The organism is Actinomycetospora callitridis (assembly GCF_028737265.1).
GTDB lineage: Bacteria > Actinomycetota > Actinomycetes > Mycobacteriales > Pseudonocardiaceae > Actinomycetospora > Actinomycetospora callitridis.
In genome coordinates, this window is sequence record NZ_JAQZAK010000017.1 from 1 (window position 1) to 51,956 (window position 51,956).

45 protein-coding genes are annotated in these 51,956 nt (G+C 74.8%); 2 read left to right on the forward strand and 43 right to left on the reverse strand.

What is annotated here, in order from left to right:
• From PH191_RS29275 to PH191_RS29315, 9 genes are all read right to left on the reverse strand, one after another.
• Positions 1-371 (reverse strand): DUF2567 domain-containing protein (locus PH191_RS29275; protein ID WP_274198157.1); only part of this gene is annotated, 371 nt, incomplete at its 3' end.
• Positions 372-412: 41 nt separating this feature from the next.
• The gene (gene bsaP, locus PH191_RS29280) at positions 413-652 is read right to left on the reverse strand and encodes a biotin synthase auxiliary protein BsaP (protein ID WP_274198158.1); all 240 of its coding nucleotides are present in this window, start codon (positions 650-652) and stop codon (positions 413-415) included.
• Positions 649-1,635 (reverse strand): biotin synthase BioB, encoded by a 987-nt coding sequence (bioB, locus tag PH191_RS29285; RefSeq protein WP_274198196.1) that lies wholly within the window; start codon positions 1,633-1,635, stop codon positions 649-651. The genes bsaP and bioB overlap by 4 nt, the downstream gene beginning before the upstream one ends.
• A 196-nt stretch (positions 1,636-1,831) precedes the next feature.
• Positions 1,832-2,527, reverse strand: a complete 696-nt coding sequence (bioD, locus tag PH191_RS29290) for a dethiobiotin synthase (protein ID WP_274198159.1) — start codon at positions 2,525-2,527, stop codon at positions 1,832-1,834.
• 37 nt (positions 2,528-2,564) lie between these two features.
• Complete coding sequence (locus PH191_RS29295; protein WP_274198160.1) at positions 2,565-3,437, reverse strand: P-loop NTPase family protein; 873 nt, start codon at positions 3,435-3,437, stop codon at positions 2,565-2,567.
• Positions 3,434-4,315 carry an STAS domain-containing protein gene (locus PH191_RS29300; protein WP_274198161.1) on the reverse strand — a complete coding sequence of 294 codons (882 nt, stop codon included), beginning with the start codon at positions 4,313-4,315 and terminating at the stop codon, positions 3,434-3,436. The genes PH191_RS29295 and PH191_RS29300 overlap by 4 nt, the downstream gene beginning before the upstream one ends.
• Positions 4,316-4,424: 109 nt before the next feature.
• Positions 4,425-5,585 (reverse strand): 8-amino-7-oxononanoate synthase, encoded by a 1,161-nt coding sequence (locus PH191_RS29305; RefSeq protein ID WP_420791864.1) that lies wholly within the window; start codon positions 5,583-5,585, stop codon positions 4,425-4,427.
• A 76-nt stretch (positions 5,586-5,661) separates the two neighbouring features.
• Entirely contained in the window at positions 5,662-8,013 is a 2,352-nt protein-coding gene (locus PH191_RS29310) for a bifunctional SulP family inorganic anion transporter/carbonic anhydrase (protein WP_274198162.1), read from the reverse strand.
• Positions 8,014-8,455: 442 nt separating this feature from the next.
• Positions 8,456-9,751, reverse strand: a complete 1,296-nt coding sequence (locus tag PH191_RS29315) for an adenosylmethionine--8-amino-7-oxononanoate transaminase (protein WP_274198163.1) — start codon at positions 9,749-9,751, stop codon at positions 8,456-8,458.
• A gap of 48 nt (positions 9,752-9,799) precedes the next feature.
• Between PH191_RS29315 and PH191_RS29320 the strand changes: the two genes are divergently transcribed.
• On the forward strand, positions 9,800-10,657 hold the full coding sequence (locus PH191_RS29320; protein WP_274198164.1) for a PaaX family transcriptional regulator: 858 nt from the start codon (positions 9,800-9,802) through the stop codon (positions 10,655-10,657).
• A gap of 10 nt (positions 10,658-10,667) precedes the next feature.
• Here the strand turns inward: PH191_RS29320 and PH191_RS29325 are convergent, their stop codons facing one another.
• From PH191_RS29325 to PH191_RS29345, 5 genes are all read right to left on the reverse strand, one after another.
• The gene (locus PH191_RS29325) at positions 10,668-12,050 is read right to left on the reverse strand and encodes an NAD-dependent succinate-semialdehyde dehydrogenase (protein ID WP_274198165.1); all 1,383 of its coding nucleotides are present in this window, start codon (positions 12,048-12,050) and stop codon (positions 10,668-10,670) included.
• A gap of 8 nt (positions 12,051-12,058) precedes the next feature.
• Positions 12,059-13,501 (reverse strand): MFS transporter, encoded by a 1,443-nt coding sequence (locus PH191_RS29330; protein ID WP_274198166.1) that lies wholly within the window; start codon positions 13,499-13,501, stop codon positions 12,059-12,061.
• Positions 13,498-14,124: a TetR/AcrR family transcriptional regulator gene (locus PH191_RS29335; protein WP_274198167.1), complete on the reverse strand. Its 627-nt coding sequence runs from the start codon at positions 14,122-14,124 to the stop codon at positions 13,498-13,500. Before PH191_RS29335 ends, PH191_RS29330 begins: the two co-directional genes overlap by 4 nt.
• 85 nt (positions 14,125-14,209) lie before the next feature.
• A complete protein-coding gene (locus PH191_RS29340) occupies positions 14,210-15,064 on the reverse strand; it encodes an amidohydrolase family protein (RefSeq protein WP_274198168.1) in 855 nt (284 codons plus the stop codon).
• Positions 15,065-15,141: 77 nt separating this feature from the next.
• Complete coding sequence (locus PH191_RS29345) at positions 15,142-15,981, reverse strand: class II aldolase/adducin family protein (RefSeq protein WP_274198169.1); 840 nt, start codon at positions 15,979-15,981, stop codon at positions 15,142-15,144.
• An 83-nt stretch (positions 15,982-16,064) separates the two neighbouring features.
• Here PH191_RS29345 and PH191_RS29350 point away from each other — a divergent pair, with 83 nt between their 5' ends.
• Positions 16,065-16,529 (forward strand): group II truncated hemoglobin, encoded by a 465-nt coding sequence (locus PH191_RS29350; RefSeq protein ID WP_274198170.1) that lies wholly within the window; start codon positions 16,065-16,067, stop codon positions 16,527-16,529.
• 26 nt (positions 16,530-16,555) lie between these two features.
• On the opposite strand, the gene PH191_RS29355 is transcribed toward PH191_RS29350, so the two are convergent.
• The 29 genes from PH191_RS29355 to mraZ all read right to left on the reverse strand — a co-directional run bounded on the left by PH191_RS29355 (position 16,556) and on the right by mraZ (position 51,682).
• On the reverse strand, positions 16,556-16,942 hold the full coding sequence (locus PH191_RS29355; protein ID WP_274198171.1) for a VOC family protein: 387 nt from the start codon (positions 16,940-16,942) through the stop codon (positions 16,556-16,558).
• Positions 16,943-16,973: 31 nt separating this feature from the next.
• Complete coding sequence (dnaE, locus tag PH191_RS29360; protein WP_274198172.1) at positions 16,974-20,510, reverse strand: DNA polymerase III subunit alpha; 3,537 nt, start codon at positions 20,508-20,510, stop codon at positions 16,974-16,976.
• Between the two features lie 195 nt (positions 20,511-20,705).
• Positions 20,706-21,449 carry a hypothetical protein gene (locus PH191_RS29365; RefSeq protein WP_274198173.1) on the reverse strand — a complete coding sequence of 248 codons (744 nt, stop codon included), beginning with the start codon at positions 21,447-21,449 and terminating at the stop codon, positions 20,706-20,708.
• Positions 21,450-21,899: 450 nt separating this feature from the next.
• On the reverse strand, positions 21,900-22,742 hold the full coding sequence (dapA, locus tag PH191_RS29370) for a 4-hydroxy-tetrahydrodipicolinate synthase (RefSeq protein WP_274198174.1): 843 nt from the start codon (positions 22,740-22,742) through the stop codon (positions 21,900-21,902).
• 34 nt (positions 22,743-22,776) lie between these two features.
• Positions 22,777-23,157 carry a cupin domain-containing protein gene (locus PH191_RS29375; protein WP_274198175.1) on the reverse strand — a complete coding sequence of 127 codons (381 nt, stop codon included), beginning with the start codon at positions 23,155-23,157 and terminating at the stop codon, positions 22,777-22,779.
• Between the two features lie 45 nt (positions 23,158-23,202).
• Positions 23,203-24,183: a malate dehydrogenase gene (locus PH191_RS29380; RefSeq protein ID WP_274198176.1), complete on the reverse strand. Its 981-nt coding sequence runs from the start codon at positions 24,181-24,183 to the stop codon at positions 23,203-23,205.
• Between the two features lie 95 nt (positions 24,184-24,278).
• A complete protein-coding gene (locus PH191_RS29385; protein ID WP_274198177.1) occupies positions 24,279-25,562 on the reverse strand; it encodes an NAD(P)/FAD-dependent oxidoreductase in 1,284 nt (427 codons plus the stop codon).
• A 179-nt stretch (positions 25,563-25,741) separates the two neighbouring features.
• Positions 25,742-26,437 carry a hypothetical protein gene (locus tag PH191_RS29390; protein WP_274198178.1) on the reverse strand — a complete coding sequence of 232 codons (696 nt, stop codon included), beginning with the start codon at positions 26,435-26,437 and terminating at the stop codon, positions 25,742-25,744.
• Positions 26,438-26,499: 62 nt separating this feature from the next.
• Positions 26,500-27,429: an RluA family pseudouridine synthase gene (locus tag PH191_RS29395; RefSeq protein WP_274198179.1), complete on the reverse strand. Its 930-nt coding sequence runs from the start codon at positions 27,427-27,429 to the stop codon at positions 26,500-26,502.
• Positions 27,426-27,977 (reverse strand): signal peptidase II, encoded by a 552-nt coding sequence (lspA, locus tag PH191_RS29400; protein WP_274198180.1) that lies wholly within the window; start codon positions 27,975-27,977, stop codon positions 27,426-27,428. The genes PH191_RS29395 and lspA overlap by 4 nt, the downstream gene beginning before the upstream one ends.
• Entirely contained in the window at positions 27,974-29,515 is a 1,542-nt protein-coding gene (locus tag PH191_RS29405; RefSeq protein ID WP_274198181.1) for a potassium/proton antiporter, read from the reverse strand. Before PH191_RS29405 ends, lspA begins: the two co-directional genes overlap by 4 nt.
• A gap of 142 nt (positions 29,516-29,657) precedes the next feature.
• The gene (locus PH191_RS29410) at positions 29,658-31,145 is read right to left on the reverse strand and encodes a hypothetical protein (RefSeq protein WP_274198182.1); all 1,488 of its coding nucleotides are present in this window, start codon (positions 31,143-31,145) and stop codon (positions 29,658-29,660) included.
• Between the two features lie 81 nt (positions 31,146-31,226).
• Positions 31,227-32,171 (reverse strand): DivIVA-like cell division protein Wag31, encoded by a 945-nt coding sequence (wag31, locus tag PH191_RS29415; protein WP_274198183.1) that lies wholly within the window; start codon positions 32,169-32,171, stop codon positions 31,227-31,229.
• A gap of 489 nt (positions 32,172-32,660) precedes the next feature.
• Positions 32,661-33,548 (reverse strand): cell division protein SepF, encoded by an 888-nt coding sequence (locus PH191_RS30170; protein ID WP_420791865.1) that lies wholly within the window; start codon positions 33,546-33,548, stop codon positions 32,661-32,663.
• A gap of 86 nt (positions 33,549-33,634) precedes the next feature.
• Positions 33,635-34,378 (reverse strand): YggS family pyridoxal phosphate-dependent enzyme, encoded by a 744-nt coding sequence (locus PH191_RS29425; RefSeq protein WP_274198184.1) that lies wholly within the window; start codon positions 34,376-34,378, stop codon positions 33,635-33,637.
• Entirely contained in the window at positions 34,375-35,070 is a 696-nt protein-coding gene (gene pgeF / locus PH191_RS29430; protein ID WP_274198185.1) for a peptidoglycan editing factor PgeF, read from the reverse strand. Before pgeF ends, PH191_RS29425 begins: the two co-directional genes overlap by 4 nt.
• 103 nt (positions 35,071-35,173) lie before the next feature.
• Positions 35,174-36,535: a cell division protein FtsZ gene (ftsZ, locus tag PH191_RS29435; RefSeq protein ID WP_274198186.1), complete on the reverse strand. Its 1,362-nt coding sequence runs from the start codon at positions 36,533-36,535 to the stop codon at positions 35,174-35,176.
• A gap of 221 nt (positions 36,536-36,756) precedes the next feature.
• Positions 36,757-37,662, reverse strand: a complete 906-nt coding sequence (locus PH191_RS29440) for a cell division protein FtsQ/DivIB (RefSeq protein WP_274198187.1) — start codon at positions 37,660-37,662, stop codon at positions 36,757-36,759.
• Positions 37,659-39,182, reverse strand: coding sequence for a UDP-N-acetylmuramate--L-alanine ligase (murC, locus tag PH191_RS29445; protein ID WP_274198188.1), 1,524 nt, complete (start codon positions 39,180-39,182; stop codon positions 37,659-37,661). Before murC ends, PH191_RS29440 begins: the two co-directional genes overlap by 4 nt.
• Complete coding sequence (murG, locus tag PH191_RS29450; protein ID WP_274198189.1) at positions 39,179-40,315, reverse strand: undecaprenyldiphospho-muramoylpentapeptide beta-N-acetylglucosaminyltransferase; 1,137 nt, start codon at positions 40,313-40,315, stop codon at positions 39,179-39,181. The genes murC and murG overlap by 4 nt, the downstream gene beginning before the upstream one ends.
• Before the next feature lie 32 nt (positions 40,316-40,347).
• Entirely contained in the window at positions 40,348-41,664 is a 1,317-nt protein-coding gene (gene ftsW, locus PH191_RS29455; RefSeq protein ID WP_274198190.1) for a putative lipid II flippase FtsW, read from the reverse strand.
• A complete protein-coding gene (gene murD / locus PH191_RS29460; protein ID WP_274198191.1) occupies positions 41,661-43,187 on the reverse strand; it encodes a UDP-N-acetylmuramoyl-L-alanine--D-glutamate ligase in 1,527 nt (508 codons plus the stop codon). The genes ftsW and murD overlap by 4 nt, the downstream gene beginning before the upstream one ends.
• Positions 43,180-44,247 carry a phospho-N-acetylmuramoyl-pentapeptide-transferase gene (gene mraY / locus PH191_RS29465; protein WP_274190174.1) on the reverse strand — a complete coding sequence of 356 codons (1,068 nt, stop codon included), beginning with the start codon at positions 44,245-44,247 and terminating at the stop codon, positions 43,180-43,182. Before mraY ends, murD begins: the two co-directional genes overlap by 8 nt.
• Entirely contained in the window at positions 44,244-45,713 is a 1,470-nt protein-coding gene (locus PH191_RS29470) for a UDP-N-acetylmuramoyl-tripeptide--D-alanyl-D-alanine ligase (protein WP_274198192.1), read from the reverse strand. Before PH191_RS29470 ends, mraY begins: the two co-directional genes overlap by 4 nt.
• Positions 45,710-47,227: a UDP-N-acetylmuramoyl-L-alanyl-D-glutamate--2,6-diaminopimelate ligase gene (locus PH191_RS29475; RefSeq protein WP_420791866.1), complete on the reverse strand. Its 1,518-nt coding sequence runs from the start codon at positions 47,225-47,227 to the stop codon at positions 45,710-45,712. The genes PH191_RS29470 and PH191_RS29475 overlap by 4 nt, the downstream gene beginning before the upstream one ends.
• Positions 47,228-47,433: 206 nt before the next feature.
• Positions 47,434-49,185, reverse strand: a complete 1,752-nt coding sequence (locus tag PH191_RS29480; protein ID WP_274198193.1) for a peptidoglycan D,D-transpeptidase FtsI family protein — start codon at positions 49,183-49,185, stop codon at positions 47,434-47,436.
• 194 nt (positions 49,186-49,379) lie between these two features.
• Positions 49,380-50,063, reverse strand: a complete 684-nt coding sequence (ftsL, locus tag PH191_RS29485; RefSeq protein ID WP_274198194.1) for a cell division protein FtsL — start codon at positions 50,061-50,063, stop codon at positions 49,380-49,382.
• Complete coding sequence (gene rsmH / locus PH191_RS29490) at positions 50,060-51,040, reverse strand: 16S rRNA (cytosine(1402)-N(4))-methyltransferase RsmH (protein WP_274198195.1); 981 nt, start codon at positions 51,038-51,040, stop codon at positions 50,060-50,062. The genes ftsL and rsmH overlap by 4 nt, the downstream gene beginning before the upstream one ends.
• 210 nt (positions 51,041-51,250) lie before the next feature.
• Positions 51,251-51,682: a division/cell wall cluster transcriptional repressor MraZ gene (mraZ, locus tag PH191_RS29495; protein ID WP_274190179.1), complete on the reverse strand. Its 432-nt coding sequence runs from the start codon at positions 51,680-51,682 to the stop codon at positions 51,251-51,253.
• Between the last annotated feature and the right edge of the window lie 274 nt (positions 51,683-51,956).

Genomic DNA, 51,956 nt, shown 5'->3' on the forward strand with positions numbered 1-51,956 from the left:
CCCACCCGCCCGGCCAGGACCGCGCCCACCAGCGACCCGGTGGCGGCGGCCACCAGCAGCACCGGGCCACGCCGGTGCCGGCGTCGCCAGGCCACCGCGCCGGCGATGATCCCGAAGGACGCGACGAGCAGGACGTGGATCGCCACGGCGTCGAAGGCGTGGTCGGCCTCCCCCGCCGGCGAGCCCGTCCCCGCGCCGGGCAGGGCGACGACGTGCACGACGGGCGCCAGCAACGCCCACAGCGCGCCGAGCGGGAGCCCGATCACGACGAGGATCGCGGCGTAGCGCAGCGCCCCCGGGAGATCCCCGCGCAGCTCGGCCCGCTCGAGCCGGCCCGTCGGCTCGAGGGGCAGGAAGTCGTCCACGGTCATGGTCGAGCTCCGCTCCGCTGCGTCTCCCGGATCGACGGCCGTCACGCGAACCCGTTCGTCCCCGCCGACTCCCCGTGCCGGCTGCACCGCGCGGTCCAGCCGACGGGGTCGACCTGCACGACCATCCGCCGCGCACACACCGGACAGTGCCGCGGCGGGTCGACGGTGGCGAGCCGTCGCTCGCACCCGGCGTGGTCGCCCTCGGCGCGAGCGCCCCCGCACCAGGCGCAGAAGGGCTGTGCCCCGGCGTCGGCGGCGGGCGGCTCCACGACGGCGCTCACAACGTGTCGTTCAGGGCCTTGATCGGCATCTTGAGGGTCTCGAGCATGTCGAGGTCCTGCTCGGCCGGGCGCCCGAGGTTGGTCAGGTAGTTGCCGACGATGATCGCGTTGACCCCGCCGAGCATCCCCTGCTCAGCCCCCAGGTCGCCCAGGGTCAGCTCCCGGCCGCCGGCGAAGCGCAGCACGGTGCGCGGCAGCGCGAGGCGGAACGCGGCGACGGTCATGAGCGCGTCCGCGCCCTGGGGCACCTCGAGGTGCGCGAACGGGGTGCCCGGGTTCGGGATGAGGAAGTTCAGCGGCACCTCGTCGGGCTCGAGCGCCGCGAGCTGCACCGCGAACTCCGCGCGCTGCGCCAGCGTCTCGCCCATGCCCACGATCCCGCCGCAGCAGACCTCCATGCCGGCCGCGCGCACCATCTGCAGGGTCTCCCAGCGCTCCTCCCAGGAGTGCGTGGTGACGACCTCGGGGAAGTGCGAGCGGGCGGTCTCGAGGTTGTGGTTGTACCGGTGCACACCCATGGCGGCGAGCTCGTTCACCTGGTCCTGGGTGAGCATCCCCAGCGAGCAGGCGACGTTGATGTCGACCTCGGCGCGGATCGCGGCGATCCCCGCGCGCACCTGCTCCATGAGCTTCGCGTCCGGCCCGCGGACCGCGGCGACGATGCAGAACTCGGTGGCCCCGGTCTTGGCGGTCTGCTTGGCCGCCTCGACCAGCCGGTCCTTGTCCAGCCACGCCGCACGCACCGGGGACTCGAACAGCCCCGACTGCGAGCAGAAGTGACAGTCCTCGGGGCAGCCGCCGGTCTTGAGGGACACGATGCCCTCGACCTCGACCTCCGGCCCGCACCAGCGCATCCGGACGTCATGGGCGAGCTTCAGCGCCTCCTCGAGGCGCTCGGTCGGCAGCGACAGGACGGCCAGGACCTGGTCCTCGGTGAGGCCCACCCCCCGCTCGAGCACCTGCTCGCGGGCGACGGCGAGCACGTCCCCGGATACGACGGCCGAGCTCTCCTCGACGCCGTCGCCGCCCGTCTCCTCACCGGTCCCGCCGGTCTCCACGGCCGTCACGCAGGGCTCCCTTCGTCGGACACGGTGTCGCGGGACGTCCGTGCCGACGCGGCCGCGATCACGACCATGATCGCACCGCACCGCCCGTGCCCGTCCCGCGCCGCAGTGTGCCTCACGATGCTCCGGACGGGGACCACCCACCACCGAGGACGGGACCGATCCCACACCGCGCCGCGGCGAGCAGGGCGTCCCGGTCGGCCCCGCCCAGACCGGCGGGCAGGACCCCGAGCAGCGGTGCGCCGGTGACGCGCGGCAGGTCCTCGAGGTTGGTCCGCTCGGCGAGGTCGGGGTCGGCCGGATAGGCGCCGACGACGACGCCGGCCAGCGGGATCCCGCGACGGGCGAGGGCCTCGGCCGTCAGGGCCGCGGTGTTGAGCACCCCGAGCCCGGCGCTCGCGACGAGCAGGACGGGCGCGTCGAGGCCGGCGGCGACGTCGGCGAGGGTCTCGTTCAGGTCGTTGAACCGCACGAGCAGACCGCCGGCGCCCTCGACGATCACGAGGTCGGCGTCCAGCTCGCCCACCGCGTCCACGACCTGCGCCGCCATCACCGGCGTCGCGCCGGCCCGCCGGACGGCGGTGGCCGGGGCGAGCGGCTCGGGGTAGCGGGCGAGCTCGACGGTGTCGACGGGCCCGGCGAGGCGCACGACCTCGGCGAGGTCGCCGTCGTCGGCGGGCCCGACCCCGGTCTGCGCCGGCTTCACCACCGTGACCCGCTCCCCCGCCGCGCGGGCGAGGGCGGCGATCGCGGCGACGACCACGGTCTTGCCGACGTCGGTGCCCGTGCCGGTGACGATCAGGGTCCGCACGCCGCGGGAGCCTAGGTGCAGGCCCAGCGGTGAGGGGTCAGACGGTGGTCAGCACCCGGACCGCGCGCCGGCCCGCGTCGTCGTGCAGGGCGGCGCACGAGCAGAACGGCCGGACGTGCGACAGCGGGTCGCCGTCGGGCACCGGTGCCCGGCACGGGCCGACGACCTCGGAGAACAGCGTGCTGCCCGGCCGGGCGCGGATCTCCAGGGTCAGGCCGGCCGGCTCGGGATCGCTGCCGCGGCAGGCCAGCACGGCGGCCTCGTGCACGGCGAGCACCGCGGCGCGCACGGCGTCGCCCTCCAGCCCGGCCCGGCCGGCGACGTCGGCCACCCGGCGGCGCACCTCGGCCAGATCCCCGGTCCCGTCGACCTCGAGCCGCGCCGCCACCGTCCCCCAGAGCGCGGCCGGCGTCGGGCTGGCCGGGGCGGGGGTGCGGTAGGCGGCGTTGTCGGCGGGGCCGGCCGTCGTCGCCAGCAGCGGGTGGGTGCGCCGGGCGACGGCGAGCAGGTCGGGGTCGAGGTCGCGCCGGCAGCAGCAGATCAGCGTCAGGGGCAGGTCGCCGAGGACGAGGTTCACCGCGTCCTCGCCGAACCCGCAGTCCGGCGCCGACATCGTCGCCGGGTACTGGCCCAGCACCGTCGTGCGCCGGTCCGGGCGGGCCCAGCCCCGCACGGTGGCGAGGAACCCCGGCGCCGACGGCGGGAGCAGCGACGACGGCGGCGGGAAGGTGACGCCCTCGGCGTCGTCGCCCAGCGCCTCGCGGAAGGCGCGCACGGTGCGGCGGTCGACGACGAGGCGGACGTCGTCGCCGGCCTCCAGGGCCCGCCGCACCACGCCGACGGCGCTGTCGACGAGGTCCTCGGGGCCGTCGTGGAGCAGCCCGAGGTGGACGAGCCCGGGGCCGGTCACCGCGCGTCCTCGCTCTCGCGCACGGACACCGGTCGCCCGACCGCGTCGAAGAGCCTGCGCAGGAACCGCGGGCCGCCGTGCAGCACCATCTGCTGGCCGTCCGGGGCCGAGCGCGCCGCGAGCATCAGGATCTGGGCGCAGGCGACGTCCATGAAGTCGATCGCGGAGAGGTCGACGTGCAGGTCGGTGCACTCGTCGCGCCGGCGGGCGGCGCGCAGCGCCCCGTGCACCGCGGCGCCGAAGCGGCGGGCGACGTGGGCGTCGAGGTCACCGCGCGGGCTCCAGATCCCGGCGTCGTCCGCGGTGGCCGACCAGAACCCGTCGACGACGTCGCGGTGGTGGACGGCGACGGTCTCCCACACCGAGGTCTCGCTCTCGAGGGGGACGCTGAGCTGGCAGAGCAGCCGCACCGGCCACCGCTGGGCGAGGGCGTCGAACCCGGCCTCCCAGGTGACGTACTCCGAGACGAGCGCCGGGTTGTCGGCCATGGGGAGCTCGGGGCTCTCCTGGGTCATGGCGATCGTGGGCCACTGGTCGTCGAGGGCCCGCTCGACCTCGCCGCGGTAGAGGCCGATCACGCCGTCCGCGGTGCCGCCGGAGCGCTCGATCGCGGTCGGGATGTCGAGGAACTCCATCTGCCCGGAGACGAGCGCGTCGCGGGCACCGCGCGGGCCCGCCGGCCCGGTGAGCCAGTGCTGGTCGGGCCGGCGACCGTCGGGCAGCCAGCCCTTGTAGAAGACCTTGGAGCCGTGCGCGAGCTCCCGCTCGACCCAGGACGCGGTACCCCGCCGCCCCTGGTCGACGGCGTCGGCGACGTTGAGCGTGTGGCGCGAGGCCGGGACGTCCAGGTCGGGGCGCGCGCGCAGCGGTGCGGTCACGCGTCCCCCTCTGCTGCCCGGTGCTCGCCCGAGAGGGTACCGCGCCACCACGGTGCGTGACGAGTCGATCGACGCTCGGTGGTGCCCGGTGCGGCCGGTCGGGGCCTCGTCAGGGGCCGGACGCGACCGGTCCCAGGACCTTGTGGAGCACCTGGTCGACGAGCGCGAGATCGTCGGCGGTCAGGTCGGCCCGGGCCGTGAGCCGTAGCCGCGAGGTGCCCGGGGGCACCGACGGCGGGCGGAAGCAGCCGGCGCGCAGGCCGTGCTCGGCGCAGGCCGCGGCGGCGGTGAGGGCCACGACCGGGTCACCGAGGACGACGGGCACCATCGCCGCGGTGGGCGCCGGGACGTCGACGCCGGGGGCCGCCGCGCGGGCGGACGCCGCCACCGACGCGGCCGCCGCGTGCAGCGCCGCGACCCGTTCGGGCTCGGCGCGCACGACCTCGAGGGCCGCGAGCGCCGCACCGACCGCGGCCGGGGCGAGGCCCGTGTCGAAGATGAACGGGCGGGCGGCGTCCACGAGGTGCTCGGTGACGGCGCGGGCGCCCAGCACCACCCCGCCCTGGCTGCCCAGCGACTTCGACAGCGTGGCGGTCAGCACGACGTCGGGTGCGCCGGCGAGACCGGCCTCGGCGAGCGTGCCGCGCCCGCCCGGCCCGCGGACGCCCAGCCCGTGGGCGTCGTCGACGACCAGCACGGCGCCGCGTTCCCGGCAGACCGCGTAGAGCTCCGCGAGCGGCGCGATGGCCCCGTCGACGCTGTCGACGCCGTCGACGACCACCAGCGCGCGGGCCTCGTGGCGCGCGGCGAGCACGGCGTCGACGGCCGCGGGGTCGGCGCACCGGGCGACCTCGACCCGCGCTCGGGAGAGCCGCGCGGCGTCCACGAGCGAGGCGTGGGCGGCGACGTCGGAGACGACGAGCGCGCCGCGCCCGCTCAGCGCGGTGACCGCCCCGAGGTTGGCGGTGTAGCCCGACGAGAACACCAGCGCCGCCTCGCTGCCGGTGAATGCGGCGAGGGCGTCCTCGAGGTCGGCGTGCAGCCGCGTGGTGCCGGTGACGAGGCGCGAGCCGGTCGACCCGGCGCCCCACGTCCGCAGCGCCGCGGCGGCGGCCTCGACGACACGGGGGTCGCGGGCGAGGCCCAGGTAGTCGTTCGACGCGAGGTCGACCACGGGGTCGTCGGCCTCCCGCGGACGCAGCGTGCGCCGGAGCCCGGCCTCCGCGCGCGCCGCCGCCGTCTCCTCCAGCCACGCGCCCAGCCAGCCCACGGCCGCCACCTTAGGCGCCCTACGTGAGCGATGTTCCCGGCTGTAGCCGGGAACATCGCTCACGGGTGAGGGCCGGTCAGACCGGGTCGGGGGTCGGGAAGGCGGCGGTGACGGGGTCGCCCGGGGTGCCCGCGGCGCCGGCGCCCAGGCGGTCCCGCGACGCGGGGACGAAGCGGTCGCCGTCGAGCACCGACATGCGCGCCGTGGCGATGTCGAAGTACAGCCCGACCAGCCGCACCCGGCCCTCCGCGAGGGCGCGGGCGACAGTCGGGTGCCGCGCGAGGCGGTCGAGCTGGACCGCCACGTTGACCATCGCCAGCTGGTCGACGTCCGAGGCGCCGCGGGCCGCGGCCGGCGCCGCCACCGGGTGGCCCGCGCGCCACCGGTCGATGCTCTCGTCGGCACCGTCGAGCCACCGCCCGAGCACGCCGTCGCCGCCGGTGCCGTGCAGGGCCGCGGTCATCGCGCCGCAGCCGGAGTGCCCGCACACCACGAGCGTCGGCACCTCGAGCGCGTCGAGGGCGTACTCCACCGACGCGCCCACGGAGGCGTCGGCGCCGGTGCCGACCGGGGCGAGGTTGCCGACGTTCCGGACGGTGAACAGGTCGCCGGGCCCGCTCGAGGTCAGCACGTTCGGCACGACCCGCGAGTCCGAACAGGTCAGGAACAGCGCGTACGGGGACTGGCCGTCGGCGAGGTCCGACAGGTACGGCGCGACGAGGCCGGCGGCGCGGCGGTGGTACTCCCGCAGGCCCGTGAGGATCGGGTCATCGGGATCCTCGCCGGCGTCGAGCGCGTGGCCGTGCCCGCCGCCGGTCGCCTCGTGCCCCGCCTGCCACACCGCCCACGGGCTCAGGAACCGCGGCACGGGCCCGGGACGCCGGGCACCCGGGCCGCCGGACGACACCGTGCGCCGGTCGAGCAGGCCCATCGACCCGACCTCGTCGACGCGGACGTGCCCGCCGCCCCGCTCGTGGCGCTCGATCCACTCCGAGAGGTGGTCGTAGGCGGCGTGGTCAAGGTAGTCGGTGACGAGGTCGACGACCACGGGCGCCCCGGCGGGCACCTGGCCCAGCCGGCGGGCCAGGCGCGGGATCGACGGGAAGCACAGCGCGCCCTCGACGACGACGTGCCACGGACGTTCCCCGTCGAGACGGTCGTCGGCCGCCGGCCCCTGGACCTCGATCGACGCCCACACGACGCGGCGCAGCACCAGCAGCAGCGCGAGCGCCAGCCCGGCGACGACGCCGGTGAGCAGGTCGGTGACCACGACCCCGAGGATCGTCACGACGTACACCGGCAGCTCGCCGTGGCGGTGCAGCTCCCGCATGTGCGCGAGCTTCACCAGCCGCGCGCCGATCACCACGAGCAGCCCGGCGAGCACGGCCATCGGGATCTGCTGGACGAGCCCGAGCAGCGCCACCGAGAAGACGACGATCCAGACGCCGTGCAGGACCGCCGACGCGCGGCTCTTCGCGCCCGCCGCGACGTTCGTCGAGCTGCGGACGATGACGCCGGTGATCGGCAGGCCGCCGAGCAGCCCGGAGAGCGTGTTGCCGGCGCCCTGGCCGATGAGCTCGCGGTCGAGGTCGGACTTCGCCCCGGCGTGCATGCGGTCGACGGCGACGGCCGAGAGCAGGCTCTCGACGCTCGCGATGATCGCGATGGTCAGGACGCCGACCGCGAACGCGCCCCACTGCCCCTCGGGCAGCACCGGCGGGGTGATCGCCTCGAGCAGCGAGCCACCGATCTCGACCCGCTCGACGGGCATCGCGAACAGCCCGGCCACGGCGGTGACGAGGACGACGGCGAGCAGCGGCGCGGGGACGCCACGCACCCAGCCGGGCAGGCTCGTCGGCAGCCGCGGCCAGATCAGCAGGATCGCGATGACGGCGAGGCCGAGCGCGGTCGCGGGACCGTGCAGGGAGATCAGCTGCCCGGGCAGCTCGAGGACGTTCGCGATCGCGTCGTCCTGCTGCTCGCCGCCGAGGACGACGTGCAGCTGACCGAGCACGATGGTCACGCCGATGCCCGCGAGCATCCCGTGCACGACGGCCGGGGAGATCGCCAGCGCCGCGCGGCCGGTCCGCGTCAGACCGAACAGCACCTGCAGCAGCCCCGCCGCCACGGTGATCGCGCAGGTCACGCCCCAGCCGAAGCGGCCGACGAGGTCGGCGACGACGACGGTGAGGCCCGCCGCGGGTCCGCTGACCTGCAGCGGGGAGCCGCCGAGGGCGCCGGCGACGAGACCGCCGACGGCGGCGGCGATCAGCCCCGCGGTCAGCGGGGCGTCCGAGGCCACCGCGATGCCCAGCGAGAGCGGCACGGCGACGAGGAAGACGACGAGTGAGGCGGGGACGTCGGCGCGCAGCTTCTCGCGCCAGGAGGGGCTGTCCCGCTCGGGGACGGTGGTCGCTCCGGTGGTCATGGGTCCTCCGTCGGGGGCCGTGGACCGGCCCGGCGGGGGTGATCTGTGTCGATCACCGGGGGCTCGGGGTGCGCTCGCGGGTCCGGGGAACGGTGTTCACCCGGAGTCACCGGCCGGGCGTCGTCGCCGCGGGCCGGAGGCGCTGCGCTCACTGTGCCCTACCGACCGCCGCGCCCGGTGCGACCGCGAAGTTGATCGTTACGTTCGGTTCTGATCAGCAGCATCGAGGCGGTACCGCGAGTCCCTCGTCCGGGTGTGATCCCGCTCCGAGAAGGACATCCCGCATTGATCATGCACGGTCGGTCCGTGCCCGCCCGAGCGGCTCGCTACGCCGAGCGGGTGAAGTGGGACGAATCGGACGAGGAGGACGAGCGTGTCGCAGCGCCTCATCCGCATCTCATCGCGGTCTCACACCGGCGTCACGCTGCGTTCACATCGCCGCTCACCCGGCACCGGCGGCGGCGACCATCGCCTCCCCGATGCGGAGCACGTCGTCGGCGGGCGTGACGTAGGGCGGCATGGCGTAGACGAGGTCGCGGAAGGGGCGCAGCCACACCCCGACGCCCTCGGCCGCGGCCTGGGCGGCGGGCACGTCGACGGGGTGGTCGAGCTGCACGACGCCGATCCCGCCGAGCACCCGCACGTCGCGCACCCCCGGCAGCCCGCGCGCGGGCGCGAGCGCCTCCCGCAGGCCGGCCCCGAGGCCCGCGACCTCGCCCGCCCAGTCCCGTCGCAGCAGCTCGTCCACGCTCGCGGCGGCCACGGTGGCGGCCAACGGGTTGGCCATGAAGGTCGGGCCGTGCATGAGCCCCCCGGCCTCCCCCTCGCTGACGGCGGTGGCGACCGCGGAGGTGCAGAGCGCGGCGGCCATCGTCAGGTAGCCGCCGGTGAGGGCCTTGCCCACGCACATCACGTCCGGCGAGACCCCGGCCTGCTCGGCCGCGAACAGCGTGCCGGTGCGCCCGAAGCCGGTGGCGATCTCGTCGAACACCAGGACCAGGTCGTGGGCGTCGGCGATCTCCCGCAACGTGCGCAGGTGCCGGGGGTCGTGGAAGCGCATGCCACCCGCGCCCTGCACGACGGGCTCGACGACGATGCCCGCCAGCTCGCCGGCGTGGGCCTCGGCGACGGAGCGCAGGTGCTCGTCGTAGGCGGGGTCGAACATTGACGGTGGACGGTCGGCGAACACCTGTCGCGGCAGGAACCCGCTCCAGGCGGCGTGCATCCCGCCCTCGGGGTCGCACACGCTCATCGCGGCGAACGTGTCGCCGTGGTAGCCGCCGCGCCAGGTCATCATCCGTGTCCGGTCGGGGCGCCCGCGGGCCCGCTGGTACTGCAGGCACATCTTGATCGCGACCTCGATCGACACCGAGCCCGAGTCGGCGAGGAACACGTGCTGCAGCGGCTCGGGGGTGATCGCGACGAGCCGCTCGGCGATCGCGACGCCGGGGTCGTGCGTGAGGCCGCCGAACATCACGTGGCTCATCGATCCCGTCGCGCGGACCACGGCGTCGTCGAGCGCGGGGTGCCGGTACCCGTGCACCGAGGCCCACCACGACGACATGCCGTCCACCAGCTCGCGGCCGTCGTCGAGGGTGAGCCGCACGCCCTGCGCCGACCGGACGACCAGCGGGTCGCTCCGCCCGGGCATCGGGCCGTAGGGGTGCCAGACGTGGGCCCGGTCGAGCTCCCGCAGGGACGCGGCGGGGACTGGGCCAGAGGTGACCGGCGACGTCATCCGCGCACCGTAACGGCGAGCCGATCGGCGAGCCTTAGGATCACGGGGATGTCCACCGCCGATCAGAGCGAGCCCGAGGAGCGGCCCGACCCGTTCTCACGGCGTCGCGAGGTCGCGGCCACGAGCGCGCGCTCCCTGCTGATGACGGTGCTCGGCGAGGTCGTGCTGCCGGCCGGACGGCCCGTGTGGACCCAGACCGTCGTCGACGTCCTCGGCCTCGTCGGGGTGGAGGAGAAGTCCGCACGTCAGGCGCTCGCCCGCACGGCGGCCGACGGGATGCTCACCTCGGAGCGGGTCGGGCGCCGGGTCCGGTGGGACCTCTCCCCCTGGGGGCACGGGCTGCTCACCGAGGGCGCGGCCCGTATCTACGCGCACGGACGGGCCCGCCCGGCGTGGGACGGGCGCTGGCTCGTGGTCGTCGCCAGCGTCCCCGAGCAGCAGCGCGCCCGCCGTCACCGGCTCCGCACCCGCCTGGCCTGGGCCGGGCTGGGCTCACCGGCCGCGGGGATGTGGGTCTCGACGGACACCGGGCGGCTCGCCGAGGTCCGCGAGGTCCTCGCCGAGATCGACCCGGCCGACGCCCACGTGATCACCGGCGAGTACGAGGGCGGACTGTCCTCCACCGAGCTCGCGACGCGCGCCTGGGACCTCGGCGACCTCGCGGCCCGCTACGACGACTTCGTCGCCCGCTTCGCCGACCTCTCGCCCGCCACCGACGCCGAGAGCCTCGCCGCGCAGGTGCGCCTCGTCGACGCCTGGCGCCGGTTCCCGTTCCTCGACCCCGGGCTCCCGGACGATCTCCTGCCCGACGCCTGGGTGGGCCACCGCGCCGCCGAGGTGTTCCACGGCCGGCACGCCGAATGGGCCCCGGGCGCGATGCGCGCAGCCGGGGCCCTCGGCCTGTAGTGCCCGTCCGCTACTGGATCCAGATCGTCTTCGCGTTGACGAACGACTGGGGCCCGAAGCTCGCGAGCTCGCGGCCGTAGCCGGAGTTCTTCGCCCCGCCGAACGGCACCTCGGGCGTCGACTCGGTGACCTTGTTGATGTACACCATGCCCGACTCGACCTCGTTGGCGAAGCGCTCCTTCTCGGCCTCGTCCGTGGTCCAGGCGCTGCCGCCCAGCCCGAAGTCGGAGTCGTTGGCGATCCGGATCGCGTCGTCGGCGTCACGGGCGCGGAACACGAGCGCCACCGGCCCGAACAGCTCCTCGCGGTAGGCGCGGGCGTCCTTCGGGATGTCGGCGAGGACCGTCGGCGGGTACCAGTTGCCCGGGCGGTCGAGGCGCTCGCCGCCGGTCAGCAGCCGCGCGCCTGCCTTGATCGAGTCCTGCACCTGCTCGTCGAGGTCGGTGACGCCGTTGCCCTGCGACATCGGCCCGAGGTCGGTGTTCTCCTCCATCGGGTCGCCGATCGTCAGCGACTCCATCTTCTCCACGAGCTTCTGGGTGAACTCGTCGGCGATCTGCTCGTGGACGATGAACCGCTTCGCGTTGATGCAGGACTGGCCGTTGTTGAGCATGCGGCTGCTCACGGCGGACGTGACGACGGCGTCGAGGTCCTCGACCGACGGCATCACGATGAACGGGTCGCTGCCGCCGAGCTCCAGCACGCTGGTCTTGACGTTCTGGCCGGCGCGGGCGCCGACCTCGCGGCCCGCGGGCTCGCTGCCGGTCAGCGTCACGGCGCGCACGCGGTCGTCGTCGATGATCCCCTCGATCACCGAGGAGCCCACGAGCAGCGTCTGGAACGCGCCGTCGGGGAAGCCCGCGCGGGTGAGGACGTCCTCGATGGCCATGGCCACCTGTGGGACGTTCGACGCGTGCTTGAGCAGGCCCACGTTGCCCGCCATGAGCGCCGGGGCCGCGAAGCGCAGCACCTGCCAGTACGGGAAGTTCCACGGCATGATCGCCAGGACCGGCCCGAGCGGCTGGTAGCGGGTGAAGATCCGCGCGTTCTCCGACGCGTTGGCCGGCTTCGGCCACTCGACGTCGGCGAGGTCCTCGGCGGCGTGGTCGGCGTACCAGCGGCAACCCAGGGCGCACTTCGTGACCTCGGCCTTGGCCGCCGCGAAGGTCTTGCCCATCTCGAGGGTGGCGAGCTCGGCCAGGCGCTCGTTCTCCGCGTCGAAGATGTCGGCGGCGGCGTGCAGCCACCCGGCGCGCTGCTCGAACGTGGTGTCCCGATAACTCTGGAACGCGTCCCACGCGCGCTGGAGCTTCTCCTCCAGCTGCTCGGACGTGAGGGCGTCGAACTCCTTGACGGTCTCCCCCGTGGCGGGGTTCGTCGTTGCGATGGCCATGACCTCGATTACCCCGCTCGCCCCGCCGGGCAATCCCCGACGCTCCGGACCTCAACGACGTCCACGGGCGCCGGCCGGCGTTCCGCCCGGGCCAGGGCGAGCGCGAGGACCGCGGCGACCACCCCGGCCGCCGTGAGCAGCAGCCAGCCGTCGCGCACCAGCCCGAGCTCCTCGGGACGCCCGGTGGTGCCGGTACCGATCACCGACACCAGCAGCGCGACGCCGAGCACCGAGCCGACCTGGCGGGCGGTGTTGATGAGGGACGAACCGCTGCCCCACCGGTGCGCGGGCAGCGCCGACCCGACCACCGACGACAGCGTCGGCAGCATGAGCCCCACCCCGATCCCGGTGGCGATCTGGCCGGGCAGCATGCCCCCCAAGTACCTGGACAGGGCGTAGTCGGGCTCGACGCCGAGGTGCAGGGCCCACCACGCCGGTCCCGCGGCGAAGAACAGCCCGCCGACGGCCGCGACGCGGCCGATGCCGAACCTCGCGGTCAGCCGGCCCGAGAGGCGCGCGACCCCGACGACCACCGCCGGGCCCACCGCGAGCGCGAGCCCGGCGACCGGCGCCGACCAGCCCCACGTGCCGGTCAGGTAGAGGACGTTGACGACGAGCATGCCGGCGAAGCCGGTGGTGAACGCGACCATCGTGAGCGCGGCGAGCCCGACCACCGGGGTGCGGACGACGGTGAGGTCGATCGCCGGGACCGGGTGCCGGCGCGACCGCGCGACCACCCCGGCGAGCCCGACGACGGCCACCGCCAGGCCCACGATCACGGGCACCGACGCCCAGCCGAGGTCGGGCGCGCGGACCAGCGCGTAGGCCAGCGCGCCCACGCCGACGACGAGCCCGACCGCGCCGAGGACGTCGGGCCGGCCGGCGCCCTCGACGACGTTGTCCGGCAGCACCCGGAACCCCCACACCAGGGCCACCAGCCCGACCGGCACGTTGACGAGGAACACCCAGTGCCAGGACGCCTCGACGAGCAGGCCGCCGAGCGGGGGTCCGAGCGCGGCGGCGACCGCGCCGATCGAGGCCCACGCCCCGACCGCGTACCCGCGGCGCTCGGCGGGGTAGGCCGCGAGCAGCAGCGACAACGACGTCGGCGTGACGAGCGCGGCGCCGAGGGCCTGCACCGCCCGCGCGGCGACGAGCAGTCCGACCGACGGTGCGACCGCGCAGGCGATCGAGGCGGCCGTGAACACCGCGAGCCCGACGAGGAAGACCCGGCGGTGCCCGACACGGTCGGCCAGGCGCCCCGCGAGGGCGAGGAAGGCCGCGAACACCACCGTGTAGCCGTTGAGGACCCAGGAGATGTCGCCGAGGTCCGTGCCCGGGAAGTCGGCCCGGATGTCGGGGAAGGCGATGTTGACGATGAACAGGTCGAGGCTCGAGAGGAAGGCCGCGGCCGACGTGATGAGCAGGACGGTGCGCGGGGACGTGGTCATCGGTCCCCGATCGCGGCGTCGACGAGGCGTCGGGCGAGGTCGACGGCGGCGTCCGCCCCGATCCGTCCGTCCAGGCGGCGTCGGTAGGCGGCCTGCAGGAACAGGCCGTCGACGATCAGCCACAGCTCCTCGGTGAGGCGCTCGGGATCGGCGACGTCGAGGGCCGCGACCTGCGCGGCGAGGTCCTCGCGCGTGGCGGCGAGGAAGTCGCGGGCGACACCGGCGGGTGTGGGGGCGGCGTCGTCGCCGGTGTCGGTCTCGGCGCTGCCCGTCTCGTCCGGGAACTCCGCGAGGTAGTTGCGGAACGCGCACCCGCGGAAGCGGGGGTGCTGCACCAGGGCGGCGACCTCGGCGACGGTGGCGATCAGCTGCGAGCGGGCGTCGCCGTCCGCGGACTCCCGGGCCCGCCGGGCACCGGCGATCCGGAACTCCTGCGCGCGCTGCAGGTACGCCGCGACGAGGTCGGACTTCGTCGGGAAGTGCGAGTAGAGCAGGTTCTTGCCGGTGCCGGCCTCGGTGATGATCTGGTTCATCCCGACGGCCCGGACGCCGTGCTCGTAGAACAGCCGCGACGCGGTGGTGAGGATGCGCTCCCGGGTGCCGGGTGCGGGCGTCCGTGCCACGACCGCTCCTTCCCTCTGCGGGACCACGCGGTCCCGGACCGATCGGTCCCCCACCGCGGACAGTACACGGCCCGGGCAGTCCCGGTCAGACGCGGTGGGGCGGGGTGTCCAGACCGGGATAGACGCGGCGGGCGTGCTCGCCGAGCACGCCCGCGGTCAGCTCGTCGCCGAGGCCGAGCTCGCGGATCGCCGCGATGTTGCGGGCCGGGTCGGCCGACGGCGCGTCCGTGCCGAACACCGACTTGGCGGCGACGCGGTCGAAGCCGAAGCGCTCGTAGTACCCGGGCAGCTTGCGCGGGGGCAGGCCGGCGAGGTCGAGCCACACGTTCTCGCGGGTGAGCGCGAGCGACGCCGCGGCGTCGTAGCTCCAGCCCCGCCCGCCGTGGGCGAGCACGAGCGTGAGGTCCGGGAAGTCGCGCAGCACGTCGTCGAGGATCACGGGGTCGCCGTAGCGGGCCGTGGCGCCGGGGAACGTCGACGGCCCGGTGTGCACGATCACCGGGACGCCGCGTTCGACGCACCGTGCGTAGGCCGGGTAGAGCTGGGGGTCGTTCGGGGCGATGCCGGCGTGCACGGGGTGGACCTTGAGCGCGACCGCCCCGAGGTCGAGCTGGCGATCGACCTCCCGGGCCACCGGGTGGTGGACGTGCGGGTTGACGTTGGCGACGATCCGGAACCGCTCCGCGTCCGCGTCGACCAGCGGCAGCATGTCCTCGATCGTCTGCCACCCGGTCGCCTTGGGCGAGTACTCGCAGAACAGCAGCACGCGGTCGACGCCGGCCGCGGCGAACAGCTCCGAGACCTTCTCCGGGATCGCCGCGCCCTCGCTGTCGTAGGCCGCCGCCCACGCGCCCGTGTCCCCCGCGGGACCGATCCACTGGTCCCACGGCACCTTCAGACGCGCGAGGTGGGCGACGTGGACGTGGGCGTCGACGATCACGGGCTCATCCTGCCCTGCCGGGCGGTGCCCGCTCGCCCGCGCTCCCGGTACGGAGTCAGGGGAGCACGCCGAGAGGGCTAGTCGAAGAGGTCCGGGTCGGTCCGGACGACCTCGTCCCACAGCGGCTGGAACGAGAACCAGCCGGCGTAGGCGGTGCCGGTCTGCTCGGCGGAGAACTTGGCGTTCACGTGGTCGATCTGCGTCGGCGTCCCGGCGGCCTCGGCCAGCAGCTGGGCCTGGCAGTTGCGCTCGGTGTTGATGAACCACCACGCGGCCTCGGCCACCGTCTGCCCGACGGCGAAGATCCCGTGGTTCTGGTGGAAGACCATCTTGCGGCCGGTCAGGCCGGTCGCGAGCGCGCGTCCGACCTCCGGGTCGAGCACGACGGCTCCGCGTCCCTCGGTGACGACGCCGTGGTTCTCGTAGAGCGTGCAGGCGTCCTGGGTGATCGGGTCGAGCGGGCGGGCCAGCGACGACCACGCCTTGCCGTACACCGAGTGCGCGTGCGCGGCGGCCACGACCTCCGGGTGCGCGTGGTGCACCGCGGAGTGGATGACGAAGCCCGCCTGGTTCACCGGCCGATTGCCGTGCACGATGTCGCCGTCGTGGTTCACCGCGATGAGGTCCGAGACGCGGATGTGCCGGAAGCTCATCCCGAACGGGTTGACCCAGAACATGTGCGGGTCCTCGGGGTCGCGGACCGTGATGTGGCCGGCGATGCCCTCCCCGAACCCGAAGCGCCCGAAGATGCGGAACGCGCCCGCGAGCTGCTGCTTGCGGTGCAGGCGCTCCTCGGCACTGGTCGCGAAGGTGGGCGGCTGCGGCATCGTGATGCCCTCCTGCGAGGGCTTGAAGGCCGACATCTCGTCCTTGGCGATCTCGTTGTCGGTGCTGCGATCCTGCGTGGGGGCGGCCATCCCTCGACCGTGCGCCGCGTTCCCGGCCCCGGTCAAGAGGCCGATGCTTGTCGGATGCTCAGGACCGGGTCACGCTTCCCGACGTGACCACAGCAGGACGACCGACGCCCTACGACGCCGTCGGCGGCGACGACGCGTTCCTCGCCCTGGCTTGGGCGCACCACCGGCGCTGCCTCGCCGACCCCGAGCTCGAGCACCCGTTCTCGGGCTCCGACCAGCACCCGCAGCACGTCGAGCGGCTCGCGGCCTACTGGGCGGAGGTGCTCGGCGGCCCCGCGCGCTACTCCCGGGGGTGCGCCGACCAGACGCACGTGCTGTGGCTGCACAGCGGCAACGGGGAGATCGACGACCTCGGGCGCCGCTTCCTCGCGTGCTTCCTGCTGGCCCTCGACGACGCCGGCGTGCCGGACGACCCCGAGCTGCGGGCCTGCCTGCGCGCCTACATGGAGTGGGCCGTGGCCGACGTCCTCGTGTACTCACCGCCCGGGGCCGAGGTCCCGGCGGGAGCGGCGATGCCCCGGTGGACCTGGGACGGGCTCTCGGTGTGACCTCAGGGTGACCCTCGGTGCGACCCTCAGCCGCCCGCGGTCTCCCACAGCCCGACGACGTTGTCCTCGGTGTCGCGGAAGTACGCGGCGAAGCCCATCTCGCCGACCGGCTGCTTGCCCTGCACCACCGTGCCGCCGTACTCGGCGACCCGGGAGAGGGTCTCGTCGATGTCGCCGACGTCCACGACCAGCACCGGGCTGCGCGGGGTGTCCGGACCCCGCTGGAACATCCCGCCGTTGATGAAGCCGGCCTCCTCCGGCTCCCCGGTCTCGGTGACGGGGCCGCTCATGGCGATCGTGTAGTCCATGCCGGGCATGTCCTGCAGCGTCCACCGGAAGATCGCGCCGTAGAACGCTCGCGCGCGGTCGCCGTCGTCGAACGGGACCTCGAAATGGACCACCCGACCGCTCATGACCGGCTCCTCCCAGCGTGCGTCAGCGTGCTCAGCCCAGACAGCGTGGACCGAGCAGGGCCTTCAGGTCACCCATGAGGGCGCCGGAGTTCTGGACCTTCAGCCCGTCGTCGAGACGCAGCACGTGGCTCGCCCCGTTGGCGGCCATGAGCGTCAGGTGCACCTCGCTCGGGCCCGGGTGGGCGACGAGGACCTCCTTGAGCTTGCCGACCCGCTCCGGGGTGCAGCGCGCGCTCTCGAGGACGACCTTGACCGGCGCGCCGCCGACCCCACCGGAGAGATCGGGCACCGCGAGGTCCTCCACGAACAGGCTGACGCGGTCGTCCCGCTTGTTGACCTTGCCCTTGACCAGCACGATCGCGTCCTCGGCGACGTCGATCGACACCGCGGCGTAGGTGCGCGGGAAGAACAGCACCTCGATGCCACCGGCGAGATCCTCGATCTGCGCCGACGCCCAGGGCTCGCCCTTCTTGTTCACCCGCCGGGTGACGGTGGCGAGGATGCCGCCGACCGTGACGGTCGCGCCCTCGGCGACGTCGCCCTCGAGGATCTTCGTGATCGCGGTGTCGGCCCGGCTGGCGAGGACCTGCTCGAGGCCGTTGAGCGGGTGCCCCGACACGTAGAGACCGAGCATCTCCCGCTCGAGCGCGAGGCGGTGCTTGGGCTCCCACTCGCCCTCGGGCACCTTGACGTCGAACATGCCCGTCGTGTCGGCAGACCCCTCGTCCGGCCCGTCGAAGCTCCCGAAGAGGTCGAACTGCCCGTCGGCCTCGGCCTTCTTGGTGGTCATGACCGCGTCGACGGCCTCGGCGTGCACCAGGGCGAGGCCCTTGCGCGGGTGGCCCAGCGAGTCGAAGGCGCCCGCCTTGATCAGCGACTCGACCGTCTTCTTGTTGCAGACCTGCTGCGGGACCTTGCGCAGGAAGTCCGAGAAGTCGGTGAAGGGGCCCTTCTCGCGGCGGGAGGTGACGATGGCGTCGACGACGTTGGTGCCGACGTTGCGGATCGCGCCGAGCCCGAAGCGGATGTCGGTGCCGACCGGGGCGAAGTTGAGCACCGACTCGTTGACGTCGGGCGGCAGCACCGTGATGCCCATCCTGCGGCACTCGGCGAGGTAGATCGCCGCCTTGTCCTTGTCGTCGCGGACGCTGGTGAGCACCGCGGCCATGTACTCCGCGGGGTAGTTGGCCTTGAGATACGCCGTCCAGTACGACACGACGCCGTAGGCCGCGGAGTGCGCGCGGTTGAACGCGTAGTCGGAGAACGGCAGCAGGATGTCCCACAGCGTCTTGATCGCCGCGGCCGAGTAGCCGTTGTCCTTCATGCCCTGGGCGAAACCCTCGTACTCCTTGTCGAGGATCTCCTTCTTCTTCTTGCCCATGGCGCGCCGCAGGAGGTCGGCCTTGCCCAGCGAATAGCCCGCGAGCACCTGGGCGATCGCCATGACCTGTTCCTGGTAGACGATCAGGCCGTAGGTCTCGCCGAGGACCTCCTTGAGGGGCTCGGCGAGCTCCGGGTGGATCGGCGTGACCTCCTGGCGGCCGTTCTTGCGGTCGGCGTAGTCGTTGTGGGCGTTGGCGCCCATCGGGCCGGGCCGGTACAGCGCGCCGACGGCCGAGATGTCGTCGAACTCGGTGGGGGCCATGCGGCGCAGGAGGTCGCGCATCGGCCCGCCATCGAGCTGGAACACCCCGAGCGTCTCGCCGCGGGACAGGAGCTCGTAGGTGGCCTTGTCGTCGAGCCCGAGGTTGTCGAGGTCGAGCGCTTCCTTGCCGTTGAGCGTGATGTTGTTGAGCGCGTCGTCGATGATCGTGAGGTTGCGCAGGCCCAGGAAGTCCATCTTCAGCAGGCCGAGGGTCTCGCAGACCCCCATGTCGAACTGCGTGATGATGGCGCCGTCGGCCTCACGCCGCTGGATCGGGATGACGTCGATCAGCGGTTCCTTGGACATGATCACGCCGGCGGCGTGCACGCCCCACTGCCGCTTGAGGCCCTCGAGGTCCTTGGCGGTGTCGACGATCTCCTTGACCTGCGCGTCGGACTCGTACAGGGCACGCATCTCGGCGGCCTCGGAGTAGCGCTTGTGGCTGGGGTCGAACACCCCGGAGAGCGGGATGTCCTTGCCCATGACCGCCGGCGGCATCGACTTCGTGATGCGGTCGGCCACGGCGTAGCCCGGCTGCCCGAAGAGCACGCGCGCGGAGTCCTTGATCGCGGCCTTCGCCTTGATCGTGGAGTACGTGATGATCTGCGCGATCTTCTCTTCGCCGTACTTCTCGGTGACGTAGCGGATCATCTCGCCGCGCCGGCGCTCGTCGAAGTCCATGTCGATGTCGGGCATGGAGACGCGCTCGGGGTTGAGGAACCGCTCGAAGATCAGCTTGTGGTGGATCGGGTCGAGGTCGGTGATGCCGAGGACGTAGGCGACCAGGCTCCCCGCCGCCGACCCGCGGCCGGGGCCGACGCGCAGGTTGACCGAGCGGGCGTAGTTGAGCAGGTCGGCCGTCACCAGGAAGTAGCCTGGGTAGCCCATCTGCATGATGACCGAGACCTCGTACTCGGCCTGCTTGCGGTAGTTCTCCGGGACGCCGTTCGGGAACCGCCAGTGCAGCCCCCGCTCGACCTCCTTGACCAGCCAGGAGCCCTCGGTCTCGCCCTCGGGCACCGGCGCCACCGGCTGCAGGTCGCGGCCCTCGGTGAACTCGACGTGCACCCGCTCGGCGATGGCCAGGGTGTTGTCGCACGCCTCGGGGAAGACGCCGTCCCACTGGGCGCGCATCTCCTGCGCGCTCTTGAGGTAGAAGTCCTGCGCGTCGAACCGGAAACGGTTCGGGTCGTTCATCGTCTTGCCGGTCTGGACGCAGAGCAGCACCTCGTGCGGCTTCGCGTCCTTGGCGTACGTGTAGTGCAGGTCGTTCGTCGCGAGACCCGGCAGGTCGAGCTTCTTCTTGAGGTCGTAGAGGTCGTCGCGGACCCGGCGCTCGATCTCGATGCCGTGGTCCATGAGCTCGCAGAAGAAGTTCTCCGCGCCGAAGATGTCGCGGTAGTCGCTGGCGGCCTGGCAGGCGCCGTCGAAGTCGTCCTGCTGCAGGTAGCGCGCCACCTCGCCCGACGGGCAGCCCGTCGTCGCGATGATCCCCTTGCCGTAGGTCTCGAGCAGCTCGCGATCCATGCGCGGCTTGTAGTAGTACCCCTCGAGGCTGGCGAGGCTCGAGAGCCGGAAGAGGTTGTGCATCCCCTCCGTGTTCTCGGCCAGCAGCGTCATGTGGGTGTACATCTGGCCCGGGTTGTCGTCCGAGATGACCTGACCGCCGAGCGTGGCCCGCTTGCGCTCGTGACGGCTGCCGGGCGCGAGGTAGCCCTCCATGCCGATGATCGGCTTGACCCCGTGCGCCTTCGACTTCTTCCAGAACTCGTAGGCGCCGAAGGTGTTGCCGTGGTCGGTCATCGCCAGCGCCGGCATCCCCATGCGCGCGGCCTCGGCGAACAGGTCGTCCAGGCGCGCGGCACCGTCGAGCATCGAGAACTCGGTGTGCGTGTGCAGGTGAACGAACGAGTCGCCGGTCACGTCGCGGGACCTCCAGGAGCGCCGGGAACGGGGTGCCGCCGAGGGGGTCCCGGGAGGCGGGACGGGGTCGGCGGGGACGGGCCCAGCCTATCCGCGCCCCCCGACAGCGACGCCCCTCCCCGAGCCCTCCGACCGTCCGCGCTGCTCACCTCCCGGGGCCCGGCGTGTCGCCCGGATCCGGGCTCGTCCCACGTGTCACAGGGGCCCCAGGGCACGTCGGTGGACGTCATCGGCGGCGCTCAGGAGGTCGATCCGCACGGGGTCGCGCACCGGGGCCTGCGCGACCACCCCGGCCAGCAGCCAGAGGCGGGCGACGAGGAGGTCGAGCGGTGTCCGGAGGAAGTGCTCGCGGGCCGCCTCGGCGGCCTTCGGCCCCAGCATCCGGGCGGCGTCCGCCACAACCGGCGCCGTCTCCCCCAGGTGCTCACCGACCCAGGTGACGGACCGGCGGGCCAGGTCGGGGTCCGAGCGCCGCCGCCGCGCCTTGAGGAGCCACGACGCGACGAACAGGTCGATCAGGGTCCGGTCGCCCGACGAGGAGCGGGCCTCGTCGTGGGGCGTCCCCGCGACGAACCGGCGGGCGACCTCGGGGTCGCGCCGCTCGACGGTCTCCGCGACCACGGCACGGATGCGGTCCTGGAGCGCCTCGAGCGGGCCGGGCTCGTCGTCGAGAGCGTCATCGAGGTCGTCGTCCAGGTCGTCGTCGAACTCGTCCCAGGGGTCGTCGTCGTCCTGGAGGTCGTCCCGGAGGTCGTCCTCGCACCCTCCGGGATCGGGGCCGATCTCGGCCGGACCGATCCGGGGAGACCGGGACGTCGCGGGCGCCACGCCGGCGGGCCCGTGACCGCTGCGCCTCGGCCGCACCATCGCCTCCCGGCGCCTCCGGCGCGCCTCCACCTTCGCCGCCCGCCGCTGCCCGTCGCGCCTGCGCCTGCCCATCGCTCCTCCTCGGGGTCGTCCCGAGTCGCAGCATGCGCCGCACCCCCGACAACGCCGGGGGCCTCGATGGTCAGCCAGCCCGCACGGTCACGACAGAGATCGACCGACCCTGCGGGCTGATGATCACCAACGCGCCGGCCTCCGCGCACGAGGGGCACGTTCGGCAGCGGCCGGCGCCCGACGATCATGCGCACCGTGCCCTTCGCGGTGGGCTCAGGGGCGTGTCGCGGTCTCGCGGTCGCCGTCCAACCGGTCGAGCCACGCCCCATCGCCCTCGCCGGCCACCGCCACCGCTCCCGCGACCAGCCGGACGAGAGAGGGGGAGGAAGTCCGCGACGCACCCCCCGCCACCGCGGCCCCGCCAGAAGATCAGCAGTGCACCAGCGACCGAAACGAGCCCCGTGAGGTGCTCCTCGCCCTCGTGATCTCCATGCGCGTGCCGCCGCTCGGCTACAGCAGCCCCGCCCCCACGAGGGCCGCGCGCACGACCTCGCGCTCGTGCTCGTCGGCCTCGACCATCGGCAGGCGCAGGCCGCCGACGGGGCGGCCGAGGAGGTCGAGGGCCGCCTTGACCGGGATCGGGTTGGTGGTGACGCCCAGGGCGTCGAACAGCGGCTTGAGCGAGGCCTCGATCTCGGCGCGCTGGTCCGGCTCGTCGACCATGCGGCGCATGGCCGGGCCGACGACGTGGCTCGCGACGAGGATCCCGCCGCAGCCGCCCATCTCGAGCACCGAGCCGAACAGGTCGTCGTTGCCGGCGTAGATCCCCAGGCCGTCGACGGGCGCGAGGTTGGCGTTGTTGGCCTGCTTGACGTAGTCGATCCGCTCGATCTGGGCGAGCTCGGCGAGCAGGTCGTTGGGCAGGTCGACCACGCACCGCGAGGGGATGTTGTAGAGCACGACGGGCTTGTCGGTGGCCCGGGCGACCTCGCCGAAGTGCGCGAGCATGCCCCGCCGGTTCGGCTTGTTGTAGTACGGCGTCACCGAGAGGATCGCGTCGGCACCCGCCGCGGTGGCCCGCTCGGTCATCTCGCACGCGTGCCGGGTGTCGTTGGAGCCGGTGGAGGCGACGACGGTGGCCCCGGCCGGACGGTGCTCGACGGCCAGTTCGACGAGGCGCAGGTGCTCCTCGGTGGACAGCGTCGACGCCTCGCCGGTGGTCCCGCACACCACGAGCCCGTCGGTGCCGTTCGCGTACAGGTGGCCCATCAGGTCGACGAAGGCCTTCTCGTCGACCGAACCGTCGCGGGCGAACGGGGTCACGATGGCGGTGAGGACGGCGCCGAGGCTCATGGCTTTCAGGTTGCCTGACCGGCCCACCCGCGGTCTACGCCGGGTCCGGCCCGTCGACGTTCACCGTGGGCGGGCCCTCGCCGGCACGCCCGATGACGGCGGTCGACCGCTCGCCCGTGGGGTTCGACTCGCGGTGCACCGTGTGGGGCGGTACGCGCAGGAAGTCGCCGGGTCCGGCCTCGACGGCGTCGCCGCCGCCGGGGCCGAACTCCAGGCGCATCGCGCCGCGCACGACGTACAGGCTCGTCTCGTGCTCGCCGTGGTGGTGCCACCCGGACGAGGCACCGGGATCGGTGTGCACGAGCCCGGCCCACAACGCGTCGGTCGAGAACGCCACCTCGCGGCGCATCCCGGGCGTCGGGTCGCCCTCGGCGAGCTCGTCGCCGCGGAAGACCTCGACGGGTTCGCTGCTCACGCGGGCAACGATGTCAGACGCAGCCAGGATCAGACGCAGCCAGGATCAGACGAGACCGAGCTTCTGCACGGCCTCGCGCTCCTCGGCCAGCTCGTTGACCGACGCGTCGATGCGCTCGCGGGAGAAGTCGCTGATGTCGAGGCCCTGGACGATCTCGAACTTCCCGTTCGAGGCCGTGACCGGGAACGACGACACGAGGCCCTCGGGGACGCCGTAGGAGCCGTCGGAGACGATCGCCGCCGAGGTCCAGTCGTTCGGCTTGGTGCCGTTGACCCAGGTGTGGACGTGGTCGATCGCGGCGGCGGCGGCCGACGCGGCCGACGAGGCGCCGCGGACCTCGATGATCTCGGCGCCGCGCTTGGCCACGCGCGGGATGAACTCGTCGGTCAGCCAGCTCCGGTCGACCTGGTCGCCGATCGGCTTGCCGTCGACCTCGGCGTAGGTGACGTCGGGGTACTGGGTGGCCGAGTGGTTGCCCCAGATCGTCATCTTGGAGACCGAGCCGACGCGCACGCCGAACTTCGTCGCCAGCTGACCGACGGCGCGGTTGTGGTCCAGGCGCGTCATCGCGGTGAAGCGGTCGGCCGGGACGTCGGAGTTCGCACGCGCGATGAGGGCGTTGGTGTTCGCCGGGTTGCCGACGACGAGCACCTTGACGTCGTCCGCGGCGCCGTTGAGCGCCTGGCCCTGCGGCTTGAAGATGCCGCCGTTGGCCTCGAGGAGGTCGGCGCGCTCCATGCCCTTGCTGCGCGGGCGGGCGCCGACCAGCAGGCCGACGTTGGTGCCCTCGAACGCCCGGGAGGCGTCGTCGTAGACGTCGATCCCGTCGAGGAGCTCGAAGGCGCTGTCGTTGAGCTCGAGCGCGGTGCCCTCGGCGGCCTTGACGGCGTCCGGGATCTCCAGCAGCCGCAGCCGGACCGGCACACCCTCCCCCAGCAGGTCGCCGGCGGCGATGCGGAAGAGCAGCGCATAGCCGATCTGTCCGGCCGCGCCGGTGACGGTGACGTTGACGGGGGTGGGCGCCATCGGAGCTCCTGCTCGGTCGTCGAGGTCGGTCGCGGCGGAGCCTCGCATGTCCGGTGAGGGCACGCGCAGGCAGGCCGCCTCGGTCACAGCGGGCGTCAGCCCGGGTCGCCGACCACCATCTGCCCGCGCCGTTGCGCGAGATAGCGGTAGGTCAGGCCCAGCGACACCATGATCCGGTTCCGGTTACCCAATAGAGCGAGGACGTGCACGAACATCCAGATGAGCCACGCCAGCACGCCGACGAGCTTGGGCCCGTGGGCGATGTCGGCCACGGCCGAGCCGCGCCCGATCGTCGCCATCGTGCCCTTGTCCTTGTAGTGGAAGCGCTCGGTGGGCTCGCCCGCCAGGAGCCGGGCGATCGTCCGGCCCGCGTGCCCGCCGCTCTGCAGCGCCGGCTGCGCGAGCTGGGGCAGGGGATCGTCCTCGATGACGCCGATGTCCCCGGCGACGAGGATCTCGGGGTGCTCCGGCACGCGGAGGTCGCCGCCGACGACGATCCGGCCGCCCTTGCCCTGCCGCAGGCCCCAGCTCTTCACCCGCTCGTGCGCGGAGACGCCGGTGGCCCAGACGGTCATCTGGGCCTCGAGCTCGGTGCCGTCGGCGAGGAGCACGGAGTCCGGCCGGACCTCCTTGACCGCGGCCTCGAGACGCAGCTCGACACCCCGCGCCCGCAGCTGTGCGGCGGCGTACTCCCGCAGGCGCGGCGCGAACGGCGGAAGGACCCGGTCCGTCATCTCGACGAGCACGACGTTGACCTCGGACGGGTCGAGCTCGGGGTACCGGTCGGGCAGCACGGTGTTGCGCAGCTCGGCGAGCGTGCCCGCCATCTCCACGCCGGTGGCGCCGCCGCCCACCACGACGACCGAGGCGCCGCGGCGCTCGCCGGTGGCGGCGATGTGGTCGAGGTACCCGGTCATGCGGTCGCGGACGGCCAGGGCCTCGGCGCGCGTGTAGATCGGGTAGGCGTTCTCGGCCGCCCCGGGCACCCCGAAGTAGTTGGTGGTCACGCCGTTGGCGATGACGAGGTAGTCGTAGTGCAGGTCGGGCCCGACGTCGAGGGAGATCGTGCGCGTCTCCGGGTCGATCGTCAGGACCTCGCCCTTGCGGAAGCGCGCGCCGGTGTGGGCGGCGAAACCGCGGGCGCCGTAGGTGATGTCGCCGGGGTTCAGCGCGCCGGTGGCCACCTGGTAGAGCAGCGGCTGGAACGTGCTGTAGCTGTGCCGGTCGACGAGGGTGACGCGCACCGGTGCCTTGCGCAGGGCGCGGACGGCGGCGATGCCGGCGAACCCGGCACCGAGCACGACGACGTGCGGGCGCGGGTCGGCATCCGTGATCGACGTCCCCGTGGGCTCGCCCCGGGTCGACGGATCGGCGGTCATGGTGCCGTGCTCCTCTCGCGCTCGTGCCCGTCGGTGCTGGCCGGTTCGATTCAGGAGCCGGACCACCGGCCCGTCGGGCGGTACCTCAGGGTCGTACCCTCCATCGTCCTCCACCACGCCGGAGCGGAGGGACGGAGAGCTCGCCGTCGGTTGTCGGACCCCTCACAGGCGCCGGGCGGTCATCCCGCCGGCACCGGGCCGTCGTCGGGCACCGGACCGACGGTCTCGGGCGGGTCCCGCCCGTCGTCGGTCTGTTCCGGCAGCAGCGGCGACACCGCGAGCGCCCCGACCCGCGCCCCGGGCGGGGCGACCTCCACCGCCCGCACCCCGGGCCGGGCGCGCAGGGCGGGGACCGCGGCCGGGTCCGTCTCGACGACGAGGGCGACGACGCACGCGCAGCCGGCCGACAGGCGGGCGGACTCGGCCGCCGCCACCGCGGCGGGGCGACCCGAGGACGTCCGCGCCTGCTCCCCCGCCTGGTTGCCCGCGCGGGCCTCGGCGAGGCGGAGGGCCGCGACGGGGTCGACCGTGCCCGTGGCGTCGAGCGACACCCCGCGCAACGCCGTCTGCACCCGCGGCAGCGGCACCCGGAACACGGCCTCCCGCGCCGTCGCCCCGGTGCCCGCGACGGCCGCCGCCGCGCCGGGGAGATCCTGCTCGACCGCGAACTGCACCAGCGCGGGACGCGGCCCGGGCGGGCCCGGCGGCACCACGGCGGCGCGGGCCAGGTACCCCGTGACGGTCTCCCCCGGCGCCGGCCCGAGACGGGTGGCGTCGGTGCTGCCGGGCACGCCCAGCGACGGCGTGCTGCCGGCCCCCGCCACCCAGGCGGTCAGCAGGGCGATCACCAGCACGACGGCGAGCACGATCGCCACCGTCGGCCAGCGCAGGGCGGGCCCGTCGTCGGCGTCGTCCTCGGGCTCGTCCCCGGGCGTGTTCAGCTCGCCGCCCGCAGGGTCTCCAGCGCCCCCGCCAGGTCGGCGGGCGGCTCGCTGACGTACTCCACCCAGCGGCCGTCGCCGGGGTGGTGGAAGCCGAGGCGGTGGGCGTGCAGCCACTGGCGGGTCAGACCGAGGGTGCGGGCGAGCGTCGGGTCGGCGCCGTAGGTGATGTCGCCGACGCACGGGTGGCGCACCGCGGAGAAGTGCACGCGGATCTGGTGGGTCCGCCCCGTCTCGAGCTCGACCTCCAGCAGCGACGCGGCGCGGAACGCCTCGAGGGTGCGGTAGTGGGTCACGCTGGGCCGGCCGTCGGTGACGACGGCGAAGCGCCAGTCGTGCTTGGGGTGACGGTCGATCGGCGCGTCGATCGTGCCCTCGCTCGGGTCGGGGTGGCCCTGCACCACCGCGAGGTAGACCTTCGAGACGGTGCGCTCGCGGAACGCCTGCTTGAGCACCGAGTAGGCGCGCTCCGACTTCGCCACCACCATCACCCCGGTGGTGCCGGCGTCGAGCCGGTGCACGACCCCCTGGCGCTCGGCGGCGCCCCCGGTGGCGATCCGGATGCCCAGCGCGGCGAGCCCGGCGACGACGGTCGGCCCCGACCAGCCGGGGCTCGGGTGCACGGCGACGCCGACGGGCTTGTCGACGACGACGATCTCCTCGTCCTCGTGCAGCACGACCAGGCCCTCGACGGCCTCGGCCGTGACGACGAGGGCGGCCTGCTCCGGCTCCGGGATCTCGACCTCGAGCCAGGCACCCGCGACCAGACGGTCCGACTTGCCGGCGGGCGCGCCGTCGAGCCGGACCGCGCCGTCGGACGCGAGCTCCGCGACGACGGTGCGCGAGAGGCCCAGCATCCGCGAGAGCCCGGCATCCAGCCGCATCCCGTCGAGCCCGTCCGGGACGGGCAGCGTGCGCAGGCTCATGCCGTCGCCCCGTCCCTGGTCGAGGAGCCGTCGAGGTCGCGGCCCATGAGCGCGAGCAGCACCAGCAGCACCCCGCCGATCGTGATCGCGGAGTCGGCGACGTTGAACACCGGGAACCAGCCGACGGAGACGAAGTCGACGACGTGGCCCTGCAGCGGGCCCGGTCCGCGGAAGAAGCGGTCGACGAGGTTGCCCAGCGCCCCGCCCAGCACCAGCCCGAGCGCCACCGCCCAGCCGCGCGAGCGCAGGCGCCGGGCGAACCGCACGATCCCGATCACGACGGCCAGCGCGACGAGCGTCAGCACCCAGGTCATGCCCGTCGCGAACGAGAACGCCGCGCCGGGGTTGCGGACCAGGGTGAACGACACGAGGTCGCCGATCAGCGGCACCCGCTCGCCGTCGGCCAGCCACGACACCATCACGATCTTGGTGACGAGGTCGAGGGAGATCACCACCGCCGCGATCACCGCGAGGGTGACGAGCCGTCTCGGCGGGAGGTCCCTGGATGCCTCCGGCACGCTGTCCGGCTCGGTGGGTGCGCTGCTCACCGCTCCATCGTCCCAGGAGCCGTCCCGTCGTCGGCGTCCCGCCGCCGGCGCAGCGACGGGGACCCGCCGGTGTCGCCGCGCCAGCGCGCGAGACGCCCGGACCGGTCGACCGAGCGCAGGCGCTCCTCGGCGGCGGCCCGCGCGGTCTCGGTGGTGACGACGAGCAGCTGGTCGCCCTCCTGGATGCGGCTCGCGTCCTGCGGCGTGAAGCTCGCGCCGTCGCGGACGACCAGGCTGAGCCCCGAGCCCTCGGGCAGGCGCAGCTCGCGGACGTAGACGCCGTGCATCTTCGACCCCTCGGGCACGGTCATCTGCAGGAGATCGGCGCGCAGGGTGTCCAGCGGCGCGGCGTCGACCTCGATCTCCTCGACCTTCGACCCCCCGGCGAGCCCGAGGGCACGGGCGACGAGCGGCAGCGTCGTGCCCTGCACCAGCACGAGCACCACGACGAGCACGAACACGGCGTCCACGAGGGCCTGGGCCCCGGGCAGGCCCTCGGTGAGCGGGATGAGGGCCAGCACGATCGGCACGGCCCCGCGCAGACCGGCCCACGACAGGAAGGCCTGCTCGCGCCACGGCACGCGCGCGAACGCGGACGCCGCGACGACCGAGAGCGGGCGGGCCGCGAACACCAGGACCGCGCCGGCGATCAGCGCCGGGACGAGGGCGGCCCCCAGACGGTCCGGCGAGACGAACAGCCCGAGCAGCACGAACAGCCCGATCTGGGCGAGCCAGCCCAGACCCTCGGCGAACGACCGGCTGCCCTCGCGGTGCGGCAGCGTCGAGTTCCCGAGGACGAGCGCCGCGACGTAGGTCGCGAGCAGGCCCGAGGCGTGCAGGAGCTGCGCCGAGGCGAAGGCCAGGATGCAGACGGACAGCGTGGCCAGCGGGTAGAGCCCGGTGGCCGGCAGCGCGGCCCGGCGCAGTCCCAGCGCCCCCAGGCGCCCGAGCGCGCCGCCGAGCAGCCCGCCCGCGGCGAGCTCGTAGACCACCAGCAGCGGGTCGGTCCAGCTCAGCGCGGCGGTGGACGACAGCAGCACCACGGCGAGGAACACCGGGGCGTCGTTGAGCCCCGACTCCAGCTCGAGCGCGCCGACCAGCCGACCCTTGAGGCCGAGGTTGCGCAGCACGCTGAACACCGCGGCCGCGTCCGTCGACGAGAGCACGGCGCCCCAGAGGAAGGCGATCCGCAGGTCGAGCCCGAGCAGCGCCCACAGGGCCAGGCCGGTGACCCCGATGCTCACGGCCACCGCGATCGTCGAGAGCGCGACACCGAGGCCCAGGGCCGGGCGGACCGTCGTCCACCGGGTGGAGAGGCCGCCGTCGGCGAGGATCAGGACGAGGGCGGCGACGCCGAGCGCCTGGGTGAGGCCCGCGTCGTCGAACCGGATGCCCAGGCCCGACTCCCCCAGCGCCACCCCGATCGCGAGGTAGATCAGCAGCGAGGGCAGGCCGACGCGGGTGGACAGGCGCACCGCGAGCACCGAGACGAGGACGACGCCCGCACCGACGCCGAGCAGGAGGGGCAGATCGTCCACGTGGCGTGCCCCCTCCCCTCCAGGAGGGCACGACCCTAGCGATCGCGGAGTGCCCGGTTCGCCCGGGATGTGGACGCGATGACCCGATTCACCGGCTCGTCGCGCTCGTGCTGTGGTCCGTCAGAGGTGGGTCAGGGGTCGATCATCGGCGGGTGTCGGCGCTGCGGGGACCGGTGAGCGCCGCGACCGGCGTGCACCAGGAGCAGCCCGTGAACCCGAGCTCCACCGCCTCGGAGGCCGGCAGCGGGATCACCTCGCGGCCGTACAGGTAGCTGCAGCGACCCAGGTGGAAGAGGGGTTCCTCGTCGATGACGAGGACCTCGTCGTCGTGCTCGGCCATCGCCTGGCGGGCGGCGTCGTCGACGACCTCCTCCTCCGGCTGGGACGCCGGCGGCGGGGGTGGCGGGGCGCTCGGTGCCCCGCCGGGAGGTGGACCGCCCGCCGGCGGACCACCGGGCGGCGGGCCACCGGGAGGACGCCCGGCTCCCTGCGTAGCCTGGCCCTGCGGAGCCTGGCCCTGCGGAGCCTGGCCCTGCGGAGCCTGGCCGTGGGGCGGTCCCTGCGGCTGCCCGGACGGCGGGCCGCCGTTGGCGGTGCCCGCGTCGGACCGGCCCGCCGGCGGCGCACCGTCGGCCGCGACCTGCCGCATGCGGGCGAGGTCGTTCATGTCGAGGCGGGTGGTGGCCGACTCGTCGCCGCCGGGCTGTCCGGGCGCACCGCGGGACGGCGTGCCGCCCGGGGTGGACGGTGCGGGCGGGGTGGACGGTGTGCTCGGGGTGCTCGGGGTGGACGTGCTCGGGGTGGACGGGGTGCCCGTCCGTGCCGGTCCGCCGCCGAGGCGCGCCTCGGCGGGGGTGCCGGGCATGGGGAGCGTCCCGAGCAGCCGCGACCCCTGGGGGGCGCCGGCGACGCGGGACGGCTCGGAGCCGGGGCGGGCGTTGGTGGTGATCCATCGCGACGTCCGGTCGGTGCCGGGCGAGGTCTCCCCGCCGCGCGTGGCGGCCGCGCCGGCCGCCGCCGCGCCGCCGGCGAGACCGGCGGCACCGGCCACACCGGCGATGCGCCCGGCGTTGCCGTCGCGCTCGGTCTGGTCACCGGGCCGGCCCTGCGGGGCGGCACCACCCTGCGCAGCTCCACCCGGACCGGCCTGGCCGTTCGGGCCCTGACCCTGCTGACCAGGCCCCTGCGCACCCGGACCCTGCTGGCCCTGCTGCTGCGGCCCCGTCCCGACGGCCACCGTGCCCGCGTCCTGCTGTGGACCGCGTCCACCGGCCTGGGCCGGGGGCACGGGCGCGCCCGGCATCGAGGCCGGACCGGCCGACGTCGGGGCCGCCGTCTCCGGGGAGCCCTGTCCCGGGCCCGAGGAGTGGACTCCCGGGGCGAACCCGGAGGACGGCGAACTCGGCGTGGACGATCCGGACGAGACGGGGGACGCGGCAGGAGCCTCGTCGGCCGGGCGTCGGCCCTCCCGCTCCCGCTTGCGTCGACGGACGACGTCGGCGATCAGGAGGGCGGCGGCCAGCACGCTGGCCACCACGGACCCCCAGGCCCACGTCGCCACCGAGGTGACGACGGCGACCACCAGGAGCCCGAAGGCGACCAGGACGCAGAGAAGGACGAGGAGCAGCAACGGTCGGACTCCTACCTCAGGGCGGCGAGGGGCCTCTCACCCGCGCCACCTCCGAGGAGGGTGGCGCGGGCCGCGGCGTCCCTAGCTGCCGGCTTCGGCCCGCGAGCCGTAGCCGCTGGTGGCGTACCCGCCGCTGCCGTTGCGGCCGTTGTCCGGCGCGGCGGAACCGCGGCCGTCCAGGTCGCGCAGCTGCGACTCGAGGTAGGTCTTGAGACGGGTGCGGTACTCGCGCTCGAAGGTGCGGAGCTCGTCGATCTTCTTCTCGAGCCCGCCCTTCTGCTGCTCGATGAGGCTGATCGTCTCGTTGTGCTTGCGCTGCGCGTCGCGCTCGAGGGTCGAGGCCTTGTCACGGGCCTGCCGCTCGAGGGTCTCCGCGCGGGTGCGCGCGTCGTTCAGCATCGTCTCGGCGCGCGTGCGGGCCTCGTTGACCATGCTGTCGGACTTGGTGCGCGCCTCCGAGAGCAGCTGCTCCGACTTGGTGCGCGCGTCGGTGAGCATGCCGTCGGCCTCGGACTTGGCCTCGGCGGTGAGCCGGTCGGCCATCTCCTGGGCCAGGCCGAGCACCTTCGCGGCCTGCACGTGGTGGTCGCCACCGTTGGCGGCGGCACCCTGGCCACCCTGCTCGGACATGCCGAACGGCGGGGGCACGACGGCCTGCTGCGTCTGCGGCATCGGCTGCTGCTGCTGGGGCTGCTGCGGCGGCATCGGCTGCTGCACGGTGCGCGGCGCGTCCTCCACGGGCCGGCTCGGCGGCGGCGCCGAGACCTGCGTGGCCGGACCCGAGCTCTGGCTCGGTGCGGCGGCGGCCTTGCTGCGCGCGTCGTCGAGATCGGCGTGGGCGGTCGAGAGCTGCTGCTCGAGCTGCTCCACCTGCTCGCGCAGGTCGTTGTTCTCTTCCAGCAGCCGGCCGAGCTCGGCCTCGACGAGGTCGAGGAACGCGTCGACCTCGTCCTCGTTGTAGCCCCGTTTCCCGATCGGTGGCTTGCTGAACGCGACGTTGTGAACGTCGGCGGGGGTCAGCGGCATCGGATCTCCTCAAGCACTCCTCGGCTGCGGAACCCCAGGTACCTCGGGCTCTTCGAGCTCCGCCACTCGCAGAGTATGACCGCTGCGAGCGACAGAACCATAATGGACGGGTCCAGTGACGCGCTGCCCTCGACGCCCGAATGGTGACGCAGCGCCACGAGCGGGCCCCCGGAAACCCACAGACCTACCGATTTTCGGGTCGGGGGGCGATCCGCCGGTCGGGTCGTGACGTTCCGTGTCCCTCTACGTGCGGTGACAGGGGCGGATCCTGGGACCGCCGGGGCCGGAGGGCAGCAGCGAGCCCCTCAGAGCACGCTCGGCGCACGGGAATGCCCATCCGGCGCGCCGGAAGTCGCATCGCCCGATCGGCCGCGCGGCGCGGCCGTGCGAGGCCCTCGGGGCGCCGCACACCCCGTCCATCGCTCCGGCGGGCGCGGATGTGACACCCGACGCCCGGAGCGATCTTCTCAGGTCTCTCAGGCAGATCTCTCAGGAGGTCGACGCGTAGTTCTTCTCGGCCAGCTTCCGACGGTCCGACGCGGACACCTCGACGTTCGGCGGTGAGAGCAGGAACACGCGGTTGGTGACCTTCTCGATGGAGCCGCGCAGGGCGAAGGCGAGGCCGGCGGCGAAGTCGACGAGGCGCTTGGCGCCCGCGTCGTCCATCTCCGTGAGATTCATGATCACCGGAATGCCGTCGCGGTAGCGCTCGCCGATGAGCCGGGCCTCGTTGTAGCTCTTGGGCTGCAGCGAGGTGATCTCGGCGGGCCCGCTCGCCGGGTCCGGGTCGGCGGCGACCGACGGCACCGCCGTCGGGCCCTTCACGGCCGGGGTGGCGGCGGTGTCGGACGACGACGAGGACGACGCCGGGCCGGACGAGCCGGTGGAGGCCGCCGACGACAGCGACGGCGGGGTGCGGTGGGTGGTGGGACGCACCGAGGTGTGGCTCGGCCCGGTGTTGTGGGCCCAGCTGCGACCGCGGCCGGCCCGCGACACCGTCTCGGTGGCGGGCTCCTCCTCGCGCCGGACGTCCTCGCGGCGGATCTCCGTGACCTCCGGGTCGCGCGGGCGCGGCGTCCGGCGCTCCTCGTACCGGTCGTACCGGTCGTAGCGCTCCTGGTCGTCGCGGTCCTCGCGGTCGTCACGCCGGCCGCGGCCGTAGCGGTCGTAGCCACCGTCGCGGTCGTCGAACCGGTCGTCGAAGCGGTCCGCGGCGTAGCGGTGGCGGTCGACCGGGTGCCGGTCGCCGGTGTGCCGGTCGACGGGGCGACGGTCACGCTCGGAGTCGTACCGGTCGTCGTCGTAGCCGTCGTACGAGTCCAGCTCGTCGGCCGGGACCATGCCGAAGTAGGCCTTCACTCGGTGCAGAGTGGTCATGGCGGTCTCCCCTGTCCGACGGGGACCCCGCGCCCCGTGCAGCGCATGAGTCACATCCGTGTCGTTCACTCACAGGGGACGCTAGCTCACCGCCGCCCGAGCAAGGCCGTTCCGACACGCACGACCGTCGACCCGTACTCGACGGCTGCCTCCAGATCCCCGGACATCCCGGCCGACAGCGTCACCGCACCCGCGTGCGCCGCGCGTACCCCCTGCGCGACCTCCCACACCGTGGCGAAGGCCTCGCGCGGCTCGACGTCCTGCGGCGCCACCGCCATCACCCCGCCCAGCCGCAGGTGCGCGCAGTCGGCGACGCGGTCGGCCAGGGCCGGGACCTCGTCGACCGGCGTCCCGCCGCGGCCGGGGTCGGCGTCGACGCTCACCTGCACGAGGACCTCGAGCGGGGTGGTCCGCTCCCCCGCGTCGAGGGCGGCCGCGGCGGCGCGCTCGAGGGCGTCGACGAGGCGGGCGGAGTCGACCGAGTCCACCGCGTGCGCCCACCGGACCAGCGACCGTGCCTTGTTGCGCTGCAGGCGGCCCACGACGTGCCACTGCGCCGCGACGTCCGGGCGCAGGGCGGCGAGCTCGGCGGCCTTCGCCGCGCCCTCCTGCTCCTTGTTCTCCCCGAAGGCCGTCAGCCCGAGGTCGGTGAGCAGCGCGACGTCCTCGGCGGGCCAGGTCTTGGTGACGGCGAGCAGCCCGACCTCGGCGGGGTCCCGCCCCGCGGACCGGGCGGCCGCCGCGACCCGCTCGCGCACGGCGGCCAGCGATGCGGCCAGCTCCGCGCGCCGCCCGCCACCGTCCGGCGCCTCCGTCACGGCCTCGCTCACGGCCGCGGGTACTCCCACCACGTCACCGCGGCGAGGCGGCCCGTGGGGTGCCCGCGGCGGTGGCTGAACAGCTGGTCGTCCTCGAAGGTGCAGCGCGTGTCGGTGTCGACGCGCGTGACGCCCAGCTCGGCCAGCTGCCGGCGCAGCCCGGCGCGCAGGTCGAGACCCGGGGTGCCGATCCGTGTGGTGGCGGCGCTGCCGGGCAGCGCGGCCTCCACCTCGTCGCGCATCTCCGCCGGGACCTCGTAGCAGAGGCCGCAGACCGCGGGGCCGAGGAGGACCTCGACGTGCTCGTTCTCGGCGCCGAGCTCGGTCATCGCCTCGAGCGTGCGCGCGAGGATCCCGTCGGCCGCCCCGCGCCGCCCGGCGTGGGCGGCGCCGACGACGCCGGCCGTGGGGTCGGCGAACAGCACCGGCACGCAGTCGGCGACGACGACGGCCAGCGCGAGGCGCGGCCGGTCGGTGACGAGCGCGTCCGCCGTGGGGGTCGGGCCGTCGGCCGAGGTGACGGTGGCGACGTCGGTGCCGTGCACCTGGTTCATCCACGCCACGCGCTCGGGACCCAGGCCGATGCCATTCCCGAGGCGCCGTCGGTTGGCGGCGACCGCCGCCGGGTCGTCGCCGACGTGGTCGCCGAGGTTGAACGAGTCGTACGGCGCCGCCGACCGGCCGCCCGCGCGGGTGGTGACCACCCGGCGGATCCGGACCGGAGGCCTCCCACCGTCATCAGCACCGCCGTCACCGGGATCGCGGTGACGAGCGGGACTGCTGCTTCCGGAGCGGACCGCCACTCCCTCAGCGTCTCATGAAGGAGGGGACGTCCACGTCGTCCTCGTCCGCGCTGCGGGCGGCCGGCGCCTCGCGTGCCGGGGTGGTCGAGGAGCCCTCGGCGGCGGTGGACGCCGCAGGGGCGGCGGCCGGGGCCGCCGGGGACCCGTGGGACCCGTTGGCGCCGTTGCCCGAGGACGCGGTCGCCGCCGCCGGGGTCTCCGCCGGACGCTCCACCGACGCGCGGTCGACGGCCGGCGTCGAGCCGGGCACCGTCGGGGCCGCCGAGACCGCGGGCGTCGGCCCGCCGACGTGGGAGACGTGGGAGGCGTGGGTGCCGGCCGGCGGCCGCTGGACCTGCCCGGCCTGGGCGCTCGCGGTGGACGTCGACGAACCCTGCGTCGACCCGAGGGCCTGGGGCTCGAGCTTCTTGTGCGTCGGGGACCCGGAGTCGAAGCCCGCGGCGATGACGGTCACGCGGACCTCGTCGCCCAGCGAGTCGTCGATGACCGTCCCGAAGATGATGTTCGCCTCGGGGTGCGCGGCCTCCTGGACCAACGACGCCGACTCGTTGATCTCGAACAGGCCGAGGTCCGAACCGCCGGCGATCGAGAGCAGCACGCCGTACGCGCCGTCCATCGACGCCTCGAGAAGGGGCGAGTTGATCGCCTTGCCCGCCGCCTCGACCGCGCGGTTCTCGCCGCGCGCCGCTCCTATCCCCATCAGCGCGCTGCCCGCCCCGCTCATGACGCTCTTGACGTCGGCGAAGTCGAGGTTGATCAGGCCGGGGGTGGTGATCAGGTCGGTGATGCCCTGGACACCGGAGAGGAGCACCTCGTCCGCGCTGCGGAAGGCGTCCATCAGCGAGAGGCCCACGTCGCCCAGCTGCAGGAGGCGGTCGTTGGGGATGACGATCAGCGTGTCGCACTCGTTGCGGAGCTCGGTGATGCCGTTCTCGGCCTGCGTGGCGCGGCGCTTGCCCTCGAAGTTGAAGGGCCGCGTCACGACGCCGATCGTCAGGGCGCCGAGCTTGCGGGCGATGCTCGCGACGACGGGCGCGCCGCCGGTGCCGGTGCCGCCGCCCTCGCCCGCGGTCACGAAGACCATGTCGGCCCCCTTGAGGACCTCCTCGATCTCCTCGCGGTGGTCCTCGGCCGCGCGGCGGCCCACGTCCGGGGCCGCGCCGGCGCCGAGACCGCGGGTGAGCTCGCGACCGACGTCGAGCTTGACGTCGGCGTCGGACATCAGCAGCGCCTGCGCGTCGGTGTTCACCGCGATGAACTCGACGCCCTTGAGGCCGACCTCGATCATGCGGTTGACGGCGTTGACGCCGCCACCACCGATGCCGACCACCTTGATCACGGCCAGGTAGTTGTGCGGGGGCGTCATGAGTTCGCCTTTCGTGCGGGTTCTGGCGGCGGTCGTCGTCCGGGTCCGGCGTGTCGCAACCCTCGACCTCGACTGGAGGTTTATGTTGAGGGGCCGCTGTCCGACGTGCGCACGGTAGGCAGGCGTGGCACGGCATTTCCACGAGGCGCGCCGGGCGTGTCCGCACCTCACGTCACCCACTCGCCGGGCGGTCGACACTCTCGAGTGCTCCTCGAGGGTTGTCAGCGCACCACCGCGAGGTCGGGCGTCGAGACGTCGTACGCCACGCCCGGGCGGGTCAGCAGGGCGGCGAGGACCGCGGCCTTGCGCTCGTTGTCCGCGTCGGCGCCCCAGCGGACCTCGCGGCCGCCGGTGAGGACGAAGCCGACGTCGAAACGGCCGTTGGCGCGCACCTCGACGACCTCGGCCCGCAGCGCCGCGGGCAGGGCCACGGCCACGTCGGCGGCGGCCCGGGTGGCCGGCTCGTCGGGCGACGGGATCATGCCCGGCGGCAGCGTGAGGGCCGGGATGCCCGGCGGGCGCTCGGGCATCGTGCGGTACCCGAAGCCGGTGGCGTCGACCAGCAGCACCCCGCCGGCGGGCGAGGGGGCCGCGAGCACCGGTTCGCGCTCGGTCACCGAGACGACGACGGTCCCCGGGTAGTCGCGGGACACGTCGACCGACGCGATCCGGGGCAGGGTGCGCACGTCCCGCGCCACCTCGTCGCCGTCGAGCCAGAGCAGCGACGTGCCCGGCGCGACGGCGGCGGCCGCGCGCACCGCCTCGATCTGGTCGGGGGCCGCCCCCACGACCTCGACGTCGCGGACGTCGAGCAGGGGCGACCAGACGGTGAGCCACACGAGCACGGCGACCAGCGCGAGCGCCGCGGCGAGCCCGGCCCAGAGGCTCCGGCGGCGGCGCACCGGACGGGTCACCGAGGGGCGGGCGACCCGCGTGGCGCGCCCCGGCGAGCCGGCCGCGGCACCCGAGGGCCGGGCGCCGGCGCCCCCGGTACGGCGCTGCCGCGCCCGCTCCTGGCGCTCGGCGCCGTCGGACCGGGCCGTCCGCTCGGGGCGATCTCCCCGGCCCGCCCGGCCCGACCGGCCCGCCCGACCCGGGCGTCCGGTGGAGCGGGCCGGGCCGGTCACCGCGGCTCGATCCCCGGGGGCACGCCGGCCTCGGTCTGATCCGCGCGGCGCTCCAGCTCGGAGATCACCTCGGGGCCGAGGACGGTGATGTCGCCCGCCCCCATGGTGACGACGAGGTCACCGGGACGGGCGAGGTCGGCGAGCAGCGCCGGGACCTGCCCCCAGGAGGGCTCGTAGTGCACGTGCTCGGGCGGCAGCGTGAGCTGGCGGGCGATGAGCTCGCCGTTGACGCCGGGCTCGGGCTGCTCGCGGGCGCCGTAGACGTCGAGCACCACGACCTCGTCGGCCAGCGACAGGGCGGCGCCGAACTCGGCGGCGAAGTCGCGGGTGCGCGAGTAGAGGTGCGGCTGGAAGGCCACGATCAGCCGGCCGGTCCCGCCGAGCACCGGGCGGGCGGCGCGCAGCTGCGCGGCGACCTTGGTGGGCGCGTGGGCGTAGTCGTCGTACACCCGCACCCCGTCGGCGCTGCCGCGGAACTCGAAGCGCCGGCGCACGCCGTCGAAGCCGGCGAGGCCGTCGAGCAGCCCCTCCAGCGGGGCGCCGAGGTCGAGGCCCGCGAGCAGGGCGGCGCAGGCGTTGAGGGCCTGGTGCTCGCCGGGGACGGCGAGGCGCAGCTCGATCTCCTCCCCCGCCACCGCGAGGCGGAGCACCCCGAGCGCGCCCTCGGCGCGGTAGTCGAGCACGTGCGCGTCCTCGGGGCCGTTGGCGGTGCGCCCGTAGCGGCGCACCCGCACGCCCGCCTCCTCCGCGCGGACGCCGAGCGCAGCGGCGCCCGGGTCGTCGGCGCAGACCACGAGGGCCCCGCCCGGCTCGATCCGCGCGGCGAAGGCGTCGAAGACCGCGACGTAGGCCTCGACGGTGCCGTGGTGGTCGAGGTGGTCGGGCTCGACGTTGGTGACGATCGCGACGGCCGGCGAGTAGGCGAGGAACGAGCCGTCGCTCTCGTCGGCCTCGGCGACGAAGACGTCGCCCAGACCGTGGTGGGCGCTCGACCCCGACGACAGCAGATCGCCGCCGATCATGAACGACGGGTCGGTGCCGCAGGCCTGCAGGGCGACGACGAGCATCGACGTGGTCGACGTCTTGCCCGCGCTGCCCGACACGCACGCGGCGCGGTGGTCCGCCATGAGCTCGGCGAGCACCGCGGAGCGGTGGAGCACGGGGATGCCGCGCGCGGCGGCCTCGAGCAGCTCGGGGTTGTCGGGGTCGGCCTGGTGCACGGCCTTCGTCGTGACCAGGCAGGTGGGCCCGCCGGGCAGGAGGTCGAGGTTGTGCGCGTCGTGGCCGACCGCGACCTCGGCGCCGAGCGCCCGGAGCGCGAGCACCGCGCGCGAGTCCTTGGCGTCGGACCCGGACACCATCGCCCCGCGGGCCAGCAGGATGCGGGCGATCCCGCTCATCGCCGCGCCGCCGGCCCCGATGAAGTGCACCCGCGACAGGAGCTGCGGCAGGGGCGGCACGTCCGCATCGGCCGTGTCGACCGTGGGGTGGTGCTGCTCCACCTGGTCCGTCGGGCTCATGTCCGGGTCCTCCCGCTCACGCTCGCGCCCGCTGCCTCGAGCACCGTGGCGGCCAGTGTCTCGTCCGCCCCCGCGTGCCCCGAACGCCGGGCCGCCGCGGCGGTGGCGGCGAGCCGGTCGGGGTCGCCGACGAGGCCGGTGACCAGGGAGGAGACCGTCTCGCCGGTCAGCTCGGCGTCGGCGACGAGCATGCCGCCGCCGGCGTCGACCACCGGGCGGGCGTTGAGCGCCTGCTCCCCGTTGCCGTGGGGCAGGGGGACGTAGATCGCGGGCAGCCCGACCGTCGACACCTCGGCGACGGTCATCGCGCCGGCCCGGCACAGCGCGACGTCCGCGGCGGCGTAGGCGAGGTCCATGCGCTCGAGATAGGGCACCGGGTGGTAGGGCGGGTGGGACGAGGACAGAGCCTCGACCCCGGTGATCCCGACGGCTGGCGTGTTCTTGGGCCCGTGGGCGTGCAGCACCGACACCCCGGCGGCGGTGAGCGCCGGGACCGCCGCGGACACCGCCTCGTTGAGCGAGCGGGCGCCCTGCGAGCCCCCGAACACCAGCAGCACCGGCCCCTGCGGGTCGAGGCCGAAGTGCGCGCGGGCCTGCGCGCGCAGCCCGGCCCGGTCGAGCTCGGTGATCTCGCGGCGCAGCGGGATGCCGATGACCTCCGCCCCGGCCAGCCCGCTGCCCGGCACCGCGGCGCACACGGCCCGCGCGAAGCGGGCGCCGACCTTGTTGGCCACGCCGGCGCGGGCGTTGGCCTCGTGGACCACGATCGGCAGGCGCATCGAGGCCGCGGCCAGGTAGGCGGGCAGGGAGACGTAGCCGCCGAAGCCGACGACGACGTCGGCGCCGACCTCCCGCAGCACCGCGCGGGTGCGGCGCACCGAGCGGACCACGCGCAGCGGCAGCTTCGCGAGGTCGAGGTTCGGCTTGCGCGGCAGCGGCACCGGCGGGATCAGCTCCAGCGGGTAGCCGCGCGCCGGGATCAGGCGGGTGTCGAGACCGCGTTCGGTACCGAGCGCCGTGACCCGGGCGTCGGGGCGCAGCCGGCGCACCGCGTCCGCGGTGGCCAGGGCCGGTTCGACGTGGCCGGCGCTGCCGCCGCCCGCCACCACCACCGAGGGCTCGTTCGACGTCATGCCCCCATCGTCCGGGGCCGCCCCCGGCGCGTTCACCGGCCCCCTCCCCGGGGCCCGTCCCGTCGCGCCGGGCGGTCGGTCGCGGCGGCGCGCGGCAGGCTCGGCTCGGGCAGCCGCAGGGCCCGGGCGAGACGCCCCTGGCCGTGGGCGCGCAGGGCGGCGGCCGCCTCGGGCTCGTGGCGGGCGAAGTTCGCGAGCAGGCCGCCGGAGAGCAGGGCGAGCGCCAGCGACGTGCCGCCCGAGGACACCAGGGGCAGCGGGATGCCGGTGACCGGCAGCAGCCCGACGACGTAGCCGATGTTGATGCAGGCCTGGGCCACCAGCCAGACGGTGAGCGTCGAGGCGACGACGCGGATCCACGGGTCGACGCTGCGGGCGGCGATCCGCAGCCCGACGTAGGCGAGCGTGACGAACAGGGCGATCACCGAGCCCGCCCCGACGAACCCCAGCTCCTCGCCGATGATCGCGAAGATGAAGTCGTTGTCGGCGTTGGGCAGGTAGTCCCACTTCGCCCGCCCCTGGCCCAGGCCCGCGCCGAACAGGCCGCCGTCGGCGAGCGAGTACAGCGCCTGGCGCGCCTGGTAGGCCGGTCCGAGCGGATCGGCCGTGTCCGGGTTGAGGAACGCGGTGATCCGGCTCTGCCGGTAGGTGGCGACGACGCCGAGCACCACCGAGGCCACGACGCCGCTCGAGACGATGAACGCCATCAGGCCCAGCGGCGCGCAGGCGAACCACAGCAGGGCGAACACGATGATCATCAGCGAGATCGTGGTGCCGAGGTCGGGCTGGAGGAGCACGAGCACGAGCACGAGCAGCGACACCGGCAGCAGTGGCATCAGCGCGGCGCGCCAGGTCCGCGGGTGCGGGCGGTGGCGGACGAGGACGTGCGCGCCCCAGAGCGCCAGCGCGATCTTCGTGAGCTCCGAGGGCTGCAGCGACAGCCCCGCGACGCGGAACCAGCTGCGCGAGCCGTTGACCATGGCGCCGAGCCCCGGCACCAGCACGAGCACCAGCAGCACCAGGCAGCCCGCGAGCAGCCAGGGGCTCGCCGCCCGCAGGCGCCGGGGCGGGACGCGCACGCCGACCCAGAACAGGACGAGCCCGATCATGGCGAACACGGATTGCCGGAAGAACACGCCGTAGGACGAGCCGCCCGCGGCGTACGCCGACACCGCGGACGCCGACAGCACCATGACCAGGCCGAGGGCGGTGAGCAGCCCGAACACCGCGAGCACGAGGTGCAGGGAGGTCAGCGGGCGTTCGAGCCACTGGTGCAGGGCCGCCCGGGCCTGGGCCAGGACGCCCGGACGGGCCGGGCGCTGCCGTGGCCGCCGGGCCGGCGCGCTCACGCTGCGCCGCCGGGCCTGCTCACGGTCTCGGGGGCGGGATCCGGGTCGGGGGGCGACGCCGCCCCGTGCGGGCCCACCCCGCCGGCGACGCTGCGCGCGGCGGCGGCGAACGCGTCGCCCCGCGCCGCGTAGTCGCGGAACATGTCCATGGAGGCCGCCGCGGGCGCGAGCAGCACGGTGTCGCCGGGCCCGGCCAGGGTGGCGGCGGCCCGCGCCGCCCTGGTCATCCCGCGCATGCCCGCGTCGGGGTCCTGCCGGTCGTCGCTCACCGGCCCATCGTCACCCCCGCCCACGTCGAGGACGGGGACCTCGGGGGCGTGTCGCGTCAGCGCGGCGTGGACGCGGTCCCGGTCGCGACCCAGGACGACGGCGCCGGCGAGCCGGTCGCGGTGGGCGACGACGAGCTCGCCGACGTCGGCACCCTTGAGCAGGCCGCCCGCCACCCAGACGACGCGGGGGTGCGCGGCGAGGGACGCGGCGGCGGCGTGCGGGTTGGTGGCCTTGGAGTCGTCGACCCACCGGACCCCGCCGGCCTCGGCCACCACGGCCCCGCGGTGCGGGCCGGGGGCCACCGCGCGCAGACCGGCGGCCACCGCCTCGGGCGCCACCCCGTGGGCGCGGGCCAGGGCGGCCGCGGCCAGGGCGTTCAGCTCCCCGGGCGGGCCGGGCGGGGCGACGTCGGCGACCGGCGCGAGCGGCACGGCCTCGGCCTCGCCCTCGGACTCGGACTCGGCCTCGGCAGCACCGAACGCGCGGTCCACGAGGTGCCCGTCGACGATCCCCAGCTCGCCCGGGCCGGGCTCGCCCCGGGTGAACCCGACGTGGCGCGGGGCCGGCGCGGCGATCAGCAGCGCGGCGGCCTCGCGGTCGTCGAGGCCCGCGACCGCGACGTCACCGCGCAGCACCCGGGCCTTCGCGGCGCCGTAGGCGGCCATCGAGCCGTGCCAGTCGAGGTGGTCCTCGGCGAGGTTGAGCACCGCCCCGGCGAAGGGGCGCACCGACGGCGACCACTCGAGCTGGAAGCTGGACAGCTCCACCGCCAGCACCCGGTGGCCCGCCCGCAGCGCGTCGACGACGGGCAGGCCGATGTTGCCGCAGGCGACGGTGTCCTCCCCCGCCGCGCGCAGGATCGCCTCGAGCATCGTCGTGGTGGTGGTCTTGCCGTTGGTGCCGGTGACCGCGAGCCAGCGCGGTGGGCCGACCGGGCAGATCGCCGGCTCGTCACCGAGCCACCAGGCGAGCTCCGGCTCGCCGACCATCGGCACCGACGCCGCGCGGGCCGCCAGCGCCAGCGGCGAGTCGGTGCGGAAGCCGGGGCTGGTCACCACGAGGTCGCACCCCTTGGGCAGCGCCGCGAGCTCCTGGGTGCGGGCCACCGGGCGGCCGCCGAGCAGGTCCAGCTGGGCCTGGTCGCCGTCCGCGACCGTCACCCGGGCCCCGAGGTGCAGCAGCACGTCGACGACGGAGACCCCGGTGCGCCGGGCCCCGGCGACGAGCACGTGCCGGTCACGCCACTCAGCCACCCGACGCGGCCAGCCATTCGCTGTAGAAGAGCCCCAGCCCCAGCGCGCAGCAGATCGCCGCGAGCAGCCAGAACCGGATGATCACCGTGGTCTCGGCCCAGCCCGCGAGCTCGAAGTGGTGGTGGAACGGAGCCATGCGGAACGGTCGCCGTCGCGTCGTCCGGAAGACCGCGACCTGCAGCACCACCGACAGCGCCTCGACGACGAAGACGCCGCCCAGGACGACGAGCAGCAGCTCGGTGCGGGTCACCATCGACAGGCCGGCGAACAGCCCGCCGAGCGCCAACGAGCCCGTGTCCCCCATGAAGATGCGGGCCGGCGCCGCGTTCCACCACAGGAAGCCGATGCACGCGCCCATCGCCGCGGCCGCCACGAGCGTCACGTCCAGCGGATCCCGTACCTGGTAACAGCCGGCCTCGATCTGCATCCCGCAGGCGTTGCGGAACTGCCAGAACGACACGATCAGATAGGTGGCCAGCACCATCGCCGACGTGCCGGCGGCGAGGCCGTCGAGCCCGTCGGTGAGGTTCACGGCGTTCGACCACGCCGTCACCACGAGGTAGCAGAAGACGACGAACCCGACCGCGCCGAGGCTGACCACCGCGATGTCGCGGACGAACGACAGGTTCGGCGACGCGGGCGTCAGCCCCTGTTCGTCCGGGAACTGCAGCGCGAGCACGCCGAACAGCACCGCGGTGACGAGCTGGCCGACCAGTTTCGCGGTCTTGTTCAGGCCCAGGTTGCGCTGCCGTCGGATCTTGATGAAGTCGTCGAGGAAGCCGACGACACCCAACGACGTCATGAGCATCAGCACGAGCAGGCCGGACGCCGAGATCGCGACGTCGCCGACCAGGTGGGCGACGAGGTAGCCCGCCCACACCGCCACCAGGATCGCGACGCCACCCATCGTCGGGGTGCCGCGCTTGCCGCGGTGGCTCTGCGGCCCTTCCTCGCGGATCTCCTGTCCGAACCCCTGCTTGATGAACAGCCGGATCACGTACGGGGTCAGCAGGATCGACACGGCCAGCGCGACCCCCGCCGCGACCAGCACGCCCCTCATCGGGCTCCTCTCCCGTTCACCAGCGCGTCCGCGACCCGCTCGAGTCCCGCCGAGCGGGAGGCCTTCACCAGGACGACGTCGCCCGGGGCGACGCCGGCGCTGATCATGTCGGCCGCCGCCGCGGCGTCGGGCACCAGGTGGGAGTCGACGCCCCCGGCCGTCGCGGCCTCGTGCAGCGCGGCCACCGGGCCGTCGCCCCCGACCACGACGAGCCGCTGTACGCCCGTGCGGGCGACCTCGCGGCCGAGCTCCGTGTGCGCCTGCGGGGCGTCGTCGCCGAGCTCGGCCATGACGCCGAGCACGGCGGTGTGGCGCCCGCCCATCGCGGCGAGCGTCGCCAGCGCGGCACGCATCGACTCGGGGTTGGCGTTGTAGGCGTCGTTGAGCACGCGGACGCCGTCGGGGCGCTCGGTGAGCTCCATGCGCCAGCGCGAGCGGGGCGCCGCGGTGGCGAGGCGCGCGGCGACGGTGTCGAGGTCCAGGCCGGACTCGAGCGCCACGGCCGCCGCGGCCAGGGCGTTGTCGACGTGGTGGGCGCCGTGCAGCCCGAGGGTCACCGGCGTCTCGCCCGCGGGCGTGACCAGCCGGAACGTCGCGCGCCCGGCGTCGTCGAGGCGCTCGTCGACCGCCCGGACCGTCGCCGCGGGCGCCCGGCCGGTGTGGACGACGCGGGCCGCGGTGCGCTGCGTCATGGCCGCCACCACCGGGTCGTCGGCGCCGAGGACGGCGACGCCGCCGTCCTGAGCAGCCGGCAGGGCCTCGACCAGCTCCCCCTTGGCCTGCGCGATCGCCTCCCGCGAGCCGAACTCGCCGAGGTGGGCCGAGCCGACGTTGAGGACGACGCCGATCCGCGGCGGCGCGACCCGGCACAGGGCCGCGACGTGGCCGGGCCCGCGGGCGGAGAGCTCGAGGACGAGGTGGCGGGTCCCGGGGGTGGCGCGCAGCGCGGTCCAGGGGTGGCCCAGCTCGTTGTTGAACGAGCCGGGCGGGGCGACGGTCGGGCCCCCCTTCCCGTCCGGCCCGGCTTCCAGTAGGTGCGCGGTGAGGTCCTTGGTCGACGTCTTGCCCGACGAGCCCGTGATGCCGACGACGGAGAGGCCGCCCGCGACGAGGGTGTCGACGACGTGGCGCGCCAGCGCGGCCAGCGCCGCCAGGACCCCGGCCCCGGCGCCGTCGGCGTCCGCGGCGAGCACGTAGGAGCTGGAGATCCCCGACACCGGCGGCACGATCACGGCCGGCGCGTCCACCTCGCGGGCCGCCAGCACCCCGGCGGCGCCCGCGGCCGTCGCGGCGTCGACGAAGTCGTGCCCGTCGACCCGCTCGCCGGGCAGGGCGACGAACAGGCCGCCCGGGGTCACGGCGCGGCTGTCGAACTCGACGGAGCCGGTGATCCGCTCGTCGCCCGACGCACGGTGCAGGCGGCCGCCGGTGACGCGGGCGACGTCGGCGAGGGTCAGCTCGATCACCGGTGACCGCCCTGGGTCCGCACGAGCGCCCGCTCCAGCTCGTCGACGTCGGAGAACGGGAGCTTCTCGGCCCCGACCTGCTGGCCGGTCTCGTGGCCCTTGCCGGCGACCACGACGACGTCGCCCGGGCGCGCCTCGGCCACGGCCGCGGCGATGGCGGCGCGGCGGTCGCCGATCTCGTCGACCAGGGCGCCGGGCACCTCGCGGGCGCCGTCGAGCACGGCGGCACGGATCGCGGCCGGGTCCTCGGTGCGCGGGTTGTCATCGGTGACCCAGAGGTGGTCGGAGAGCTGGGCGCCCAGCCGGCCCATCACCGGGCGCTTGGCGCGGTCGCGGTCACCGCCGCAGCCCAGGACGGTGAGCACGCGCCCGCCGGTCTCGGCGGCCTGGGCGCGCAGCGTCTCGAGCAGGGCGCCGACCGCGGCCGGCTTGTGGGCGTAGTCGACGACGGCGAGGAACGGCTGGCCGGCCTCGACGCGCTGCATGCGTCCGGGCACCCGGACCTGGGCGAGCCCGCGGGCGAGCACGGCGGGGTCCTGGCCCGCGGCGTGCCCGCAGGCGAGGGCGAGCAGTGCGTTGGTGACGTTGAAGGCGCCGGGCAGGCGCAGGGTGACCGGCAGCGCGAGCCCGTCCGGGCCGTGCGCGGTGAACCGCTGCGTGCCGTCCGGCAGGGCGACGACGTCGGTGGCGTGCCAGTCGGCCTCGGGGGTGCCGACGGTGACCGTCTTCTTCTCCCCGGCGCCCTCGCGGACCAGGCGCAGCCCCCACGCCGAGTCGATGCAGACCACCTCGGCCGCGGAGCGCCCGTCGAACAGGCGCGCCTTGGCCGCGAAGTAGTCCTCCATGTCGGCGTGGAAGTCGAGGTGCTCCGCCGAGAGGTTGGTGAACGCGCCGACCGCGAACCGGGTGCCGCCGACGCGGCCGAGGCTCAGCGCGTGGCTGGAGACCTCCATGGCGACGTGCGTGGCGCCCTCGTCGACCATCGTCGCGAGCAGGGCCTGCAGGTCGGGCGCCTCGGGCGTCGTGAAGGCACTGGGCAGCCGGCGCCCGCCCAGGCGGGTCTCGACGGTGCCGATCAGCCCGGTGCTTTCCCCGGCCGCCGCGAGCGCCGCCTCGAGCAGGTAGACGGTCGTCGTCTTGCCGCTGGTGCCGGTCACGCCGAGCACGTCGAGGCGCGTCGACGGGTCGCCGTAGATCCGTGCCGCGGCGGGCCCGATCGCGGCACGGGGGTCGGGGTGCACGAGGACGGGCACGGCGGCCTCGAGGGCGGCCTCGCGGAGCGTCGGGCGGGCGGCCCCGTCGGCGTCGGTGAGCACGGCCGCGGCGCCGCGGGCCAGCGCGTCGCCCGCGAAGTCGGCGCCGTGCGCACGGCTGCCGGGCAGGGCCGCGAACAGGTCGCCGGGGCGTACCTCGTGGGCGCGCAGCGTGGCCCCGGTGAGCCGGGCGTCGGCGTCGCCGACGATCTCCACGGAGCCGGTCTCCCGCAGCCGGGCGACCACCTCGGTGACCGTCACGGGCGTGACGCGCAGGGGTCGCAGAGGGCCGTGGTCGGGGCCCGCGGCGGCCGCTCCGGCGGTGCCGTCACCACCCCGCCCCGGACCGGGTCCGGGGGCGTCATCGGTGGTTCTCGGCGGTGCGGCGGGCACGATGGCGAAGGCTACTCACCGTCTCCGCCGTCCCTCCGCAGGCCCTGTGGCCTGCAGCGGGAGTCACGGAAGCATCACGGCAGCGTGAGAGGCACCTGGCGCGGCGGCGCGGTGGACACCGGCACGGCCCCGTGCTGGGCGAGGTAGGCGCCGATGTCGTGGAACAGCGGCGCGGCCGAGTCGCCGCCCGGCGGGCGGTCGAGCATCAGCGCGACGACGTAACGGGGGTCCTGGGCCGGGAACATGCCGGCGAAGGTGATCCAGTAGTTCGACTGGGAGTAGCAGCCACAGCCCGGGTCGACCTGCTGCGCCGTCCCCGTCTTGCCGGCGACCGGATAGCCCGGGATCGCCGCCTGCGGCCCCGTGCCGCGGTTGCCGCCGCGGCCGTCCTGGGTCACCGACTGCAGCATGTCGCGCATCGTCCGCGCGGTCTCCGGGCTCATCGCCCGCACGCCCCCGGGCGTCGGCGACGGGGTGCGGACGCCGTCGGCGCCGACCTCGGCCTCCACCACCCGCGGCGGCACGCGCACGCCGTCGTTGGCGACGGCCTGGTACATGCTCGCCATCTGCAGGGTGGTCATCGAGAGGCCCTGGCCGATGGGCAGGTTGCCGAAGGTGCTGCCCGACCAGTCCTCGCGGGCCGGCACCGAGCCGGGGCTCTCGCCCGGGAGCTCGATGCCCGTCCGGGTGCCGATGCCGAGCGACTCGAGCATCGACGCGAACCGGTCGGGGCCCACGCGCTGGGCCGTCATCAGCGTGCCGACGTTCGAGGAGCGCCCGAGCACGCCGTTGAGCGTGAGGTTGATCGTGCCGTGGGACCAGGCGTCGCTGATCGTGCGGTCGGCGACGCGGATGCTGCCCGGGACCTGGAGGACGTCCTCGGGCCGGGCGACGCCGGCCTCGAGGGCCGCAGCCATCGTCACGAGTTTGTTGACCGAGCCCGGCTCGAACGGCGACGTCACCGACGGGTTGCTCAGCTGGGCCCCGGGCGCGCCCGGGGAGGCGGGGTTGAACGACCCGGAGTTGGCCATCGAGAGCACCTGGCCGGTGTGCGCGTCGAGGACGACGGCGCTGCCGTTGCGGGCGCCGACGCGGGCCGTGTACTCCCGCAGGCGCTGCTCGACCGCGTACTGCAGGTCGGTGTCGAGGGTGAGGACGATGTCGCGGCCCGCCTGCGCGGGCTGCTCGGCGCGCGTGGTGCCGGGGATGACGGCGTCGCTGCCCTCCGCGGTGTCGACGACGCGGTAGCCGTCCTGACCGGCGAGGGTGGTGTCGAGCGCGCTCTCCAGCCCGATCGATCCGCGGATCTTCTGGCGGTCCATGTTCCAGGCGGCGCTGCCGACGACGGTCGCGGCGACGTCACCCGCGGGGTACTGCCGCGACTCGCGGTCCTCCTCGGCGATCTCGGGGAACTCCTCGCGCACCTGGCGCGCGGCCCCGGGGTCGACCAGCGGGGCGAGCACGACGTAGCTGCGGTCCGAGGTGAGCGACGCGAAGATCGGGCCGGGGTCGAGGCCGAGGATGCGCCCGATGCCGACGGCGATCGCGGACTTGCGCTGGTCCGGAGTCGGCGAGCCCGGCCGGCTGCGGATCGCGGGGTCGTTCCAGTCCTCGGTGATGCGCCGGGGGTTCGCGACGAGCGCCTTGGCCTCGACGCTGAACGCGAGCGGGGTGCCGTAGCGGTCGAGGATCGCGCCGCGCTCGGCGGGCACCACCAGCTTCGTCGTGCGCTGGCGGGCGGCGTCCTCCGACAGCTCCCCCGCGCGCAGGCCCTGGACCTCGATGAGCTTGAGGGTGCAGAGCAGGAGCACCGCCACGAGGATCACGCGACCGACCCGCAGGCGACGCCGCGGGTCCGGCGGCCGTGGGGCCGGGCGACGGCGGGGCTGGCGCGGCGGGGGCGGCGGCGGTGACGGGCGACGGCCACCGGGGCCCCGCACGCCCGGGCCGCGCGCCGGCGGCCGACTCAGGGTGGCCCGGCTCGGGGTGGCCCTGCCCATGGTGGCGGAGCCGCGCGGCATCAGGGTGCCGCCGGCGAGGCGTCGTCGGCGGCGGCCGCGGAGTCGGGGGTGGTCTCGGAGTTCGCCGGGTCCGGGGTGGTGTCCGGGGTCGCGGCCGGGACCGCGACCAGCTGGTCCTCCGCCGCGGCGGCGCCGGCCGGTGCCGGGGCGGGCTGCCCGTCGACGGCGGCCTGGGCGCCGTTGTCCTGCGCGCCTGCGGGCGGGGTGGCGGGCACGGCGACCGGCGGCGGGGCCAGTGGCTGGGCGGGCTTCGGGTCCCCGACGACCTGCGACGACCCGTCGGGCGCGATCACCAGCACCGCGGGTTCCCCCGCCGGCACCATGCCCTGGGCCCGGGCGGCGGCGGCCAGCGCGGGCGCCGACTGCGCGGCCTCGACGTCGCGGTGCAGGCGCTCGCTCTGCTCGGAGAGGTCGCGGGCCACCTGGCGGGCCTCGTCGAGCCGGTACGAGTCGGCGGCGGCCGCCGTCGAGAGCCACAGCGTCGCGACCAGTCCCCCGGTGAGCAGCACCATGATGAGGAGGACGAACGGGGCGGTGCCGGAGGCGCGCGTGTCCGTCGTCCGGGTGGCGGGCTTCGGCGCCGGGCGTGTCGAAGCCGCGGGACGGCGCGTGCCGGTGTCCCGCGACGCGGGCCGGGTGCTCGTCGTGCCCGGGCGGGGGCCGGTCAGGGTCCCGGTGCTCATGCGGCCTCCCGAATACGTTGCGCGGCACGCAGCCGCACCGACGCCGCCCGTGGGTTCGCGGCGATCTCGTCCTCATCGGCCCGTTCCGCGCCGCGGGTCAGCAGGCGCAGCTCGGGCTCGTCCTCCGGCCGGACGATGGGCATGTCCGGTGGGGCCTTGGTGCGCGAGTGCTCGGCGAGCACGCGCTTGACGATCCGGTCCTCGAGGGACTGGTAGGACATGACGACCACCCGGCCGTCGACGGCCAGCGCGCGGACCGCGGCCGGGATCGCGCCGGCGACGGCGTCCAGCTCGCCGTTGACCTCCACCCGCAGCGCCTGGAACGTGCGCTTGGCGGGGTTCCCGCCGGTGCGGCGGGCGGCGGCCGGGATGGCCTCGTCGAGGAGGGCGACGAGCTCCGCGCTGGTCCGCAACGGAGCCCGCCGCCGGGCGCGCACGACGGCCTCGACGATGCGCCGGGCCGATCGCTCCTCTCCGTACTCGTGCAGCACGCGCACCAGGTCACCGGGCGCGTAGGTGTTGAGGACGTCGGCCGCGGTCGGGCCGGTCGTCGGGTCCATCCGCATGTCCAGCGGCGCGTCGCGGGCGTAGGAGAACCCGCGCTCGTCCTCGTCGAGCTGCATCGAGGACACGCCGAGGTCGAACAGCACGCCTTGGACGCCGTCGAACCCCAGGGCGTCGAGGACCTCGGGGATCGCGTCGAAGACGGCGTGGACGAAGTGGGTGCGGTCGGCGTAGTCGCTCAGCCGTTCAGAAGCGAGCCGCAACGCCGATCGGTCGCGGTCAACACCTACAAGAGTGAGTCTCGAGTGCCGAGAAAGCAGCGCGGCGGAGTGGCCGGCAGCCCCCAGGGTGGCGTCGACGAGCACGGCGTCGCGGTCGGCGAGGGCCGGCTCGAAGAGCGAGACGATGCGGTCGAGCAGGACGGGGACGTGACGGGCGGGCGCGAACTGCGGCTCCTGCCCCTCGTCGTCCACCGAACGCCCCCCACCGACTCGTCGTCCCGGGCCGCACGGCCCGGTCGTCTGCTGCTGCGGCCGGATGCCGTCACGTCCCGGCCCGCAGATCGACGGACCTGGCGCCGGGGAAGGTGCGCCAGGGCCGTCGCCCTGCGGACCGGGGCCTCACGGCACCCGACCCGGCGCCCCTCGAGGGCGCCACGTGTTCGCTTGTCGGTGCGGTCGGCGTCAGAAGACGCCGGGCAGCACTTCCTGCTGGGCCTGCGCGTAGCCGGCTTCGTGCTCGTCCTGGTACCGCGCCCACGCCGCGCTGTCCCAGATCTCGAGACGGTTGACCGCCCCGATGACCGTGCAGTCGCGGTCGAGCCCGGCGTAGCGCCGGAGCTCGGCCGTGATCGGGATACGACCCTGGGAGTCGGGGCGCTGCTCGTCGGTGCCGGCGAACAGGTAGCGCTGGTACGCGCGCACCCGCTCGTCGGTGAACGGCGCCTCGGCCACCTTGCGGGCCATCTGCTCGAACTCGTCACGGGGGAACACGTAGAGGCAGTGGTCCTGACCCTTCGTGATCATCAGCCCCCCTGCGAGCTCGTCCCGGAACCTCGCGGGCAGGGTCAACCTGCCCTTGTCGTCCAATCTCGGGGTGTGGGTGCCGAGGAACACGGCGCCCACCTCCCTGGCGAGGCCCGTCCGCCCCACTGCTCACCACCATACCCCACCATCCCCCACGACCAAACCATCCTGAGGACCTCGTGATCCCCCATCGGGGTGTTCTGCCTGCTCAGAGCCCGTGGGGCGATGTGGGGGGCGCGAGCGCGACCCTGGCGCCTCCGGGCCCCGCGAGCCCGTCGACACGCCGTTCCGGGGTGCGACGGGGGCGGTCTGAGCAGGGGATGCGGCGCCCCGGCCTGCCGGTGGGGCGGGGTGGGGGGCGGGG

Excerpts from the sequence above, each read along its gene's own strand:
- murG (WP_274198189.1), bottom strand. The coding sequence starts at position 40,315 with ATGACGTCGAACGAGCCCTCGGTGGTGGTGGCGGGCGGCGGCAGCGCC.
- mraY (WP_274190174.1), bottom strand. The coding sequence starts at position 44,247 with ATGAGGGGCGTGCTGGTCGCGGCGGGGGTCGCGCTGGCCGTGTCGATC.
- PH191_RS29365 (WP_274198173.1), bottom strand. The coding sequence starts at position 21,449 with ATGGGCAGGCGCAGGCGCGACGGGCAGCGGCGGGCGGCGAAGGTGGAG.
- PH191_RS29395 (WP_274198179.1), bottom strand. The coding sequence starts at position 27,429 with ATGAGCCTGCGCACGCTGCCCGTCCCGGACGGGCTCGACGGGATGCGG.
- murC (WP_274198188.1), bottom strand. The coding sequence starts at position 39,182 with ATGAGCCCGACGGACCAGGTGGAGCAGCACCACCCCACGGTCGACACG.
- PH191_RS29310 (WP_274198162.1), bottom strand. The coding sequence starts at position 8,013 with ATGACCACCGGAGCGACCACCGTCCCCGAGCGGGACAGCCCCTCCTGG.
- PH191_RS29355 (WP_274198171.1), bottom strand. The coding sequence starts at position 16,942 with ATGAGCGGTCGGGTGGTCCATTTCGAGGTCCCGTTCGACGACGGCGAC.
- PH191_RS29345 (WP_274198169.1), bottom strand. The coding sequence starts at position 15,981 with ATGGCCGCCCCCACGCAGGATCGCAGCACCGACAACGAGATCGCCAAG.
- dapA (WP_274198174.1), bottom strand. The coding sequence starts at position 22,742 with ATGAGCCTCGGCGCCGTCCTCACCGCCATCGTGACCCCGTTCGCCCGC.
- ftsZ (WP_274198186.1), bottom strand. The coding sequence starts at position 36,535 with ATGACGCCCCCGCACAACTACCTGGCCGTGATCAAGGTGGTCGGCATC.
- ftsL (WP_274198194.1), bottom strand. The coding sequence starts at position 50,063 with ATGAGCACCGGGACCCTGACCGGCCCCCGCCCGGGCACGACGAGCACC.
- PH191_RS29380 (WP_274198176.1), bottom strand. The coding sequence starts at position 24,183 with ATGGCGCCCACCCCCGTCAACGTCACCGTCACCGGCGCGGCCGGACAG.
- wag31 (WP_274198183.1), bottom strand. The coding sequence starts at position 32,171 with ATGCCGCTGACCCCCGCCGACGTTCACAACGTCGCGTTCAGCAAGCCA.
- PH191_RS29330 (WP_274198166.1), bottom strand. The coding sequence starts at position 13,501 with ATGACCACGTCCCCGCGCACCGTCCTGCTCATCACGTCGGCCGCGGCC.
- PH191_RS29320 (WP_274198164.1), top strand. The coding sequence starts at position 9,800 with ATGTCCACCGCCGATCAGAGCGAGCCCGAGGAGCGGCCCGACCCGTTC.
- PH191_RS29385 (WP_274198177.1), bottom strand. The coding sequence starts at position 25,562 with ATGACCGCCGATCCGTCGACCCGGGGCGAGCCCACGGGGACGTCGATC.
- PH191_RS29315 (WP_274198163.1), bottom strand. The coding sequence starts at position 9,751 with ATGACGTCGCCGGTCACCTCTGGCCCAGTCCCCGCCGCGTCCCTGCGG.
- PH191_RS30170 (WP_420791865.1), bottom strand. The coding sequence starts at position 33,548 with ATGACCACTCTGCACCGAGTGAAGGCCTACTTCGGCATGGTCCCGGCC.
- PH191_RS29325 (WP_274198165.1), bottom strand. The coding sequence starts at position 12,050 with ATGGCCATCGCAACGACGAACCCCGCCACGGGGGAGACCGTCAAGGAG.